Below are 57239 nucleotides of genomic sequence, written 5' to 3' on the forward strand. Positions count from 1 at the left end.
CATGGCGGTCGTGGCGATGTGTTTGCCGTCGCGGATCACCGAAATGGTGTCGCACACGGCGGCCACTTCATCGAGCTTGTGGGAGATGTAGACGCAGGCGACACCCTTGGCCTTGAGGTCGCGGATGATGTCCAGCAACACCTCGATTTCCGAACGGGTCAAGGCAGATGACGGCTCGTCGAGGATCAGCAGGCGTGCCTGCTTGTTCAGGGCCTTGGCGATTTCCACCAGTTGCTGATAACCGCCACCGTACTGCGAAACCGGCAGCGACACGTTCATGTCCGGCACTTTCAGTTCACGCATCAGGGCTTCGGCGCGATGGATCATCGCCGGGTAATTCATCCGTCCACCCGGCAGCGTCAGTTCATGACCCATGAAAATGTTTTCGGCCACTGACAGATCGGGAACTAGCGTCAGTTCCTGGTGAATGATGACGATACCGGCGGCTTCCGTTTCGCTGATCGACTGCGCCTTGAGCGGCTGACCGTCCCAGAGGATTTCACCGTCCCAGGTGCCATGGGGATAAACCGCAGACAGGATTTTCATCAGCGTGGACTTGCCGGCGCCATTCTCGCCGCACAGCCCGACGCACTCGCCCGGCCGGACCTTGAGGTCGATGCCATTGAGCGCTTTGACACCGCCGAAGGTTTTGACGATGCCGTTCATTTGCAGCAGAAAGTCGGACATGGCAGAGACTCATAAGCGACAGATACTGGACTGATCCCGCAGGCGTAAAACGCCTGCGGGGGCATCACTCAGTGAGTGTCACTGTCCGGCGATCTGCGCCTTGGTATAGAAGCCGTCCTGTTCCAGCAGCTCGATGTTGTCCTTGGTCAACGGAGTCGGGGTGAGCAGGATGGTGTCGACTTTTTTGCTGCCGTTGTCGTATTGCGAGCTGTAGGCGGGTTTCTCGTTGCGCGCCAGTTGCACCGAGAGTTTGGCGGCTTCGGAGGCAATCAGTTTCAGCGGCTTGTACACCGTCATGGTCTGAGTGCCGGCGATGACCCGCTTGACCGCTGCGAGGTCCGCGTCCTGCCCGGAGATCGGCACCTTGCCGGCCAGTTGCTGAGCCGCCAGGGCCTGAATGGCGCCGCCGGCCGTGGCGTCGTTGGAGGCGACGATGCCGTCGATTTTGTTGTCGTTGCGGGTCAAGGCGTTTTCCACAATGCTCAGCGCCTCGGTCGGGTTCCATTCCTTTACCCATTGCTGGCCTACGATCCTGATATCGCCCTTGTCGATGGCCGGTTGCAGCACCTTCATCTGACCTTCGCGCAACACTTTCGCGTTGTTGTCAGTGGGCGCGCCACCCAGCAGGAAGTAATTGCCCTTGGGCGCTGCGTGCAACACGCCGCTGGCCTGCATTTCGCCGACCTTTTCGTTATCGAAGGAGATGTAGGCGTCGATATCGGCGTTGAGTATCAGGCGGTCATAGGACACGACCTTGATCCCGGCTTTCTTCGCCTCGGCAACGGCATTGGTCAGTACGGTAGCGTTGAACGGCACGATGACGATGACATCGACGCCACGGGAAATGAGGTTTTCGATTTGCGAAATCTGCTTCTGCTCGTTGGCATCGGCCGACTGCACGAAGACCTTGGCGTCCATTTTTTCCGCTGCCGCAACGAAGTAATCCCGGTCACGGGACCAGCGTTCCAGCCGCAGGTCATCAATGGAGAAGCCGATTTTAGGGTGGGCAGCGTCAGCCATAACCGGCAGCGAAAGCAACGCCAGGGCGCCGGCAAACAGCGTGCGTTTTACATTCTTCATGGTGGTGCGTCCTTTTATTTTTGTTTGAAAGACACGGCCTGACGATGAATATCGGGCTGGTGGAACTGTAGAGAATCAGTCGGCGAAACGGACTACAGATTTGTCGCGCAAATGTCACAGCGCCCGCAGTCCCCATTGGCGATCAGCGATAGAGGAACCGGTTGACGACGTTTTCGAGCATTTCCTGCCGACCGCTGACGGCCTGCGGGTTCAGTTCGTTGGCGAAGGCGTGCTCGGCCAGGGACTGGAGATTGAACTCACCCGCCAGCACCGACTGGCCGAAGGGCTGCTGCCAGCCGGCATAGCGTTGGTCCTTGAGCCGTTGCAGCTGGTCGTTCTGGACCATGGCGGCGGCCCGCTCGAGCGACAGGGCGAGGACATCCATGGCCCCGACGTGACCGTGAAACAGATCGACCTCGTCGAGGCTCTGGCGGCGCACCTTGGAATCGAAGTTGAACCCGCCATTGCCGAAACCGCCGGCCTTGAGGATTTCATAGGTGACCAGGGTCATCTCCTCGACGCTGTTGGGGAATTGATCGGTGTCCCAACCGTTTTGCGGGTCGCCGCGGTTGGCATCGATGCTGCCGAAAATCCCCAGCGAGACGGCCGTCGCCACCTCGTGATGAAAACTGTGACCGGCCAGAGTGGCGTGGTTGGCCTCGATGTTGACCTTGATTTCCTTTTCCAGACCGAACTGCTGGAGAAAACCGAACACCGTGGCGCTGTCGTAATCGTATTGGTGCTTGGTCGGTTCCTGCGGTTTGGGCTCGATCAGCAGGTCACCTTTGAAGCCGATCTTGTACTTGTGCTCGACCACCATGCGCATGAAGCGCCCCAGTTGTTCGCGCTCGCGTTTCAAGTCGGTGTTGAGCAGGGTTTCGTAGCCCTCGCGACCGCCCCACAACACATAGTTGGCGCCCTTGAGGCGTTGAGTCGCGTTCATGGCGCTGAAGACCTGGGCCGCGGCGCAGGCGAACACTTCAGGATCCGGGTTGCTGGCGGCGCCAGCGGCAAAGCGCGGATTGCTGAAGCAGTTGGCGGTGCCCCACAGCAGCTTGATCCCGCTTTCTTCCTGATGCCGTTCCAGGTGATCGACCATTTGGGCGAAGTGGTTGCGGTACTCCTTCAGCGAATTGCCTTCGGGGGCGACATCCGTGTCATGAAAGCAGTAGTAATCGATACCCAGCTTGGAGAAGAACTCGAACGCGGCCTGCGCTTTGCCGATGGCCAGTTCCATCGGGTCACCGGCGTGTTGCCACGGGCGCTTGAACGTCCCGGCACCGAACACGTCGGAGCCCGGCCAGACAAAGGTATGCCAATAACAGGCGGCCATGCGTAGGTGTTCGCGCATGGGCTTGCCGAGGATGATTTTGTCGGCGTCGTAGTGGCGGAAGGCAAGGGGAGAATCGCTGGCAGGACCTTCGTAGCGGATCCGCTCGATATCGGGGAAGTACGGCATTGGCAATGTCCTTGTTGTTCTTGGTTGTTGTTCTCGGTTGTTGTTCTTGGGGCGTGTCCCGATACTAGCAACGGCCCTGTGCCTGCCGATTACGAAAATCACCAACACGCAGTGCGATTTTGCGTATTGAGATTCGCCCTTTGCGCGCCTAGTCTGTGCAAACCGCCTCTACGGCAAGGGGCCCGGAACAAGCCTGAAAACAATGAAAACCGTACCGCCTGTTCACCGCATCGCCCTGTTGTTCAACGGGAGCAAGATCTATGACCGCGGCATCATCAGCGGCATCGGCAACTACCTGAGCAGTACGCGCGCGTCCTGGGACCTGTTTCTGGAAGAGGATTTTCTCTGCCGCTTGAAAGGTATCGAGCGTTGGCAAGGTGACGGGATCATCGCCGACTTCGACGATCCGCTGATTGGCGAGGCGCTGGCCGATATCAAGTTGCCCGTGGTAGCGGTGGGTGGTTCTTATCAGGATGAGCGGGCCTATCCCAAAGGCATCCCGTACGTCGCGACCGACAATAACGCGCTGATCACCATGGCTTACGAGCACTTGATCGAGGCCGGGTTGCAACGGTTTGCCTGTTTCAGTCTGCCTGAGGCGCAGGCCAATCGTTGGGCTCAGGAGCGCGAAAAGGCCTTTCTACGATTGATGCAACGGGACGGCTTGCACGGCGAGGTCTATCGCGGCATGGGCACCAGCGCGCCGCTGTGGGACAGCGCCGTCGAACAGTTGATCGCCTGGCTGCAAAGCCTGCCCAAGCCCATTGGCATCATCGCAGTCAGTGACGCCCGCGCCCGGCAGTTGCTGCAAGCCTGCCTGACCGCCGGCATCGCCGTTCCGGAACAGGTGGCGTTGATCGGCATCGACAACGACCCGCTGACTCGCAGCCTGACCCGGGTCCCGCTAAGTTCGGTGATCCAGGGCACTGAAACCATGGGCCGCACCGCCGCGCAACTGCTGCACCAGATGCTGCACGGCAAACCGTCAACGGGCGCGCATGTCCTGATCCCGCCCGAAGCGATCAACGTCCAGGTGTCGAGCTTGCATCAACCGTTGGGCAACCCCTATGTGATGCAGGCGCTGCTGTTCATCCGCCAATATGCCTGCCAGGGCATCAAGACCGCGCAAGTGGCGGCCTATGTCGGCGTGTCGCGCTCATCGCTGGAGTCGCACTTTCGCACGGTGCGTGGTTGCAGCGTGCATGACGAGATTCTGCGTTTCAAACTGGCGGCGGCCACTCGTGGGCTGGAAAAAACCGACACGCCGATTGCGGACGTTGCCCGCAGTTGCGGTTTCAAATCCGCGCAGTACCTGCACACGGTGTTCCGTCGAGAGTTCGGGTGTACGCCCCGTGAATATCAGCAGGGCGCCCGATAGACGGCCACTCAAAAGCGATCCAGCCGATAGGGCTCGCGCACCGGCAGAATACGAGCCGTGTCCTGCGCCGACGGCAACACCATCCCCCCAACCATCTCCGCCGTCACCGCCGCCTGCGTCAGTCCCAGATGCTGATGCCCGAACGCAAGCAGCACTTTCCCGTCACACACCCGATCAATCACCGGCAACGAATCCGGCAGCGACGGTCGAAAGCCCATCCACGGTGTGGCTGCCTCGACACTCAAGTCCTCACGAAACAACCCTTGGCTCAATCGATGCAACTGCCAGGCGCGGGCCATGGTCGGAGGGGCGTCGAGGCCGGCGAATTCGACGGTGCCGGCCAGGCGCAGGCCCTCGGACATCGGGGTCATGATGAATTTGCGTTCCAGCGAGGTGACGGGGAAAGGCAGCCGGTTGTGTTCGTGTGGCAGCATCAGGTGATAGCCGCGCTCGGTGTCCAGCGGTACTTTTTTGCCAGTCAGTGCAGCGGTGAGTTTTGCCGAGTGGGCGCCACAGGCGATCAACACCTGGCGAGCGGACAGGGTGCCGGTTCCGGTCTTCAGGTCGACGCCATGCTCGTGCAGTTGCCCGCCCTGAACCGCCTGTTTCACAAACTGTACGCCACTGGCTTTCGCCGCTTCCACCAACTCACGCACGACGCGGTAGGGATCGATGAAGTGCCCGGTGTTCGGGAAAAACAGTCCGCCCTGAATCTGTTCGCTGAGTTGCGGCGCGGTCTCGCGTACCGCTCCGGCCTGCCACCAATCGACTGGCACTTGTTGCTGTTGCATGCGTCGCTGCAGTGCTTCGAGTGCCGGGCGTGAGTCGGGTCGTTCGAACACCAGCAGCGAACCTTCCATCTTCAACAGCTCGGGGCGCTGAATGTCGTTGAGCAAGCGGTGCCAGGCGTCGAGCGAGCTTTCATTCAGCGCCCGCAACCCGGCAACGGTGCGCTGGAACGGTGCCGAGCGCAGGTTCAGCAACAGCCGCGCAAACCAGGGCAGGGCCCGGGGCAGGTATTTCCAGTCCAGGCGCAGCGGCCCCATCGGGTCCATGAGCATGGCCGGCAGGCGTTTGAGGATCGAGCGGTCGGCAATCGGAAACACCTGCTCGGTCGCCAGGTGCCCGGCGTTGCCGAACGAGGCGCCGTGGCCCGGTTCCTGCGGGTCGATCACCACCACCCGCAAGCCCTGACGGGCCAGGCGCAAGGCGCTCGCGACGCCGATGATACCGGCGCCGACCACGGCGATGTCGTGCGGGTTATTCGGCATTTTTCGCGGTTTCCCTTTGGCCATCGAGCAATCGACGCAGCGACAGTGGATTGGCGTGTTTAAGCGCGGTGGGCAGCAGGCTGTCGGGAAAATCCTGATAGCAGACCGGGCGCAGGAAACGCAGAATTGCCGCCGTGCCCACTGAGGTGGTGCGCGAATCGGAGGTCGCGGGGAACGGCCCGCCATGCACCATCGCATCGCAGACTTCAACGCCGGTCGGCCAACCGTTGACCAGCAGGCGTCCGGCCTTGCGCTCCAGGGTTGGCAGCAATGCGCGGGCCTGTTGCAGATCCTCGTCATCCAGGTGCAACGTGGCGGTCAGTTGGCCTTCCAGCTGTTCGAGCACCTGACGGATCTCAGCGTCGCTGGCGCATTGCACGATCACGGACGCGGCGCCGAAGGCTTCGGCCTGCAAGGTGTGGTCGGCGAGAAAGTCAGCGGCGTCGGTGACGAACACATGGGCCTGGCCCTGATTCGGATCCGTCGCGCGCTGGCCGACGGCGGCAATGCGCGTCCGGGTATTTTCCGCGAGAGCATTCACGCTGGATTCGTAGGCGTTGAAGATCCCCGGCGTCAGCATGGTCTGCGCGGGGCTGCGCTGGATCAGTTCGCTGGCGGCGCCAATAAAGGCGTCCAACGCCGGCCCCTTGCGGGCGATGACCAGACCGGGATTGGTGCAGAACTGACCGGCGCCCAATGTCAGCGAAGCCACAAAACCCTGGGCCAATGCCTCGGCGCGATTTTGCAGGGCTGCCGGAAACAGCAACACCGGATTGATCGAACTCATTTCCGCGTACACCGGAATCGGCTCGGGCCGGGCTTGTGCCGCTTTGATCAGCGCGAGCCCGCCACTGCGCGAACCGGTGAAGCCGACTGCCTTGATCCGTGGATCGCTGACCAGCGCAATCCCCACTTCACGACCGGAGCCGTACAACAACGAGAACACACCATCCGGCAAACCACAGGCCTTCACCGCCCGCGCCACTGCACGTCCGACCAACTCGCTGGTGCCGGGATGGGCGCCGTGGGCCTTGACGATCACCGGGCAACCGGCGGCCAGTGCCGAAGCGGTATCGCCACCGGCCACCGAGAACGCCAGTGGAAAGTTGCTCGCACCAAACACGGCCACCGGGCCCAGTGGGATCTGGCGCTGCCGCAGATCCGAACGCGGCATCGGCTGGCGTTGCGGTTGCGCGCTGTCGACTCGCACATCCAGCCATTCACCGGCTCGCACGGTGCGGGCAAACAAGCGCAGTTGCTGGCAGGTGCGGCCCCGCTCGCCCAGCAGGCGCGGGCGCGGCAGGCCGGTTTCGGCCAGGGCGCGGTCGATCAGTTCGTCGCCCAGCGCTTCGATTTCGCCCGCGATGGTTTCAATGAATTCGGCCCGTGCCTCGAGCGATGTCTCGCGATAACGGTCGAGCGCCGCCCAGGCCAGTGCGCAGGCCTGCTCGACATGCTCGGCAGAGCCGCCGGCGTAGCCCGGCTCCAAAGGCAAGTTGGTGGCCGGATTGATCCCGTGGATGACGTCGCGGTCGCCGGTGAGGGTTTGCTGACCGATCAGCAGTTGGCCCGTCAGAGTCATGGCGCATTCCTTATCAATAAAACAGGTCACGAAAAGGCCCGCCGCCGTGGGGGCGGCGGGCTTGAACGCAGCGGCAGGTCAGGCGAAGTTCTGCTGCGCCGACCAGTTTTCGTACCAGTGACGGAACAACGTGTACTGGGCTTCTGCGTAACGACGCTGTGAGTCGCTAAGGGCATCGGTTTCGTTGAAATGCAGGGTGTATTCCTTGTCGCCGTTGAGCACCATCAGGTGTTTGTAATACAGCACCAGATCCGTGCCTTCGTCGAAGGACGACAGCACCGCCAGCGCCGATTCCAGCTCACGGGCCTGACGCCGCGCCTTGGCGTCACCCTTGGCAGCCTGCTTGCTCAGGGCCACCAGTTGCAGCACTTCGCGGGGCAGGGCGTTGCCGATGCCGGTGATGGCGCCGGTGGCGTTACAGTTGACGAAACCGTGCACGACCTGGGTGTCGACACCGACCATCAAGGTCACGTCATCATCCTTGGAGGTGATGTTTTCAGCGGCGTAGCGCAGGTCGGCGCCACCGCCGAATTCCTTGAAACCGATCAGGTTCGGGTATTCACGGCGCAGTTCGAAGAACAGGTCGGCGCGGGTGGCGAAGCCGTAGTAAGGGCTGTTGTAGATCACCGCCGGCAGGTTCGGCGCGGCTTGCAGAATAGCCGCGAAGTGGGCTTTTTGCGCCGCCGCCGAAGCACCACGGGACAGCACCCGAGGAATCACCATCAAACCCTGCGCGCCGACCTTCGCCGCATGGGCCGCGTGGGACACCGCTTCACGGGTGTTGACCGCGCCAGTGCCGACGATGGTCGGTATCCCGGCGGCCACCAGCCGCGCCACGCCTTCCTGACGCTCGGCTTCGGTGAGCAGCGGCCAGTCGCCCATGGAGCCGCAGTACACGACGGCGCTCATGCCAATGTCGATCAGCTCGCGCCCCTTGGCCACCAGCGCATCGAAGTCCGGTTTGCGCGCGGCGGTGCACGGGGTCATCAGGGCGGGCATGCAGCCGGTGAAGATGTTGTCGCACATTATTGTTCTCCTTGGAACGGTCATTCAGAGGGGTTTGAAAGTGCAGCGCAGCGGCTCAGATGCCCCACGCGAACGGATCGGTGTCGTCGATCAGCAACGTGCTGTCGGCGGTCATATGGGCGCGGCCGGTGATGTAGGGGCGGATGCGCTCGCCTTCCCATTCAAAGCGGCCTTCAAATTGGCTGCCGGTGATGCTCGCCTGCACCCAGCGCTCGCCGGGCGCGAGTTTTTCGTCGGCGGCCAGGCACGCCAGTTTGGCGCTGGTGCCGGTGCCGCAAGGGGAGCGGTCGTAGGCTTTGCCGGGGCACATGACGAAGTTGCGGCTGTCGGCCTCGGCGTCGTCGGCGAACAGTTCGATGTGGTCGATGAGCGCGCCGTCCTCGCCATGGATGCCTTGGTCTTCGAGGGCCTTGAGCATTTTCCAGGTGAGGTCGGTCAGGGTTTCGACGTTGTCCAGCGTCAGCGTCTGGCCGTGTTCGGAGACCAGGAAAAACCAGTTGCCGCCATAGGCGACGTCACCGAGAAAGCGGCCGTATCCCGGCACTTCCACCGCCACCTGTTTGCGTGAGCGATAGGCGGGCACGTTGCCCAAGGTCACGGCGCCGTCTTCATGCAGCGTTGCGCTGACCGGGCCGACCGGCGTGTCGATCTTGTGCACGCCCGGTGCGATCAGCCCCAGATGTTGCAGCGATGCGACGAGGCCGATGGTGCCGTGGCCGCACATGCCGAGGTAACCGGCGTTGTTGAAGAAGATCACGCCGCAGGTGGCGTCCGGCGACACCGGTTCGCAATACAGCGCACCCACCAGCACATCGTTGCCGCGCGGTTCCAGCAGGCAGGCGCGGCGCCACTGGTCATGCTGGTCGCGCAGGGCGTCGCGTTTCTCGGCCATGGTGCGGCCGGGCAGGTCGGGAAAGCCTTTCATCACCAGACGCGTGGGTTCGCCGCCGGTGTGGGAATCAATGACGTGTACTCGTTTCATGGACAGGTCCCGTTAAGTGGTTTCAGTAAGCGCCGGCAGCGCGAGGATTGGTGTTGGAGGTAGGGGACGGCGAAGCGACTTCGCTTTCATCCTCTTCCGATTCCAGGCGCAGCAGGTGTGCCGGTACGCCGGTGGCCGCGCCCCAGTAATAAATACCCATCGCACAGGCTGCGACGACCAAGGTGTCGAACGGATGGGTGAGGATGCCCAGGCCGCCAAAGGTGCCGAGTTTCGACAGGACGATGGTCACCGCGTAGAAGGCGATCAGCCACGCGGACGAGCGCACTTGCCGGGACAGACTGAGGTGGGTGGTCGGCACGAAGCGGCCGCAGAGCAGATAGACGACGAACATCAGGATTTGCAGGCCGAGCAGCCAGGACACGGTGTTCCAGCCCGACCAGTAAACGATCAGCGCTGCGATGATGAACGACACCGGCCCCAGCACGCCCATGCACTTGACCCGGAACGGGCGCGGCATGTCGGGCGCATTGCGACGCAGCGCGGCGACGGTCACCGGGGCGACGGCATAGCTCAGCACCAGCGCGGCGGATACCACGTTGATCAGCGCTTCCCACGATGGGAACGGCAGGGTCCAGAACACCGATAGGGCGAAGGTCAGCCACAACGCCGGACGCGGGATGCCGGACTTCGCGTCGATGTGGGTGAAGACCTTGAAGAACGTGCCGGTCTGCGCCCAGCCGTAGATCACCCGGGGCGTGGCGTTCATGTAAATGTTGCCGCAGCCGCTGGGGGAGATCACCGCGTCGGCGACCACCAGATACGCCAGCCAGCCCACGCCCAGCGCCAGGGCGATGTCGCGGTACGGCAGGGCGAATTCCTTGGAAACACCGGCCCAGCCATTGGCGAGCAGTTCGGTCGGGATGCCGCCGAGGAAGGCGACTTGCAGCAATACGTAGATGGCGGTGGAAAGCAGCACCGACAGGATCAGCGCAATCGGAATGGTGCGTTGCGGGTTCTTCACTTCGCTGGCCACCGAAATGATCGGGGTCAGGCCGAGGTAGGCGAAGATCACGCCGCCGGCGGAGACCGCCATCTCGACGCCCGAAAGCCCGAAGGGGGCGAAGCCTTGGATCTGAAAGTTTTCCGGTTTGAAGAAGGTGAACAGCACGCCGATCACCAGCAGCGGCACGATGAACTTGAACACGCTGACCAGGTTGTTGGCCTTGGCGAAGGTCTTCACGCTGCGGTAGTTGAGCAGGAAGAACACGCAGAGCAGACCGAACTGCACCAGCCAGCCGAGCAAGGTCGGATCACCGCTGCCAGCCTTGGTCAGGCTCGGAAACCAGGCGGCCGCGTATTGGCGAGAGGCAACCACCTCGATCGCCACCAGACTGGAAAACGCGATCAGTGTAATGAATCCCATCAGGTAACCGAGCAGCGGCCCGTGGCTGTAAACCGGGTAACGCACCACACCGCCAGCGCGGGGCAATGCCGCGCCCAGTTCGCAGTAGACGATGCCCAGCAGCAACACGGCGAACCCGCCCAGCAACCAGGAAAAAATCCCGGCCGGCCCGGCAATCGCCGACACGTGACTGGCCGCGAACAACCAGCCGGAACCGAAGATCGCCCCCAGTCCGATAAAGGTGAGGTCGATCAATGAAAGTTGTTTTTTGAACTTGCCTTGGCCTGACATGGCATCGCCTTCTTGTGAGTTATTGGATAGGCAGGTGTGAGTCACTGGAACGGCTAAACAGTGAACTCATCGGGCGTCGGGCGATTGATGTTTTGTGCAGCTCTGAATGACGAAATCGGCACAGTTGCGAAGAAAGCCAGCGGCGCTCGACACGCTTCGAACGTTGCTGCAATCTGCACGCGAACGCCTCAGCCCGATCCACTCACCGGGGAAAACCGTCACCATGCAGAACGCATTTGCGATCCTGTGCCAGGGCGATGAGCACAATCGCCCCCACACCCTCGAGGCGCTGTTGGCGGGGGTGGCGCCGCTGTTGCCGATGCTCGACGTGATTCCGAACGCGGCAATTTTCATCAAGGATGTGCAGGCGCGGTACGTCCTGGCCAATCACACGCTGGTGCAGCGCTGCGGTTTGAAAGACCTGAAACCGCTGCTCGGCAAAACCAGTGCGCAGGTGTTTCCGGCGCAACTGGGACCGGGTTATACCGAGCAGGACCGGCGGGTGCTGGAAGAGGGACTGGTGCTGGAGGATCAGCTGGAGTTGCATCTATACGGCAGTCGCGAACCGGGCTGGTGCCTGACGCACAAGCGTCCGCTGTACAACCGCGACGGCGAGATCATCGGCCTCGCGGGGATTTCGGTGGACCTGCAATCGGCCAGCGAAACCCACCCGGCGTTTCAGCGCCTGGCGGCGGTCGACGAACACATCCGCGCGCATTTCAATCGTCGGGTGACCCTGGGCGAATTGACCCGGATCGCCGGTATCTCGGTGGCGCAACTGGAACGTTACTGCAAACGGGTGTTCCACCTGACGCCGAGGCAGATGATTCAGAAAGTGCGACTGGAACATGCCCATCGCCTGTTGCATACCGAACTGCCGATCACCGAGGTGGCACTGCAATGCGGCTACACCGATCACAGTGCTTTCACCCGCCAGTTCAAGGCGTCGACCGGTTTTACCCCGCGTCAGTATCGGCAGGCGACAGAGCAATGAGCGGGTTTCGGTGGGCGATCAGCCCGCTCGTTTCAGCGTGTGTGCGACGTACAGTTTTGTGATCAGCCCGGCCATTGCCTTCGCTCCGAAACAACGGAAGTAAACGTAACCGTTGTCGGTCTCCAGACTGACGATCCGGGTAATGAATCCCCCCTCCAGAGTGACTTTGCGAATCGTGGCTATCGGGACTTCAACGTCCAGAACTCCGCCGGGCACCGCGCGGTTCATGGCATTGGCACTCATACGAATCCCGGACGGCGTGATCACCACTTTCCCACCCACCCAGAGTCCGCCGGGCACGAGAAAATTGGCCAGCCTGGACTTCAGCACTTCTTCAGCCACCTCAGACGCTCCCTTGTTTGATTGCTGTTGGAAAACCACAGGCCTGTTTACCTGACAAAAAACCAAATCGCCATGTGTTTCCTTCGTTCTTTCATACGTCGCAGTTGTCACTGTCCGTTCCCGCCTGTCTGGAGTTCACCCGATGCCTTCGCTCAAAACCCTGCCCGCCGCCTTGCTGGGGCTGGCCCTTGCTTGTCCCGTCGAAGCCGAGCCTCAGGGCATGGAACTGGGGCAAGTGCTGATCGGGGCCGAGGATCAGAGCGGTGAAGATGCGTCGGTGGAAGAGGCGAAGGCGCGTCTGGCCGAGGTGCCGGGTGGCAGCAACGTGGTGGATATGCGCCAGCCATTGCAGGGCCGGGTCGCGGGCAATCAGGACGTATTGGCGTATCAGCCGGGTGTCTATGCCCAGTCGGCGGGCAACGAAGGGACGAAGATTTCGATCCGTGGCTCGGGCATCAACCGTGCCCCCGGCGCCCACGCATCAGGGCTGTACACGATGCTCGACGGCCTGCCGCTGACCGGCCCCGGCGGCACGCCTTACGAATTACTGGAGCCGTTGTGGCTCGACCATGTAGAAGTCCTGCGCGGTGCCAACGGATTTGATCGCGGTGCGCTGGCCCTCGGCGGCGCCGTCGATTACGTCAGCCACACCGGCTATAACGCGCCACTGCTGAATGTGCGCTATGTCATGGGCAGCCACGGTTATGCCCAGCGACAAGTCAGCTCGGGTCAGGTGCTGGGCGATTTCGATTACTACCTGTCGATGACCGATGCGCATTCCGACGGTTATCAGGATCACACCGCCAGCAAGAGTCAGGGCGTGATCGCCAACTTCGGTTATCGCTTCAATCCGAATCTGGAAACCCGCTTCTACATTCGTCACCGCGAGACCGACAACGACCTTGCCGGCCGGGTGACCAAACATTCCATCGAACACGATCCGCGCGCGGCCAACCCGGCCTACGTGACGCGCAACGACAGCCGCGACCAGCCTGGCAGCACCTTCATCGGTAACAAGACCACGTACTACATCGATGACGATTCGAGCATCCAGACCGGTCTGGTTTATCACGATTACCCGATGGACCTGCGCGAAGGTCCCAATCGCCTGAAGGTGGCGTACACCGATGTCAGCGGCACGTTCGACTACAAGCGCCGCGACACTCTCTGGGGGATGGAGAGCAACAGCACCGTGGGCCTGCGAGTGACCAAACACCTGCCCAACGACGGGGCCAGCGAATTGGTGCGTATTCCCGGCGGCAACACCGCTGGTTATGCTCCGGGCACGCATATGCGCAACTTCACTTATCAGGGTTCGGATTCTGTCCTGCACGTGGGCAACGACCTGGAAATCGCCGACGACCTGTGGCTGACCACCGGCCTCGCCGCGATCTACACCCGTCGCGAAAGCGCCGTGACCTACCCGGAAGGTGGCGGCAAGACCAGCCTCGGTGACTGGGACTATGCGCCACGTCTGGGTCTGCGCTATCAGGTGACGCCGGACCTGCAACTGTTCGGCAACCTGAGCCGTTCGGTCGAAGCGCCGCATCCGTGGTCGCTGATCTACAGCTCCAACGTACGGTTCCCGGCCGGCAGCGGCGCCGCCACCGGCACCCAGCGCGACCCGGTCAAGCTGCAGAACCAGACCGCGACCACCCTGGAACTCGGCGGCCGTGGCGACAGCGCGTTGGGCGAGTGGAGCCTGGCCTGGTACTACGCTCAAGTGCGCCACGAATTGCTCTCGGTATTGCCGGACGCCAACGCCACAACGCCTTACGAACTCAATGCCAGCCCGACCGTGCACCAAGGTATTGAAGCCAGCCTGCTCAGCAACCTGTGGTCAGCAAACGATGGCGGCAAGTTGAGCCTGCGCCAGGCCTATACCTTCAGCGACTTCCACTATCGCGACGACGACCGCTTCGGCGACAACCGCTTGCCGGGCCTGCCGATGCATTACTACCAGGGCGAACTGCGCTACGACTTCCCGCAGGGGTTCTTTGCCGCCATCAACACGCAACTGGTCTCGAAAACCGCAGTGGATTACGCCAACAGCTATTACGCCGATCCTTACGCCACCTTCGGCGCGACCCTCGGTTACAACGCACCGAAAGGCGACTGGCAGACCTGGCTGGACATGCGCAACCTGACCGACAAACACTACGCCGCTACAGTTACGCCGGGCTATGACGATAAAGGTCTGGACGCCGCACGCTCCACGCCGGGTGAGGGCATGGCGATGTATGTCGGGGTGTCGTGGAGTCTGCTTTGATCCGACGAAAGCGCGGTGATTGAAACCGTTCGATCACCGGACAGCCAAACCTTCGTCCAATTGCCCGATCCGCCACGCCGGCGTACTGTGACCGGTGATGGCGCAAACCGCGACCATCACCATAACGACAAGATCGAGTGCCTTGCCCATGGACAGCCGCCTGCTGAGCGACCGCAGCAGCGTGTTTCGCCACGCTGACCCGTATGCCGTCTCCGACTATGTGAACCAGCACGTCGGCCAGCATTTCATCGGCCTGTCCAGAACCACCCACCCGCAAGCCAGCCTCAATCACCGCAAACTCGCCGATCTCGATCTGTGCCGCATCAGCTATGGCGGCAGCGTGCGCGTGACGTCGCTGGCGCTGGAAACCGTGTATCACCTGCAAGTCCTGCTGCAAGGCAACTGCCTGTGGCGCGGGCACAAGCGCGAGCATCATCTGGTGCCGGGCGAATTGCTGCTGATCAACCCGGACGATCCGGTGGACCTGACTTATTCCGACGATTGCGAGAAGTTCATCCTCAAGGTGCCGGTCAGCGTGCTGGAATCGGTGTGCGACGAACAGCGCTGGCTGCATCCTGCCGGGGGCATCCGGTTCCTGCGCAATCATTACCGGCTCGACGAGCTGGAAGGGTTTACCAGCCTGCTGGGCATGATCTGCCAGGAAGCCGAAGCCAGCGACCCGTTGCTGCGGGTGCAGGAGCATTACGCGCAGATCGTCGGCAGCAAACTGATTTCGCTGATGAACACCAACGTCAGCCGTGAATGCCTGAGTTCGCCGAGCGTCAGTTTCGAGCGGATCCTCGACTATATAGAGCGCAACCTGAAGCTGGATCTGCCCGCCGAACACCTGGCGGCCCAGGTAAACATGAGCTCGCGCTCCCTGTACGCGCTGTTCGAACGCCAGCTCGGCGTGACCCCGATGCAATACATCCGCCAGCGCAAGCTGGAACGCATTCATGCCTGCCTCAACGATCCGAGCTGTCCGGTGCGCAACCTCACCGAACTGGCGCTCGACTACGGCTTCCTGCACCTCGGGCGTTTCTCCGAAAGCTATCGCCAGCAGTTCGGCGAATTGCCGTCCGTGACCTTCAAGCGCCGCCACTGAATTCCCGCCTCGAAACAATCTGAAGCACCTGCTGCGCCGTCCTGCACAAAACGGATAGCGCTCTGCAGGATTCGGATATTGCCGCCCGCGTTGCCTCCCTAATCTGACCTGGCCTGAACAATAACAATGGAGGCCCCGGCCATGTCCCTGGGAATCGACTACCTCAATGCCATGCTTGAAGAGGACCCCGAAAAGGGGGCCTACCGCTGCAAGCGGGAGATGTTCACCGATCCGCGGCTGTTCGAACTGGAGATGGCGCACATCTTCGAAGGCAACTGGATTTACCTCGCCCACGAAAGCCAGATCCCCAACGCCAACGATTTTCTGACCCTCAGCATGGGTCGCCAACCCGTGTTCATCGCCCGCAACAAGGCCGGTGAACTCAATGCCTTTCTCAATGCGTGCAGCCATCGCGGCGCCATGTTGTGCCGGCACAAGTCCGGCAACCGTTCCAGCTATACCTGCCCGTTCCACGGCTGGACGTTCAACAACAGCGGCAAACTGCTCAAGGTCAAGGACCCGAGCGAGGCCGGCTACCCCGAAGGCTTCAACTGCGAAGGCTCCCACGACCTGACCAAGGTTGCGCGTTTCGAGTCCTATCGCGGCTTTCTGTTCGGCAGCCTGAATGCCGATGTGAAATCCCTCGCCGAGCACCTGGGCGAGTCGGCCAAGATCATCGACATGATCGTCGATCAGTCCCCAGAAGGCCTGGAAGTGCTGCGCGGTTCCAGCTCCTACATCTATGAAGGCAACTGGAAACTCACCGCCGAAAATGGCGCCGACGGCTATCACGTCAGCTCCGTGCACTGGAACTACGCTGCCACCCAGAACCAGCGTCAGCAGCGTGACGCCGGCGAAGAAATCAAGACCATGAGCGCCGGCAGTTGGGCGAAGAAGGGCGGTGGTTTCTACTCATTCGACCACGGCCACTTGCTGCTCTGGACCCGCTGGGCCAACCCCGAGGATCGTCCAGCCTATGAGCGCCGCGACGAACTGGCCCGAGACTTCGGCCAGGCCCGTGCTGACTGGATGATCGAGAACTCGCGCAACCTGTGCCTGTACCCCAACGTGTACCTGATGGATCAGTTCAGCTCGCAGATCCGCATCGCCCGGCCGATCTCCGTCGACAAGACCGAGATCACCATCTATTGCATCGCCCCCAAAGGCGAAAGCGCGGAGGCCCGGGCTAAGCGTATCCGCCAGTACGAAGACTTCTTCAACGTCAGCGGCATGGCCACCCCGGATGACCTCGAAGAATTCCGCTCATGCCAGACCGGCTACGGCGCCGGGCGCGGCTGGAACGACATGTCCCGTGGCGCGACCCATTGGGTCGAAGGCGCGGACGCGGCGGCCGAGGAAATCGACCTCAAGCCGTTGCTGTCCGGCATGCGCACCGAGGACGAAGGCCTGTTCGTGCTGCAACACAAGTACTGGCAGGAAACCATGCTCAAGGCCGCTTCGGCCGAGCGGGATCTGATTCTCGTGGAGGCTGTGTGATGAGCAACCTCTACGACACCGTGCGCGACTTCCTCTACCGCGAAGCACGCTACCTCGACGACGGCCAATGGGATCAGTGGCTGGAACTCTACGCCGCCGACGCCAGTTTCTGGATGCCGGCCTGGGACGACCACGACACCCTGACCGAAGACCCGCAAAGCGAAATATCGCTGATCTGGTACGGCAACCGTGGCGGTCTCGAAGACCGGGTGTTCCGGATCAAGACCGAGCGCTCCAGCGCGACCATCCCCGACACTCGCACCTCGCACAACCTCAGCAACATCGAGATCGTCGAGCAGGGCGAAGGGCAATGTCAGGTGCGCTTCAACTGGCACACCCTGAGCTTTCGCTATCAGGTCACCGACAGTTATTTCGGCACCAGCTTCTACACCCTCGACCTGCGCGGCGAACAGCCGCTGATCAAGGCCAAGAAAGTCGTGCTGAAGAACGATTACGTCCGTCAGGTCATCGACATCTATCACATCTGATCGAGACGGCGGCGAGCCGGGCTCGACGCTGTGAGCGAGGTGCACCATGAGTTTCCAGATCGCACTGAATTTCGAAGACGGGGTCACCCGTTTCATCGAGGCCTCGGGCCACGAAACCGTTGCCGACGCGGCGTATCGCCAAGGCATCAACATCCCGCTGGACTGCCGCGACGGCGCCTGCGGCACCTGCAAGTGTTTCGCCGAAGCCGGGCGTTACGCCATGGGCGACAACTTCATCGAAGACGCCCTGAGTGAAGACGAACTGGCCCAGGGTTACGTTCTGACCTGTCAGATGCGCGCCGAAAGCGATTGCGTGGTGCGGGTGCCGGTCGGCTCGCAGGTGTGCAAGACCGAACAGGCGAGTTATCAGGCGTCGATCAGCGATGTCCGTCAGCTCTCCGAAAGCACCATCGCGCTGTCGCTCAAGGGCGAATCCCTGAGCAAACTGGCGTTCCTGCCCGGTCAGTACGTCAACCTGCAAGTGCCGGGCAGCGAGCAATCCCGCGCCTATTCCTTCAGCTCGTTGCAGAAGAACGGCGAGGTCAGTTTCCTGATCCGCAATGTCCCCGGCGGCCTGATGAGCAGCTTCCTCACCGGGCTGGCCAAGGCCGGCGACAGCCTGAATCTCGCCGGGCCATTGGGGAGTTTTTACCTGCGCGAGATCAAGCGGCCGCTGCTGTTGTTGGCCGGCGGCACCGGGCTGGCGCCATTCACGGCGATGCTGGAGAAGATCGCCGAGCAGGGCAGCGAACATCCGGTTCACCTGATCTACGGTGTGACCAACGATTTCGATCTGGTGGAACTCGACCGCCTCGAAGCGTTCGCCGCGCGCATCCCGAATTTCAGCTTCGGCGCCTGCGTGGCCAATCCGCAGAGCCAGCATCCGCTCAAGGGCTACGTCACCCAGCACATCGAACCGCGCCACCTCAACGAAGGCGATGTCGACGTGTACGTGTGCGGTCCGCCGCCGATGGTCGAGGCCGTCAGCCAGTACATCCGCGAGCAGGGCATCACGCCGGCGAACTTCTACTACGAGAAATTCGCGGCGGCCTGAGTCTTCTTTCTGAATTGCGAGGTTGTCATGAACAACAGATTCGCCAACAAGGTCGCGCTGGTCACCGGCGCAGCGCAGGGCATCGGTCGCCGGGTGTGCGAGCGCTTGCTGGAGGAGGGCGCGCAGGTGATCGCCGTCGACCGCTCCGAGCTGGTTCACGAACTGCAGGGCGAGAGCGTGCTGTCGCTGATCGCCGATCTTGAGCAATACGCCGATTGTGCGCGGGTGATGAGCGCCGCCGTCGATGCGTTCGGGCGCCTGGATGTGCTGGTCAACAACGTCGGCGGCACCATTTGGGCCAAGCCGTTCGAACACTACGAAGTCGAGCAGATCGAGGCCGAAGTGCGCCGCTCGTTGTTCCCGACGCTGTGGTGCTGCCACGCCGCATTGCCGTACATGCTCAAGCAGGGGCGCGGCGCGATCGTCAATGTGTCGTCGATTGCGACCCGCAGCCTGAACCGCGTTCCGTATGGCGCGGCGAAGGGCGGGATCAATGCGCTGACTGCCTGTCTGGCATTCGAAAACGCCGAGCGCGGGATCCGGGTCAACGCCACCGCGCCCGGAGGCACCGAAGCGCCGCCCCGGCGCATCCCGCGCAACGCCGCCGAACAATCTGCGCAGGAGCAGGCCTGGTATCAGGAAATCGTCGCGCAAACCCTCGATAGCAGCCTGATGAAACGCTACGGAACCATTGATGAACAGGTCGGCGCGATCCTGTTTCTCGCCTCGGACGACGCCTCCTACATCACCGGTGTAACCCTGCCGGTCGGTGGCGGTGACCTCGGTTGATCACGCTTGAATGGACACTGAAATGAACCGGATCCTGATTGAAAACCTGTCGGCGATCATCGTCGACCTGCCGACCATCCGCCCGCACAAACTGGCGATGCACACGATGCAGAACCAGACGCTGGTGATCCTGCGCCTGCGTTGCAGCGACGGTATCGAAGGCATCGGCGAAGCCACCACCATCGGCGGCCTGGCCTACGGCTACGAAAGCCCGGAAAGCATCAAGGCCAACATCGACGCGCACCTGGCGCCGGCGCTGCTCGGCATGGACGCGGACAACCTCAACGTCGCCATGCAGAAACTCGACAAGATCGCCAAGGGCAACACCTTCGCCAAGTCCGCCATCGAGAGCGCGTTGCTCGACGCTAAGGGCAAACGCTTCGGCCTGCCGGTGAGCGAACTGCTCGGCGGTCGGGTCCGCGACAGCCTCGAAGTCGCCTGGACCCTGGCCAGCGGCGACACCGCCCGCGACATCGCCGAGGCCGAACAAATGCTGGAAGCGCGGCGGCACCGGATCTTCAAACTGAAGATCGGCGCCAACCCGCTGGAGCAGGATCTGAAGCACGTGGTGGCGATCAAGAAAGCCCTGGGCGAGCGTGCCAGTGTGCGGGTCGACGTTAATCAGTACTGGGACGAATCCCAGGCAATTCGCGGCTTCCAGGTGCTCGGCGACAACGGTATCGACCTGATCGAGCAGCCGATCTCGCGAGTCAATCGTTCCGGGCAGATTCGCCTGAACCAGCGCAGCCCGGCGCCGATCATGGCCGACGAATCCATTGAAAGCGTCGAGGACGCCTTCAGCCTTGCTGCCGACGGCGCCGCCAGCGTGTTCGCCTTGAAGATCGCCAAGAACGGCGGCCCGCGCGCCGTGTTGCGCACCGCGCAAATCGCTGAAGCCGCCGGCATCGCCCTGTACGGCGGCACCATGCTCGAAGGCTCCGTCGGCACGCTGGCCTCGGCCCATGCGTTCCTCACGCTCAGGCAACTGACCTGGGACACCGAGCTGTTCGGCCCGTTGTTGCTGACCGAAGACATCGTCACCGAGCGCCCGCAGTACCGCGACTTTCACCTGCACATTCCACGCACCCCGGGCCTGGGCCTGACGCTGGATGAAGAGCGTCTGGCGCGTTTTCGCCGGCACTGATTCCTTAAGGAGAACGCCATGCTGTTCCACGTAAAAATGACCGTGAAATTGCCCGCCGACATGGATCAGGCCGTTGCCACCAAGCTCAAGGCCGACGAAAAGGAACTCGCCCAGCGCCTGCAACGCGAAGGCCAGTGGCGCCATCTCTGGCGCATCGCCGGGCACTACGCCAATTACAGCGTGTTCGATGTGCCCAGCGTCGAAGCGCTGCACGACACCCTGATGCTGCTGCCGCTGTTTCCCTACATGGACATCGAAATCGACGGCCTCTGCCGCCATCCCTCGTCGATCCACACCGACGACCGCTGAGCCCGCCCCCACAACAACAAGATGAGGTGAACACCATGACCGTGAAGATTGCCCACACTGCCGAACTGCAAAAATTCTTCGAAGAAGCTGCCGGTTTTGCCAACGATGGCGGCAGCTCGCGCCTGAAAAACATCGTCCTGCGAGTGTTGCAGGACACCGCCCGGATCATCGAAGACCTTGAGATCAGCGAAGACGAATTCTGGAAAGCCGTCGACTACCTCAACCGTCTGGGCGGCCGCTTGGAAGCCGGGCTGCTGGTGGCCGGCCTCGGCCTCGAGCATTTCCTCGACCTGCTGCAGGACGCCAAGGACGCGCAGATCGGCTTGACCGGCGGCACGCCGCGCACCATCGAAGGCCCGTTATACGTGGCCGGCGCGCCGCTGTACGAAGGGGAATGCCGGATGGACGACGGCAGCGAGGAGGGCGTCGCCACGCTGATGTTGCTCGAAGGTCAGGTGTTCGATCCGCAGGGCCAGCCGCTGGCCGGCGCCACGGTCGACCTGTGGCACGCCAACACCAAAGGTACTTACTCGTTCTTCGACCAGAGCCAGTCCGAATACAACCTGCGCCGACGGATCATCACCGATGCTGAAGGCCGCTATCGCGCCCGCAGCATCGTGCCCTCCGGTTATGGCTGCGACCCCCAAGGCCCGACCCAGGAATGTCTGAACCTGCTCGGCCGCCACGGCCAGCGCCCGGCTCATATTCACTTCTTCATTTCTGCACCGGGGCATCGGCATCTGACGACGCAGATCAATCTGTCCGGGGACAAGTATCTGTGGGATGACTTCGCGTACGCGACCCGTGAAGGGTTGGTCGGGGAGGTCGAGTTTCTGGAGGATGCAGCGGGACGTCGAGCCGAATTGAAGTTCGACTTCCAGTTGCAGCAGGCGCCGGATGCGGCGGCGCAACAGCGCAGTCAGCGGCCACGGGCGTTGCAGGAAGTCTGATTTCGGAGCTCTGATCGGATTGGCGGAACTGCGCAAAAAGTTGCGCAGTTGCCCGTAATAAAATCACGGTGAAAGCCACGGCAAGCTCTCTATATCGAGGCTTACAGCCAAGTGCGCAAGAAGTTGCACAGCACTGCGCAACTTCTTGCGCACTTTTTCGTTGTTTCCTACAGCCAAAAACGAACTTGTCCCACGCAAGCATCGTAAGTCTTTGATGGGGAAAAGCCCTGATGTGGCTGGCACGACTTTTGATATCTCCTTGGTCACCTGGGCAGGCAATCACGCCGTCCGGTCCTGTCTTTTGAGCAAGGAGCACACCCCATGGCAACACCAGCGTACATGTCGGTTACCGGCGAAAAACAAGGCCTGATCACTGCCGGCGCTTTCACCGCCGACTCCGTTGGCAACACCTACCAGGAAGGTCACGAAGACCAGGTCATGGTTCAGGCGTTCAGCCACGACGTGATCATCCCGCGTGACCCGCAATCCGGTCAGCCAACCGGTCAGCGCGTGCACAAGCCAGTCGTGATCACCAAGGTTTACGACAAGGCTTCGCCTTTGCTGCAAGCCGCTCTGACCTCCGGCGAGCGCATGAGCGAAATCGTTATCCAGTGGTACCGCACTTCGGCGCAAGGCACCCAAGAGCACTACTACACCACCAAACTGGAAGACGCGATCATCGTCGCCATCAACAACAAGATGCACAACTGCCAGGACCCGGCAAACGCCCACTTCACTCATCTGGAAGAGGTGCATTTCACCTACCGCAAAATCACCTGGACCCACGAAGTCTCCGGTACTTCGGGCTCCGATGACTGGCGTGCTCCGGTCGTTTAATCACGGCTGATGGTTGTACCGTTCCGGCCAGCGTTACTGGCCGGAACCTTTGAGTTCTTAAAGGATTACTGCCGCCAGAGGTTTATCAATCTGGCGTGGGTTGCAGCACAGCACGAGGGACAAGGGAATGTTCTCACCGGCCAACCAGCCCCATTTCAATCTGACCATCGATGGCGCGGACAGCGATTTCCAGGTGCTGTCGTTCACCGGTCGGGAAGCCCTCAACACGCCCTTCGAATTCGAGCTGGAACTGGTCAGCGAAAAGGCTTCGATCAACCTCGAAAGCCTGCTGCACAAACTGGCGTTTCTTCAACTGTCGCCGAGCGGTACCGGGATTCACGGGCTGATTTACAGCATTGCCCAAGGCGAGGCGGGCAAGCGCCTGACCCGCTACAAGATCTCCCTGCGACCGCAGCTTTCGTACCTGGCGCACCGCTTCAACCAGCGCATCTTTCAGCAGATGACGGTGCAGCAGATCATCAGCCAGGTGCTGGAAGAACACGGCATTCTGGCCAGCGATTACCACTTCCAGTTGAGTGCGGTGTATCCCGAGCGGATCTACTGCACGCAGTACGACGAATCGGACCTGCATTTCGTCCAGCGCCTGTGCGAAGAAGAGGGTATTCACTACCACTTCCAGCACACGTCCAGCGGCCACAAACTGACCTTCGGCGATGACCAGACGGTGTTCCCGAAACTGGCGCCGGTGGCCTATCAGCAGGACTCCGGGCTGGTGGCGGACCAGCCGGTGGTCAAGCGTTTCGGCCTGCGCCTGGCCACCCGCACCAGCCGCACCACGCGACGCGATTACGACTTCGTCAAACCGAAGATCGAGCTGGAAAGCGACGCCAAGAGCAGCGCCCAGCCGGACCTGGAAGACTACGATTACCCGGGCCGTTTCGTGGATCGCGAGCGTGGCAAGCACCTGGCCAACCGCAACCTCGAACGCCATCGCAGCGACTATCGCCTGGCCGAGGGCAACAGCGACCAGCCGATCCTGGTCACCGGGCATTTTCTGGCCCTGACCGACCACGCCAACCCGACGTGGAACGACCTGTGGCTGCTCACCGAAATCTTCCACGAAGGCAAGCAGCCGCAAGTGCTGGAAGAGTCGGTGACCAGCGACACCACCGACAACAAAGACGATTTCCATCAGGGTTATCGCAACCGCTTCAACGCGATTCCCTGGGACGTGCCGTACCGTCCGCCGCTGGACCACCCAAAACCCAAGGTCCTCGGTTCGCAAAGCGCCGTGGTCACCGGTCCCGAAGGCGAAGAAATCTTCTGCGACCAATACGGCCGGGTGAAGGTGCAGTTCTTCTGGGACCGCGAAGGCCAGCGCGACGACAAGACCTCCTGCTGGATGCGCGTGGCCTCCAGCTGGGCCGCCGAGACCTTTGGCTCGATCAACATTCCGCGGGTCGGCATGGAAGTGCTGATCACCTTCCTCGAAGGCGATCCCGACCAGCCCTTGATCACCGGTTGCCTGTACCACGGCGCCAACCTGCCGCCGTACAAGTTGCCGGACTTCAAGACCCTGGCCACGGTCAAGAGCAAGGAATACAAGGGCAGCCGCGCCAACGAACTGCGCATCGACGACACCACCAGCGAGATCAGCATCGCGCTGCGCAGCGATCACGGCGCGAGCGCGATCAACCTTGGTTACCTGACCCACCCGCGCCCAAGCGGCGGTCAGCCTCGGGGTGAAGGTTTTGAGTTAAGAACCGACCGCCACGGCGCCGTGCGTGCCGGCGCCGGTCTGCTGATTACCACCGAACCGCGCCCGAATGAATCCAAGCACCACAAGGACTTGCCGGAGACCGCCGAGCGCCTGGCCACCGCCAGCGATCAACAGGACGGTTTCGCCACGCAGGCCAAAGAGCTGCAAGCCCAGGAAGCGGGCGACCAGGATGACGTGGCCAAGGCCTTGCACGCGCAGCATCAAGGCGTACTCGGCAGTGGCCCGGCGAACCTCACCGCCAACGAATTTCCCGAGTTCACCGAGCCGCATCTGGTACTCGCCAGCCCCGCCGGCATCGCCCTGACCACACCGCGCTCCAGCCACATCGCCACCGGCGAACACCTGGCGCTGAGCAGCACCGGGCACACCAGTTTTTCCATCGGCAAACGCCTGCTGGCCAGTGCCAGCCGTGGCATGCGCCTGTTCGTGCAGAGCATGGGCTGGCGGCTGGTGGCGGCGTCCGGCGACATCGACGTCAAGGCACTCAAGGACAGCATCAACCTGCTGGCCAAACTCAACATCACCGCCAACGCCGACCGCATCACCATCACCGCCAAGACCGAACTGGTGATCCAGGGCGGCGGCAGCGCCACGACCTACAACGCCGGCGGCATCACCCACGCCACCAGCGGCCCGTACACCGCCCACGCAGCGAACTTCGCCTACACCGGGGCGAAATCCCTGGCGGGCGTGTTCCCGGAACCGCCGAAACCGGGCAAGGGCAACCTTGAATTGTTCAACCAGTACGCCGGGCGTCAGGGCATCAAGGACGGCGACTACGAAGTCATCGATGCGCTGGGCAAAAGCATCAAGGGCAAACTCGACGCCAAGGGTTTTGCCAGCGTCGCCGGCGCCGCACCGGGGCCAGCGCGGGTGCTGTTCGGCAAGGATCCTGCGGACACCTGGAGTGAAGGCAGTTACATCGGCAAGCCGGAATGGCCGTTGAATCCGCCGGGTGCTGATGAGGTGCCAAGTCAGGTGCAGGCGATGGTCGCCAAAGTGTTGCCGAGCAAGAACTGGGACATGTTGGAGAAGGGCAAGGACATGGCGAAAACAGGGATGGGCGCCGTGCAGACCGCGCAAGGTGCGATGCAAACGGCGCAGCAGGTGAAGGGCGTGGTGCAGGGCGGGGTAGCCGGGCTGCCGAAACTGGCGAGTGCGGCGATGCCGAGTGCGTCGGGGATTCTCGGGGCGGCGAGCAAGGCGGGCAAGTTGCCGAGTCTGCCGGCGCCGACGCTTCCAAAACCTTCTTTGAAAACTCCGGAATTGCTGGCGGGTGAGGTGCTGTCATGACAACTGGGGGCGGTGGTGCGAAACAGCGTGAGCCGCAAGTCGCGGTGGTACCCCTCAACACGATCGATATTCAGGATGTCGGACGCGGCGCTGCCAAATTCGATGCCTGGTTGCAGTCCATCAGCGGCGGTGTCGTCACACTTGATCGGGTCAAGAACGTCGCGGGTGCTCTTCCTGTCGTGGGCAACATCATGGCGTTGGTTGATGCCCTCGGAGACATCGTCACCCTGGCCAAAAGCAAACAGCGTCAGGTGCTGGATTGGGTCAGCCTGGGTATCAACCTGATTGGTGTATTGCCTGCGCCGCCGACCATGGCTTCTGCGCGCATGACACTACGCCCGACCCTGGGGCTGGTGCGTCAGGAACTGCGTAACAGCGCCAAGATGCTGCTGGGGGACTCGCTGATTGAAGTGTTGATCGGGCATCTGAACGCGACCATCGTCGGCACCATCGATGACTTCGTCAAACAGGCACAACCCAAACTGGCGGGCATTCTCGACGACGCTGGAAAGCTGGGTCAAAGCGCGGTGAACGAGATTGCCAAGGGCCTGGAAACGGTGGTCAACGGCAAGCTTGACGCCAAAGGCGACCTTAACGCGGCAGGTTCAAAGCTCACCGCGGCACGGGGCCAGTTACTGCATGATCCCAAGGCGGCCATCAGCAATATCTTTGGCGCTGCATTTGGCGCCTACAAGGCTGCAGGAAAAGGGGTGGCCAATAGTGCAGCGAAAAATCTGCTGCCGGAAAAAGCCAAGGCCTTGGTACTGGGTAATACATCCATGCTGCGTAATCTGGGTGTAGAACTGCGAACCCAGCTGAAAAAACTTGCCGATCCAGGTGTGCAGCACTCTATCGGCTGGTTGTTGCAGATGCTGGCGGGGGCGGTAGTGACCTGGCGCAAACGCAGGTCTCATGGCCAGAGCGCAACGGTCAAACCCGGCGGAACGAGTAAAGCCCAACGCAGGGCCGGGGACGGGCAACTGGAGATGCAGTCAAAGCAGGCAGGCGCGAAAGCCGACGCCAACTGCCGCAAGAACGGTGTGTGTCCCATCACCGCCCATAGCATCAGCTTTGCCATGGGATCGGAGACTTTCAATCACACGGACTTCAGCCTGCCCGGCCCGTTTCCGGTCACCTGGACTCGCACCTATTACTCACGTCTGGATGCCTACGACAAGGGCGTCTGCGGTGCTCGCTGGATTACCGAGTTCACCACCCGATTTGATCGCGTCGATGACGGGGTGGTGTACCACGCAGCTGATGGTCGCAGCCACAACTACCCTCTGCCCAAAGTGGGTGAAGCTCACTACGACCCGATCGAGAGCCTCACGCTGGTACGCGTCGACGAGAACCAATTGGTGCTGTGCAGCGGTGTCGAGCGCAAGGAAACCTATGTTCGTCGAGGTCAGCGCTATCTGCTGAGTGGAATCGTACTGCGCAGCGGTGCGGGAATCATGCTGCACTACGAACATCGCCATAACGATGAAGTCGTGTTGTCGGATCTGATCACCTACCAAGGGGACGTTTCCAGGGTTCATTTGCAACTCGGTACATTGATCGACGATCAGGGGCGTTTGATCGGCCTCTGGGAAATTCGCGACGGTGCGCCCTGGCGTCAGCTGTGCGCCTATGTTTATGACGACGCCGGGGACTTGATACAGGCTCAGGACGAAAATGCGGCGGTCTGGAGTTACCAGTACCAGCATCACCTCATCACCCGATACACCGATCGCACCGGACGCGGTATGAATCTGCAATGGCAGGGACAGGGCGCCGATGCGCGGGCGATACGCGAATGGGCCGATGACGGCAGCTACGATACCCGGCTGGAGTGGGATGAAAATATTCGCCTGACTTACGTCACCGATGCCCATGGCAATGAGACTTGGCACTACTACGACATCCTTGGCTACACCTATCGTATCCGTCATCCCGACGAACGCTCGGAATGGCTGTTTCGCGATGACGCAAAAAACATCGTGCGCCATGTTCATACCGACGGCAGCATCGATCGATTCAGCTATGACGATCGCGGGAACGTACTCGAACATATCCGGGCCGACGATACGGTCCTGCACTTTGCCTACGACGACCAGGATCAACTGATCAAGATCAGCGACGCGGAGGGTGGCCTGTGGCTTCGCGATTACGATCCACAGGGCAATCTGGTAGAAGCCGTCGACCCATTGGGTAACAAGACCGAATACACCTACACCCCGGCCGGTCTGCTCACGGCCATCAAGGATGCCAACGGCGCCGAGAAGAAACTTGAGTACAACGACGCTGGCCAGTTGACCAAGTACACCGATTGCTCCGGAAAAAGCAGCACCTGGGAATATGACAGTCGAGGGCAGACGATCTGTTTCACCGATGCAGCCGGGCAAAGTACCGAGTACGAATATCAGGCGGGTCAACTGGTACTGATCAAACATCCGGACAAATCCGAAGAGCGATTCACGCGCGATGCCGAAGGTCGATTACTGATCCACATCGATGGCCTTGGTCGCTGCACCTCCTGGAGTTACACCGCTGCCGGTCTGGTGGCGGAGCGGGTGGACGCTGCCGAGCAGACATTGCGCTATCGCTGGGATCGGCTCGGGCGCTTGTCGGCCCTGGAAAACGAAAATGAACAGCGAGCGCAGTTCGAGTACGACCCGGTAGGGCGGCTGCTCCACGAAACCGGCTTCGACGGTCGGAGCAAGCACTACCAATACGATCCTGATACCGGGCGTCTAGCCTCGACGAGGGATGGGGAGCGCGTTACTGAATTGCGCTTCGATCCGATGAACCGCCTGATCTCTCGTCTTGCAAGACTTGGCGGTGAGTCGCAGGAAGAAACCTTTGCCTACGATGGAAACGGCAACCTGGTGCTCGCCAGCAATGATAAGAGTCGCTTGCAGTGGTTTCATGACCCGGCAGGTAACCTGTTGCGCGAGCATCAGCATTATTCGGTACTGGAAAAACCGACGGTTGCGGTCTGGCAGCACGAATATGATGCGCTGAATCAGCGAGTGGCCACTGTGCGTCCGGATGGACACCGGATCAGTTGGCTGACCTACGGCAGTGGCCACTTGTTGGGAATGCGGCTGGATGAGCACGACCTGATCGGTTACGAGCGTGATGATCTGCATCGTGAAGTCGCCCGACATCAGGGCAATCGCCTTTTCCAGACTCAAAAATGGGACCCTGCCGGTCGCTTGCAACAACAATTGCTGGGACACAGTGATGACAAGCGCATCCTGCTCAAGCGCGAGTATCAATATGACGCGGCGGGCCAATTGAATGGTATCCATGACACTCGCCGTGGGCCGATCGGCTATCAATACGACCCGGTAGGTCGTCTGCTCAACGCCACCAGTCGTCTGGGTGTGGAAACCTTCGCGTTCGATCCCGCCGGCAATTTGATGGATGCCAAGGCTGAACAGGTTCGGCGACCGTTGGACCAGTATCCGACCCGGAGCAAGCTTCTCGACAATTTGTTGCGTGAGTACGCTGGCAGTCATTACGACTATGACGACCGTGGCAACCTGATTCAGCGCTGGCACAACGCGAGTATCAGCCGGATGCGCTGGGACCTGTTCGATCGCCTGGTGCATTTCGATGATGCCCGTCTGGAAATCGACTTCGCCTACGATGCGCTGGGTCGGCGGCTGTACAAGCATTCACGTGCGCACTTCAAGCAACACCCCGAAGCCGGGTCGCAGTGGAACCAGAACGAACTGTCACGTCGGCAAAGAGAACTGGGTTGTAGTTTCACGCTGTACGGCTGGGACGGCGACAACCTGGCCTGGGAAAGCAGCCTTTCACAGACCGACGGCGATCCGGGGCGGACGGTGCACTACATCTATGAGCCCGGCACGTTTGTTCCCGTGGCCCAGGCTTTACGGCACCAATCGATCAACTTGTTTGCCGAGCCTCATTACAGCGATGACTATCGTCTGGCCGATGATCCGTTATGGAGCATTGTGCCCAAAGCACCACCGATCGATGTCTTGAGCTGGTATCAGTGTGACCACTTGGGCACACCACAGGAGCTGACCAACCAGAACGGGGAGATCGTCTGGAGTGCACAGTACAAGGCATGGGGTACTGCCATTGAAAAACGTTCGGAGTGGGCACTGCAGCAAGGGCTGGCAAACCCGATTCGTTTTCAGGGGCAATACCACGATCATGAGACAGGGCTGCATTACAACCGGTACCGATATTACGATCCTGACGTTGGCCGTTTCATCAGCAAGGATCCGATCAGTTATGCAGGCGGCCTGAATCTATATGCCTATGCGCCTAACCCGACAGGCTGGGTTGACCCACTGGGTCTTGAGGGCTGTGATCCAAGGCAACAACTGGCCGACCGAAGAAAGGCATTGGGCCTTCCGGTTGCAGGTTCTGCCGAAGACACATCGACACTGGCGATTTTGAAGTTCAACGACCAGAGTTTCGAGGGTATAAACTCAAGCGCTCAAAATCCCAAAACGCCTATTACACTTGAGCGGGTAAATGCGCAGACCAAAACCCACGCAGAAGCCGAAGCGGTGCAGCATGCGGTCAATGCGGGTATGGCAGGCAAGGCCGAAAGTGCGGAAATGTGGGTGGATCGAGACCCTTGCAAGGCTTGCGGACTTCCGGGAGCCGGGGGGATTCGATCACTGGCTCGAAACCTGGGATGCAATATCACCGTACACTCGCCAAGTGGCAGTCGAACTTACACACCAACGAAGTAGTGATTATGAAGCTGGATAAAATCCTGGAAGATGAAACCCAAGGCAATCGTTCGGTCACTCATGAAGTGCACCAACCCGATGAAAAAGCGTTGCTCTCTGCGCTGAATCGTCTCGATGGAAAAACATTCAGTTCAACGATGTTCTTTCTCGATGATGAAAACTTCATGAGCATTGGCGGCGGTGCGCAAAATCGTTATGTGGTGTTTATCGCGCTGGATGTGGATCAAAAGCTTTTCACACTGATTGCCCCCGACGCATCCGGCGATGAAAGTCTTGATGTCGTTGTGGGAGGGCAGTCCGGCAGCTATCCACAGAATCAGTGCGTCGATAAAGAAATCGCACAACAGGCGCTGATGTATTTTTCTGCGCACGGGACAGCCGATCCAGGTTTGACGTGGGATGTCGAAGGTTAATGAGACTGCATTCGGACCGGCGGGCAGGGTCTCTGTCTGCCCACCGGGTGAAGTTCATCATCGATCCTCAAGGGGACGAAGATGTCTGGATGGATGAGTAAGCCGGTCAATGGAGTGACAACATGAAAGACGCAATCCGCCTCGGCGACTCCACCACCCACGGTGGCAAAGTCCTTGAAGCCTTCTCCCGAACCGACCTTAATGGCAAGCCGATTGCCGGGCTCGGTCACAAGGTCAGTTGCCCGTTGTGCAAAGGGATTTTTCCGATTGCCGAGGGCAGCAGCACCTACACCGTCGATGGCGTGCCGATCGCGCTGGACGGCATGAAAACTGCGTGTGGGGCGGCGCTTATTGCCAGCGGCCCGAAGGGCGCGGTGGTCAGCTGAGTCATGTAGTCAGACAGACCTAAGCTAATGCAAAAAAGATATTTGTTCGGTGTTTTTAATATCGTTTAGTTTTGTTTCATAGACGAATCAAAAGCATCAAACCGATAGACCTCCCGATTGCCATGACGGCACGCGCTGAATCGATCACGGACTCTTCAGGTTTGATTCACACGGGAGTGAATCATGCCGCACACCTCAAAGATCACCGCATTACCCATCCTCGACCTGTCCCTGCTCGACGGCACGCCGTCGCAACGCCAGGCCTTTCTTGATGACCTGCGCCATGCTGCCCGCGATGTGGGTTTTTTCTACCTGACCGGCCATGGCATCGACGCCGGCCTGCTCGAGCAAGTGCAGGACTACGCACGCCAGTTCTTCGCCTTGCCCGACAGCGAGAAAAACGCCGTCGGCATGATCAATTCGCCGCACTTTCGCGGCTACAACCGCGCCGCTTCCGAGATCACCCGTGGCCAGCCCGATCAGCGTGAGCAATTCGATCTGGGCGCCGAGCGCGAGGTCTTGCCATTGAACGCCGACAGTCCGCTATGGGCGCGGCTGCAAGGGCCGAATCAATGGCCCGAGGCGTTGCCGCAACTCAAGCCGCTGCTGCTCGACTGGCAGCAGGCGATGACCCAAATGTCGCTGCGCCTGCTGCGCGCATTCGCTCAGGCGCTGTCCTTGCCGGAAGACGCTTTCGACCGGTTGTACGGCGACAAACCCAACGAACACATCAAGCTGATGCGCTATCCGGGGCAAGCCTCGACCGCGAGCAATCAGGGCGTCGGCGCGCACAAGGATTCGGGTTTTCTCAGCTTCCTGCTGCAAGACCAGCAGGCCGGCCTGCAAGTGGAAATCGAAGAGGGGCGCTGGATCGATGCGCTGCCTCGGGACAACACCTTGGTGGTGAACATCGGCGAGTTGCTGGAGCTGGCCACCAACGGTTATCTGCGCGCCACGGTGCATCGGGTGGTGTCGCCACCGGTGGGCAGCGAGCGCTTGTCCATCGCGTTTTTCCTCGGCGCGCAACTGGATGCAGTGGTGCCGCTTTATCCCTTGCCGGCGGCGTTGCTGCGTGAGGCGCGCGGCCCGGCCAGTGATCCGCTCAATCCGTTGTTTCGCGATGTCGGCTGGAATTACCTCAAGGGCCGACTGCGCTCCCATCCCGACGTCGCGCAGCGCTTCTACGCCGATGCGTCGAATACCCAGACACCGCTTCGCAAGACCGCCAACGCCTGATCCATCACTCGCAAAAGGTCGCTTTCCCATGTTGAAAAAAGCAGTGTTGAAAAAAACAGTGTTGAAAAAAGCAGGCCTGACCCTGGCCGTCCTCGGCGCGCTGGTGACTTCGTTCAGTGCCCAGGCGCTCGAACCATTGCGGGTTGCAGCGGACCCGGTGCCACACGCGCAGATTCTGGCGTACATCCAGAAACTCGATCCGCAGCTCAATCTCAAGGTGATCGAAATCCCGCAGGGCGTGAACTCCAACGAACTTTTGGTGCACGGCGATGTGGACGCCAACTACTTCCAGCATCTGCCGTACCTGCAATCCCAGGAAAAGGCCCTCGGCGAAAAACTCGCGGTGGCCGCCACGGTGCACATCGAACCGCTGGGGATTTACTCCCATCGCCACAAAACCTTCGCCCAGATGCCAGACAAAGGTACGGTCGCCGTGCCGAACAACGTCACCAACCTGAGCCGTGCGCTGTACCTGTTGCAGGACAACGGCCTGATCAAACTCAAGCCTGGCTTCAATGACCCGGCGGCCGATCAGGCGACGCCCAAGGACATCGCCGAAAATCCGAAACAGCTGAAGATCCTCGAAATCGAATCGCCGCAACTGCCCCGCGCACTGGACGACGTCGACCTGGCGGTGATCAACGGCAACTACGCGCTGGAAGCCGGGCTGGTGCCGGCCAGGGATGCGCTGGGGCTGGAGAAGGCCGAGCACAACCCGTACGCCAACATTCTGGTGACCACGCCGAAACTGGAAAACGATCCGCGCATTCAGCAACTGGCCAAGGACCTGACCTCGCCGCAAGTCGCCAAGTACATCGCCGAGAACTTCAAGGGTTCGGTGATCCCGGTGGCGGATGCCAAGCCATGATCGTCGTCGAGCAGTTGAGCAAAACCTATCCGTCAGCGTCGACCCCGGCGCTGGATCAGGTGTCGCTGAGCATTCCCGATGGCGCGATCTACGGGATTCTCGGGCGCAGCGGCGCGGGTAAATCAACGTTGCTGCGTTGCCTCAATCTGCTCGAACGCCCGGATGCCGGGCGGATTCTGCTGGACGGCGAAGACCTCACCGCGCTGTCCGATAGCGAACTGCGCCGCCAGCGTCAGCGCATCGGCATGATCTTCCAGGGCTTCAATCTGCTGCATTCGCGCAACGTGTTCGACAACGTCGCGGTGCCGCTGGAAATCGCCAAGGTTGCCAAGCCACAGCGTTATGAACGGGTTCGGGAACTGCTGGATCTGGTGGGGCTGGGCGACAAGGCCGAAGCCTTTCCATCGCAACTGTCCGGTGGGCAGAAGCAGCGAGTGGGCATCGCTCGGGCCCTGGCGGCGCGGCCGGCGTATCTGCTGTCGGACGAAGCCACCAGCGCCCTCGACCCGGAAACCACCGCATCGATTCTGGAGCTGTTGCGCGATATCAATCGGCAACTCGGTTTGACCATCGTGCTGATCACCCACGAACTGGACGTGGTCAAGTCGATCTGCGATCACGCCGCGTCCATGGCCAACGGGAAACTGGTGGAGGCGGGGCCGGTGGCTCGATTGCTGGCCGATCCGCAGTCCGCCCTCGGCGCCTCACTGCGCCCCAGTTGCGGCTTGCCGCTGGGGCATGACGCGCCCGGTCTGAGTTTTCTGCGGCAATACGGCGTACGGGCGGCCCACTCATGAACCGTGTGATCGACTGGAATGAAATCCTGCAACTGGTGCTCAACGCTACCGGCGAAACCCTGTACATGGTGCTGCTCGCCGGGCTGTTCACCTTGCTGATCGGCCTGCCGCTGGGGGTGTTGCTGTTCATCAGTCGGCGTCAGGGCCTGTACCCGTTGCCGAGGCTCAATCAAGCCTTGGGCGCAATCATCAATCTGGGGCGTTCGCTGCCGTTCGTGGTGATGCTGATTGCCCTGATCCCGCTGACCCGGCTGGTGGTCGGCACCACCCTGGGCAGCACCGCCGCCGTGGTGCCGATCACCATCGGCGCCTTTCCGTTTTTTGCGCGGATCGTCGAGAACGCCCTCGACGAAGTCGAAAAAGGCCGGATCGAAGCGATCCTGGCCATGGGCGGTGACATCCGCCACGTGATTTTCAAAGTGCTGTTGCCCGAAGCGCTGCCGGCCTTGCTGGCGGGCGTCACCCTGACGCTGGTGATGCTGATCGGTTTTTCCTCCATGGCCGGAGTGATCGGTGGCGGTGGACTGGGCGATCTGGCGATCCGCTACGGCTATCAACGGTTCAACAATGAAGTGATGGTCGCCACCGTCGTGGTGTTGGTCATCCTCGTCCAGGGTGTGCAAAGCCTGGGCGATCGACTGGTGCGTTCGCTGGCTCATCGACGTTAAGGAATTTTATGGGTGCGCCTGTCGCCGTGGTCTCCGAGCCACTGATTCGTGTACGTGAACTGAGCAAGACCTTTGGCTCGAACCGGGCGCTGGACCGGGTCAGCCTGGATATTTTTCCCGCCGAAGTGGTGGCGCTGCTCGGCGCCAACGGTGCGGGCAAATCGACGCTGGTGAAGATCCTCGCCGGCAGCCAGACCCCCGATGGCGGCGAGATCCGGATCGATGGCCAACCCCGGCATTTCAGTTCGCCGCTGTCGGCGCGCCGCTTCGGCATCGTCGCGGTTCATCAGCAGATCAACGAGGGCATCGCGCCCGGATTGAGCGTGGCGGAAAACCTGCTGCTCGATGAACTGTGCCGTCCCGACGCCGACTTCTGGCTCAATCGCAGACGCCTGCTGGAGCGCGCTGCGAGCATCGCCGCCGGCCTCGGTCTGGTGCTGCCGCTGGAGCAACCGATCGAACACCTCGGCCAGGCCGAGCGGCAACTGGTGGTGTTGGCTCGCGCCTTCGCCCTGCAACCGCGCCTGCTGATTCTCGACGAGCCCACGGCAGCGCTGTCGGATGCGGAAGCGCAGCGCCTGTTCGGGCTGATCGACACCTTGCGCAGCCGTGGTGTGGCGATTCTGTACATCTCCCATCGCCTGTCCGATCTGCAACGAGTGGCCGACCGCGCCGTGGTGTTGCGTGACGGGCAACTGGCCGGTGAGTTCAGTGCCCGGCAATTGCCCGAGGCACTGGAAGCGATGCTTGGTCAGGCGCTGGAAGCCCACGTCTACACACCGCGAGCGGCGGGGCGCGAAGTACTGAAACTGCGCGACGTGAAAATCCTGCCGCGCACTCAGGCTTTTGATCTGTCCCTGCACGAAAACGAAGTGGTGGTGCTGACCGGGTTGCTCGGCGCCGGCAAAAGCGAGATCGCCGAAGTGCTGTTCGGGCTGCGCAAAACGTTGTCCGGCTCTCTGCAACTGGACGGCATCGAGTGGCAACCGGGCTCGCCCCGCCAGGCGATCCAGAGCGGCTTGTTCTTCGCCGCCGAAGATCGCGCGAGCCAATCGCTGGTGGCGGACTTTTCATTGCGCCGAACTCTGACCTTACCGTTCCTCGAACGCTTTACCCGTGGCGGTTTCATCCGCAACCGTGCCGAAGCAGCAGCGGTGGAGGCGCAAGTCGCCGCGCTGGGAATCAAGACCACCGGCATCGATGTGCCGATGAGTGCGTTGTCCGGCGGCAATCAGCAGAAAGTCGTGCTCGGTCGCTGGCTGCTTGGCGAGGGCCGGGTGCTGATCCTCGACGAGCCGTTTCAGGGCGTCGATGTGCGTGCCCGGCGCGAGATCGGCCAACTGCTGCGCGACAGCGCCGCTGGCCGCGCCACGTTGGTGATCTGCTCGGACGTCGATGAAGCGCTGGAGATCGCCGACCGGATCCTGCTGGTGCGCGATCACGCGGTGGTGGCCGAGTACCCGCGTGCCGGGCTGGATCGCGCCACCCTGGTCGCCGCGCTGGCCGGCAGCGACCCGCAAAATTCTATTGTTCACGCCGCGCCAAGGAGTAGAGCGAGTGCCTGATTCGAGTTCCCTGTTGTCATCCGCCCCGGCGCCGTCCGAGCGCTTCGTGCAAGCGCTGATCCGCTACGGCCTGCTGTGGGTGTTGGCGTTGATCGTGGTGTTTTTCAGTGTGGCGGAGCCGGCGTTCCTGCGGGTCGGCAACCTGTTCAGCATTCTGCAGTCGGTGTCGATTGTTGCACTGCTGGCGTTGGGCGTGACGCTGACCATGGCTGTCGGCGGACTGGATTTGTCGATCGGCGCGGTGGCGGCGATGAGCCTGATGATTGCCAGTTACGTGATGGTGGTGCTCGGCTGGGGCGCGGTGCCGGCGGTGCTGATCAGCCTGGCCGGTGGCGCGCTGGTGGGGCTGCTCAACGGCTGGCTGATCGTGAAGATGCGCGTGCCGGACATTCTCGCCACGCTTGGCAGCATGTTCCTGGTGATCGGCGTGCAACTGATTCCCACGGGCGGCCGCTCGATTGCGGTGGGCATGACCTTGCCCAACGGCGATGAAGCCGAGGGTTCGTTCAGTGCAGTGTTTCTGGCGCTGGGCCGCGGACGGTTGTGGGACATCGTGCCGGTTCCGGTGTTGATCACGGCGGTGGTCGCGGTGGCGGTGTGGCTGTTTCTCGAACGCACGCGCATCGGCCGGTTGTTCTATGCGATTGGCGGCAACGAGCAGGCGGCGCGTCTGGCCGGTGCGCCGGTGCAGCGCTTCAAGTTGCTGGCTTATGTGCTGTCGGCGCTGCTGGCCTCGCTGGGCGGTTTGTTGCTGGCGGCGCGATTGGGGCGCGGGGATGTCAGCTCCGGCAATGGCCTGGTGCTCGATGCGCTGGGCGCTGCGCTGATCGGTTTTGCCGTGCTCGGGGCGAAGAAGCCCAATGCGTTCGGCACGCTGGTCGGCGCGTTGCTGGTGGCTTCGTTGCTCAACGGCCTGACCATGCTCAACGCGCCTTACTACGCGCAGGATTTCGTCAAGGGACTGGTGCTGGTGCTGGCCCTGATGTTCACCTTCGGCCTCGCGCATCGGGCGCGCTGAGCCGGTTCATTGATGCTTCAAGGAAAGATCCATGCACGGTTCAATCAAACAGTTCGCACGTCATTGCCTCGCCGGGGCGCTGCTCTCGGCGCTGGCCCTCAATGCGCAGGCCAAGGCCTTGCCCGGCGCACCGTCGCCGTTCGATAAAGGTCAGGTACAGATTGCGCTGGTCGGCTATCTGTTTTCCGGAGATTTCCCTGAAGCCTATCTGCGCGGCGTGGAGAAACAGACCGAAGCGCTGGGCGCCAACCTGCGGGTGTTCGACGCGCGGCAACAGGCGGCGAGCCAGGGCGAGATGATCGATCAGGCTGCCGACCTCGGTGTCGACGGGATCATCGTGCAATTGGGTCTCGCGGAAACCCTCAAAGGCCCGATCGACCGGGCACTCGCCAAAGGCATTAAGGTCGTTGCGTTCGACGTTGACCTGAACACGCCGCAAGTGACCCAGGTCGAACAGGATCACCATGCACTGGCGCGGCTGGCACTCGATCAAGCGGTCAGGGACAACGGCACCCGTTTTGATGCCGGTTACGTCTACATCAGCGGTTTCACGCCGATGGAGCGGCGTGATGAGATCTGGAGCCAGGTCAAGGCGAGCAATCCGGGGATCATCGAGAAGGCGCGCTTCGGCACGCTCAATCCGCCGATTGCCAACTCGGTGGCCGATCAGGCCAGCGCCGTGCTGCGGGCCAATCCGGGGATCAGCGTGATCTTCGCGCCGTTCGACGAGTTCGCCAAAGGTGCGAAGATCGCCGTCGATGAGGCCGGTCTGAGCCGCAAGGTGAAGATCTACAGCGCCGACATTTCCACCGCCGACATCCAGATCATGAAAGAGCCGGACAGCGCCTGGGCCGCCACCGCGGCGGTCAATCCGCAAGTGGCCGGCGCGATCAGCGTGCGCAGCCTGGCGATGCTGATTGCCGGGGAAAATCCGGGGCACAAGGTGCTGGTGCCGCCGACCCTGATCACCCGTCAGCAACTACTGGATCTGGACGTGAAAAACGTGCGCGACCTTGGGCAAAAACTGCCAGCCTTCGGTGACACCGCCAATGTCGCGCGGGCACCGTGGATTCCCGTGGCGAACTGAGGAACCGACATGCACGACAAGGCTGCGCGCCTGCGCAAGAGCCGTTCGCCGACAGCCGATGTGGCGCTGGGCGAACGGCTGCCACCGGGGCAGGTGCTCACGGAGCGTTTCCCGATCCTGCACGAGGGCGAGGTGCCGGCGTATGACCTGGCGACGTGGTCGCTGCGCCTGTTCGGCACCTTGGCCAACCCGGTCGAGCTGACCTACGCCGATCTGCAAGCGCTGCCACAGCGCCAGTTGCAATGCGACATTCATTGCGTGACACGCTGGTCGAAGTTCGACACCCGCTGGAGCGGCGTGCACCTGCAAGACCTGCTGCAGGCCCTGGACATCCGGCTGACGTCGTCCTTCGTCATGGCCCACGCCGATCACGCTTACCAGACCAACCTGCATCTCGATGACCTGCTGCACCCGGACAGCCTGCTGGCCACCCATTACGACGGTCAGCCGCTGACCGCGCAACACGGTTGGCCACTGCGTCTGGTGGTGGCGGGGCGGTACTTCTGGAAGAGCGCGAAATGGCTGCGCGGACTCGAATTCACCGATCAGGAACAACCGGGATTCTGGGAGCGCAACGGCTTTCATTTGCACGCCGATCCGTTCATTGAGCAGCGTTTCAGTGGTGATGCGCTGGACATTGCCGAAGATGCCTGGCGGGAAAAGGACTTCGACTGACGGCATCTAACTTCGCACCGAAAAAAACACAGATTAATAACGCTCTCTACAACAACGTGGAGTGCGTTTTTGTGCGTGTTAGTTGTTGGTTAGTTGGGTGTTTATGTTGTTGCGCAAACACAAGTGTTGCTCAGGCAACACTCCGTTCGTCGGGCATAACCTAAGCGTTATTGGTTCTTTTGCGGCAGGCGACCGCTCGTCTAGCATCGGTAAACAGGGGGTTCTACTAACTTTGGGGTTCTTGCGCTCTAACAGCCGATAGTTACTCAACACACTTGGCTGCCTTTCTGAATATCAAAACTACAGCAGAAATTGCCGTGCACTGATTGCCGACACTTCATGATTCGGCAGCGGCCGGTTATTAACTGCGATTCAAGGAGCTGTCGCATGATTCACCGTTCGCGTTCATTACTCGCCATCGCTGTTGTCAGTGCAATCTGGCAACTTCCTGCGCAAGCCGAAGAGACTTCCGCGCGCGTCGACGATGACACACGGCTGGGCACCGTGCTGGTCACCGGCACCCGGGGCACCGCACGCACGGTGCTGGATTCGCCGGTGCCGGTGGATGTGCTGACCGCCGAGGACCTGAAGACCGCCGGCGCCAGTGGCGGCGAGCTGGGCCAGGCGTTGCAGACGCTATTGCCGTCGTTCAGTTTTCCGCGCCAGTCCAACTCCGGCGGCGCCGACCACGTGCGCGCTGCGCAGCTGCGCGGCATGAGCCCGGATCAGGTGCTGGTGCTGGTCAACGGCAAGCGCCGCCACACCTCGGCGGTGGTCAACGACTCGTCGAAAATCGGTCGCGGCACGGCGCCGGTGGACTTCAACTCGATCCCGATCAGCGCGATCAAACGCATCGAAGTGCTGCGCGACGGCGCGGGCGCACAGTACGGCTCGGACGCGATTGCCGGGGTGATCAACATCATCCTCGACGATGCCCCCGAAGGCGGCGAAGTGTCCACCAGCTACGGCGCCTACCACACCCATCAGGACGCGATCGGCAAAACCACCACCGACGGCCAGAACAGCGTGACCACCGCCAAGATCGGCACGCGGCTGGGCGAGGAGGGCGGCTTCATTCGCGGCGGCACCGAGTACAAGGATCGCAACCCGACCAACCGCGCCGGCTACGACGGTTTCGCCGACACTCCGGGCCAGCGCAACTACGTGATGGGCGACGGCGTGGCGCGGGACGTCAACGCCTGGTTCAACGGCGAATTGCCGCTGGCCGGCGGCAAGGCCTACAGCTTCGGCACCTACAACGAACGCCACACCACCGGCGCCGAGTTCTATCGCTATCCGTCCGAGCAGCCGCAGTTCTACCCCAACGGCTACCTGCCGCAATCGCTGGGCGACAACACCGACATCTCCGCCACCGCCGGTTACAAAGGCCTGATCGGCGACGACTGGGATTTCGACAGCAGCGTCACCCACGGTCGCAACCGCTTCGAATCGGCAACCCGTCGCACCCTCAACGTCAGCCTCGGCGCGGACTCGCCGACCCGCTTTGACACTGGCGACTACGAGTTGCGCCAGACCACCACCAACCTCGATTTCAGCCGCGAATTGCGCCTCGGTGGCCGCTCGTTCGTGTTGGCGGTGGGCGGTGAATATCGCTATGAAAACTACCTGACCTTTGCCGGAGACGAAGCCTCTTACATCGGTTCCGGGGCCGATGGCGCCAACGGCCTGCGCCCGAGTGAAGAGTCGGATCTGGATCGCAACGTGTTCGGCACCTACGCCGAATTGTCCGGTGATCTCACCGACCGTTTCTTCGTCGATGCCGCCACGCGCTGGGAACATTACGACGATGCGGGCAGCAAACTCACCGGCAAGCTCAGCGGTCGCTACAAGCTGACCGATCAATGGGCGTTGCGCGGTGCGGTGTCGAACAACTTCCGCGCGCCGTCGCTGGCCCAGAGCGGCTTCCAGAACACCACCAGCAACTTCGGCGACGGCGGCACGCTCACCGACATCCGCGTGTTGTCGGTCAACGATCCGATTGCCCGTGCCTTGGGCGCTGAAAAGCTCGATCCGGAAACCTCGAAGAACTTCAGCCTCGGCCTGACGTTCCAGTTGAACGAACGCTTCGATGCGTCGCTGGACGTGTTCCGCATTGACGTCAAGGACCGGATCACCCTGTCGCAGCGAATCGGCAGCGACGCGCTGGAAAGCTACATCAACGACAACTTCGGCGTGCCGGGCGTGCACGACGTCAACTTCTTCACCAACGCCGCTGACACCAGCACTGACGGCGCCGAACTGGTGCTCAACTACCATCAGCCGTTCTACGACGGGCAACTGGGCCTGACCACCGCGTACACCTACAACCACACCAAGGTCACCAGCACCAAAGGCACGCCGTCGCAGCTGACCGCCTTAGGGATCGGCAATGACGCGCTGGTCGGCGTCGAGGAACGCAACACCCTGACCGACGCCGCTCCCAAGGATCGCTTCGTGTTTTCCGCCAACTGGACCAGCGAACACTGGGGCCTGCTCGGGCGTCTGACCCGTCAGGGCGAAACCACCCGGGTGTTCGATTTCGGCGACTCGCAGCCTGAGCAAACCTACGGCGCGGTATGGCAACTGGACGCCGAGGTGACCTACAAATTCACCCCGAAATTCAGCATCGCCCTGGGTGGCAACAACCTGACCGACAACTACCCGGAACGCTCCGGCTCGGCCATCAACTACGGCGGCAACCTGCCGTACGACGTGCTCTCGCCGATCGGCACCAACGGCGCGTATTACTACGCCACCGCCACCTACGGCTTCTGAGTCTTTTCCGCCATGGATGGCGGATCATCAGCGGGAACCTTCATGACTCAAACCAATGGCCCCAAGCGGCACCTGCCAGTGTTCCAGGCATTGCTGATCACGCTGGGCATGGTCATCACCACCGACATTCTCAAAACCGCGCCGACCGTTGCCTTGAACGTCGGGCCGGAACATTTCTATTGGGTCTGGGTGCTCGGCGCACTGGCGTCGATGGCCGGGGCCTTGTGCTTTGCCGAGATGGCCACCGCCTTCCCGCATCCGGGCGGTGACTATCATTTTTTGCGCACCGCTTATGGCGAGCGCATGGGCTTCCTGTTTGCCTGGTCGCGATTCTCGGTGATGCACACCGGGTGGATCGCGTTGTCGGCGTTCATGTTTGCCGACTACTTCAATGCGGTCGTGCCGTTGGGGCATTACGGATCGGGGCTGTTTGCCGGTGCGATCATTGCAGCGTTGGTGCTGCTGAATCTGATGGGCAAGCACATTGGTTTTATTACTCAGACGGTGCTGGTCGGGCTGCTTGCTCTCGGGTTCCTGAGCATTGCCAGCGCCGGAGTGTGGCTGGTGTGGCAGGGCGTTGAGCCGCTTGCACCGAGTGCGCCGGCCACGCCTGAGCACACCGGCGCGGCGGGATTTTCAGCGGCGATGATCTTTGTGTTTCTGGCCTTCGGCGGCTGGAGCGATGCGGCGACGTTATCGGCTGAAGTGCGCGACGGTCGACGTGGAATTTTCATCGCTATGCTCGGTGCGCTGACGGTGCTGATGGCGATCTATCTGGCGCTGAACTGGGCGTTCGTCCAAGGGCTGGGATTCGAAGGCCTGGCGGCGAGCAACGCGCCGGCGGTGGAATTGTTGAACCGCGCCTTCGGTGCCCCGGGCGTGCTGCTGATCCTGCTGATGGTTGGCATCGCGGCCATCGCCACCATCAACTCGACCTTGCTGGTCGGCGCCCGCACCACCTACGCCGCCGCCCGCGATGTGGCGCAATTGCGCCGCTTCGGTGAGTGGGATGAGCGCGATGGCGTCCCGCGCAAGGCGTTGTTGGCGGAGGGGGCGGTGGCGTTGTTGCTGGTGTTATTTGGCAGTTTTACCCAGAGCGGTTTCAACACCATGGTTGAGTACCTGACGCCGGTGTACTGGTTGTTTCTGAGTCTGAGCAGTCTGGCGTTGATTATTCTGCGGCGGCGTTTCCCCGAGATCCCCCGGCCGGTCAGGGTGCCGTTTTATCCGGTTTTGCCGCTGCTGTTTTTTGGGCTATGCGTGTACATGCTGTATTCCAGCGTGACGGTGGTTGGTTTCGGCGCTTTTCTGGGGATTGGGGTTTTGATGGTGGGTGCGTTGTTGCTGGCCGGGTTGAGCCGCCTGGTGTCGACACCTCGGCAGGCTCTGCAAAAGACCTCGGATCAGAAGGACACCGCCGCCGGCTGAGACAACCGCAGCACCGACAAATCCCCCGTAATCCGCTTGTACGCCAAACGAATCGCCTCAATGTCACTCTCACGTTTCGGCCCGCTTTCGTGCAGGATCACAATCACCTTGGTCGCCAGCCGCTCGGGCACTTTCGCGTCGTGGTCCTTCCACTGCCCATACGCATCGAACACGCTGAACCCGTCAGGGAACCGCGTCGTCACTTCCTGATCGAGAAACTCGCGCCAGCGCGCCGGACTCACCACACCTTCCTCGCCTTCCAGCGGCCCCACCGAAAAATACAACTCGGTGCGCACCCACTGCGCCTGCGCTGGTCGCGTGGCATCGCCCTGCAGGGTCGAACTGACGGGATCCTTGGTATGCACGGAAACCGGAGGAGGGCTGGCACACCCGGCGACCGCCAGGAACAGTGCTGCCAGTAGTAAACGTTGCGGCATGGAACTTCCTTATTGTTAAGAACTGTCCCGAATTATAGAGGGGGCGGTTAATAGCAATAAAAGATTAAAAAGTGGATCGTCGCTGAACTAATGGAATAAGCAAACACAGTGAAAATAATGCCCGCTGGTTAGAACGATTATTTCTTTAAGTTATTTGCTTGGTGTTTGATCGCATATCCATGGCATTTAAAAACCTGTTACCGCATTTGCCGGATCTGTCATTGCGTCTACTCTGCTGCTGCAACGGTTCAAGTCGCACGGAACGCTGCACTTGAAGCGCTTGAACAGCACTTTTTGCTGCTCGATGGACAGCTTGTTGCGGATTTTCCAATCCTTAGAATCCGCTCCATCAACTTCTCATCCAGTTCTTAATCCTCAGGGAGCTACACCATGATGAACGCCATGCAGATGCAAATGCCGATGAACGCCAACATGCCGATGATGCCGATGACGGGCATGCCGATGATGATGGCGACCATGAGCTGCGACATGATGGACGACGGCATGATGTGCAAGATGATGCCGGCCGCTGGCATGGACATGGCCATGTTCAAGAACAGCGCGCAAATGATGCAGATGATGATGGACTGCGGCATGCCGATGATGATGCATTGCGGCAACATGAGCATGATGTGCATGTCCCCGGCGGCCATGGCCATGCCGATGATGAACATGATGATGCCGATGCCGATGATGGGCATGCCGATGCCATCGATGAAGTGCGTGATGGAATGCACCATGATGGCCGACTGCATGATGTGCAAAATCATGCCGATGCCGGGCATGAACATGGACATGATGAAAAACTGCTGCGCCCTGATGATGAAGATGATGAACGACTGCAGCATGCCGATGATGATGAGCTGCAACGGCATGCCGATGATGTGCTGCACCTGCTGATTTTCGCCAGCGCATGAAAAAGCCCGACCGGGAAATTCCCGGTCGGGCTTTTTGTTGTCTGTTTGTCAGTCCAGGCGTTCGGGGTAAGTCACCACCAGATACGCCACCGCTTCACTGTCGGCGGGGTTGCGATAACGATGGGGCTGGTCGGCGTAAAACAGAATCGAGTCGCCCGTCGACAGCAGATAGCGCTCGTCGTTGACGCTGATCTCCAGCACGCCCTGAGCCACCACCAGATTTTCCTGGACGCCGGGGCCGTGGCCTTCGGATTGATCTTCGCCCAAGGGGCTCAGACGCAGTTCGTAGAATTCCGATTGGCGCGCCACATCAAATGGAAACAAGGCGCGACTGACAAACGCGCCGCTGGCACTCACCAGTCGCTTGCTCTGGCTCGCCGACAACACGGCCACGCCTTCAAACGCGCGATGTTCCAGAAACGCTGCCACCGACACCTTCAAACCCTTGGCGATTTTGCACAGCACCTTGATGGACGGCACGCTGCGCCCGGATTCGATCTGCGCCAGCATCGCCCGGCTCACGCCGCACTGGCGGGCGAGGGCATCGAGCGACAGATGCCGCTTGCCGCGTAGACGTTGCAGGTTCTGCGCGACGCGTTCACAGATCGGGTCTTCTTCCAGGGGTTCGAGGTTGTTCAGGTCCAGCACAGGTTCATCGGCGCTCGCCAGAAAGCGCGAGGGTTCACGCGCGTTCACGCTTGACGCGTCTCGCTGGAACGCGCGGCCTGCACCCACTGCCAAGCCTGATAACCGGCATTGCGCGCATACATTTCCCACATCAGCCGGGCCTGTTGCTGGGCGTGGCGGCGTTTGCGGTAGACGGCGAAGTCGATCAGATTGTCAGTCGGTTTCATGGCGCACTTCACTGTGTTAAATGACGGGATGAGCTGAGAGTACGTCGAGATTTTTATAACGATAAATAATGATTTTTTATTTATTAATGCAATCTGCTTCTATGTGAGGCAAGTGACGCGCCGATGACAATCGGCGCGCCAAATCTTTCATTTGCTGGCGTTCAACACAATCCGGTACCGCGCCTTGCCGCTGCGCAGATGGTCAACCGCCTCATTGACCTTGCTCATCGGAAATTCCTCGACCTGCGGCAGGATCTGATGCCGCGCGCAGAATTCCAGCATGGTCGCTGCCGTGGCGGGCGAGCCGACCGGGGAGGCTGACAGGGATTTCTGTTGCGGGATGAGGTTGAACACGTGCACCGGAATCGCGTCGGGCACGATGCCGACGAAGTGCAGTCGGCCCTTGCCGCGCAGGGTGGCGAGCATGGCCGTCCAGTCGAGGTTGGCGTTGGCGGTGATCAGCAGAAAGTCGAGGGTGCCGGCAATCGCTTTCAGCGCTTCGCTGTCGGTCGAGGCGACGACCTTGTGGGCGCCGAGGCGTTTGGCTTCGTCCTGTTTGCTCAGAGAGGAGGTGAAGGCAGTAACGTCGCAACCCCAGGCATTGAGAAAACGCAGCGCCAGGTGACCGAGGCCGCCGATACCCACCACGCCGACCCGGTCGGTCGGCTTGATGTCGAATTCCACCAACGGATTGAAGACCGTGGAACCGGCGCAGAACAGCGGGCCAGCGAGGGCCGGGTCGAGGTTGTCCGGGAGTTTCAACGCCCAGGCCCAGTGGGTGCGAAGGCGATCGGCGAATCCGCCATGGCTGCCGATGATCGTCGGTTTGGCGGTGGCGCAAAGGTGATGGGAACCGCCGATGCAGGACGAGCAATGCATGCAGCTGCCCTTGTACCAGCCGATCCCCACACGCTGGCCGACCTCCAGGCCGCGCACCTGCGGGCCTGTGCGCACGATGCGGCCGACCACTTCATGGCCGGGAATGAACGGGTATTGGCTGATGCCCCAGTCGTTGTCGATCAGCGACTGGTCGGAGTGACAGACGCCGCAGTACTCCACGGCGACTTCGACTTCCTCATCGCCCAGCCGGCCGGGGTCGTAACTGAAGCGCTCCAGCGGCGCGCCGGCCGAGGTGGCGGCCCAGCCGGTGAATGTCGTGGGTTCGGTGTTATTGCTCATGGGACACCTCCAGGTCTGGCGCTGCGGGCGCAGCCTGAAGAGTCTAGCGTGTCATCGAGCGGGCGCTAGCCAGGTGTTCAGCACGCGCCGGTCGAGCTCTTCCCAATCCGCCATGCCCAGCACTCGGGTGGTATTGAGGCCGCGCAGATAACCGCGCAACTGATTGGCCACGGCCCGCACCGACTCTGAATCGTTCGCTGACTGGCCCAGCACGGTTTCGTATTCGACCAGGTATTCGGCCACCCGGTCGCGGAATTCGGGCAGGACGGCATCGCGGATCAGGTCAAAGGTTCGCACGGGTAATCCTCATCTGTTTTCGTTGTGATTGAGTGTGCAGCAGTCTGCACGCCGCGCAACTATTGGTTCAAGTAATAGTGACCATCAAGAAACGCAAGTTCTGCTTTGGCGCCGATGGGCGGAAAATCGCCTCCATCGAACACGCCGCTGAAGGAATTGCGCGATGAAGACTTTGACCCGACTGGCTGTAGTCGCCCTGCTGATGGGCGGGGTGGCCGCCACCGTAGCCCCGGCTTATGCAGACGATGCCAACTCGTGCCACTTTCTGCCCGTCGCCGCCAGCAGCGCCGCGCTGCAGCACTCGCAAACCGTGGGTGTGCTGTACAGCGAAAACACTCTGGATAACCTGCAATACCTCGAGCGTTACCACGATGTGGCGGTGAACGGTGCCAAGGATGCGCTCGATGCGCGGATCCGTGACGCGTTCGTCGACAGCTCCGATCCGGAACTGGCCATCGACTGGCTGATGAGTTCGCTGCAACAGCAGTTTCTCTCGGTGACTGTCTACGAAAACCTTGATGCATTGGTGCAGGCCCATCCAGACGTGGTGGTGATGCTCGACACCCACAACCGGCTGCTGACCCAACGCAACAGTCAGGTCGAAGCGCGGTTCGCCGCACGCTTCTACGACGCCAACCTGCAATACATCGGCAAGGCCGAAGGCGCGGTGGAGAAACAGCTGCCGTCGGTGTGGGTACACAACAAGGCAGCGCCCGAAATCGCTGCCGGGATTGAACAGCAGCGCGACCTGCAACTGAGTGCCTTGAAGCAGTTTGATGACTCGCTCAAAGCCCTGGTGAGTGCAGGCTGAACACCCAAATCAAAAACGGCAACGGCAGTGCCCGTGACACTGAACGTTGCCGAAGAACCGAACCTTTTATTTTCAGGATTTTATCCATGCGTGCCTTTTTTATCCCTGTCATGGCTTCTGCCAGTTTGTTGCTGACCGCTTGCGCCTCTGCGCCGAACGACCCGACGCTGACCCTGCAGACGCACAAGACGCCTGCCCAGTACGCCGAATGCGTGGTGCCGAAACTGCAGGGCAGTGCGCTGAACCCGACGGTTTCGCAGACCCAGCGCAGCTACCGGATCGTGGTACCGAGCAAGGTGGCGGCGGACAACGTGCTGGAAGCCTACAAGGCACAGGACGGCGGCAAGGTGTTTTTGTATGAGCGCCACTTGCTGGCTTCGAGTTTCATGCCGTCGAGTTTTGAACGGGCTGCCCAGGAGTGCCTGTAACGCATGACGGTTAACGCTTTTTGACGATGCTCCTTTGGTTGGCCGCAACCAACCAATTCCTTTGCCCCGCACCTTGCGGGGCTTTTTTTTGCCCGGCGTTTGGCGCGGCTGGCGCTACGCTGGATAGCGGAAAGAGTTTTCGGGAGAACAGGGATATGAAGAAGGACAGCAGCGGCGCAGCGACTGAGAATCCCTCTGTGCTGATCGACGCAAGAATCAAGGAGCTGAATGACTGGCGCGGCCAGAAGCTGGCCGAAATCCGCGCGATCATTCATGAGGCGGACTCGGAGGTCGTCGAGGAGTGGAAGTGGCGCGGCGTTCCGGTCTGGTCGCACAACGGCATCATCTGCACCGGGGAAACCTACAAGGCCGTGGTGAAAATGACCTTCGCCAAAGGCGCGGCGCTGGAGGATCCGTCAGGACTGTTCAACGCCAGCCTTGAGGGCAATACCCGGCGGGCAATTGATATTCACGAAGACGACAAGATCGATACCAAGGCTCTGAAAGCGCTGGTGCGTTCGGCTATTACGTTGAATTTGAAAAAATGATATGCCGTTGAGGCAGAGGTGAAACGGAGGAGGGTGAAACGAGGAAAAAATGGCAGGGGCGGCTGGATTCGAACCAACGCATGGCAGGATCAAAACCTGCTGCCTTACCGCTTGGCGACGCCCCTGTAGCTATTGGTTTCAGTCCCCGGGAGGACCTCTGCAACAGTGGGCGGCACTTTACCAGCGCTCTTGTGTTCTGTGAACCCCTCAAGCCAATAAATTTCATGGAAAACAGCTACTTATTTCCCGAATGGCAGCGCCGGTCAGATTTTTCGGGCTTTTTCAACGATTGCCCCGAGAATCAGAGCGACCGATGAAGCCCGAAAGACGGGCGAACGGCACTGCAGCCGTCTCAGCTCAATGAACCCGGTACTCCCGCCAGCAAACCGGTCAACGTTTTCATGATCGCCTGCTGCCGCGCCCGGTCGGTCAGGTGCCGGGCCTCGGCGGCGGCGACGTCGGCGTGGCAGTGCGGGCAAATCGATTCGTGCGGCTGAATGTATTGCAGGCAGTCGCGGCACAGGGCCAGTTGCGTCGGCAGGCGTCCTTCCTCGGGGGATGACTGGCCCTGATTGATCCAGGCCAGTTTGATCACTTGTCCGCTGTCGCTGACGCTGCTGACTTTTTCGCCGGTGTCGATGCGTTCAGTGATCAGGTCAAAGCGTCCGACCGCAAACGAGCGCTGGGCGGCGTCTTCGACTTTGACGATGCGCTCGCGCAAACCCTGTTTCTGCAATTCCAGGGTTCGGTAGTGGCAGTAAGGATTGTTGCCGGGTTTGCCCAGCAGCGAGTGCGACGTCCAGGTGCAGCCGCCCCGGCAGACGTCGTTGTAATAGCAGGTTCGGCAGTAGCCCCACAGATCATCGACCGAGCGCAGGCGGCCGAAGTGCATGCCTTCGCTGTAATGCCAGATGTCGTGCAGGCTCATGTTGCGCACGTTGCCGCCGGAAAACCCGACGGTGGCCAGTGACGGGCAACCTTTCACCGTGCCGTCCGCTTCCAGCGCCAGTACAGTCTGGCCGGCCGCGCAGCCGCTCCAGTGCACGCGCTCGTCACCGAAGCCGCGCCACAGATGTTCGTAAGGGCCGTAATAACCGATGTTATTGCCGACGTTCATCAGCAGCCCGCGATCCAGTCCTTCGCGGTACAACCGGGCCAGCAGCGGCATCACTTCCAGCAGCTTATACGGCTGGAGCAGCAGTTCCGGATGGTCGACGGCGTTGCCCATGGCCACCGTGATCTGAATCTGCCAATGGGTGGCGCCGAGCTCGATGATGGTGTCCATCAGCTCAGGCAGGTCCGGTAACGTGGCCGCGCCGATCTGGGTGTTGACGCTCACCGCCAGCCCCGACGCCTTGGCCCGGCGCAGGGTGTCCACAGCCTTGTCGAACGAGCCGGGCACGTTGCGCACCTTGTCGTGCAGCGGCGCGAGTCCGTCCAGGGAAATGCCGACCCCGTTGAGCCCGGCATCGACCGCTGCCTGCATCTTCGCCGGGGTCAGGTTGCGCCCGCCTGTCTGGATCGCGCAGTACATGCCGTGGTCGTGGATGGCGCGGATCAGTTGCGTCCAGTCCTTGCGCAGATAGGCTTCGCCGCCGATCAGGGTGATCTCGCGGGTGCCGAGGGCGGCGAGGGAATCGATTACCTCGAGGCATTCGCGGGTGTTGAGTTCATCGGGACGCCGATGCCCCGCGCGGGAGCCGCAATGCAGACACTTGAGGTCGCAGGCGAGGGTGATTTCCCAGACCACGTGCACCGGCACGTAGCGTTTGAGATCGGTGTCGCTGAGGTAGCGGGCAGGGCGGTTGTCTGTCATGGGAGATCCTTGCGCACGGGCCTGTGCGCGGCACGATTGGACTGACCTCGATGGGCTGGAAGACCGGGCGCGGTCATCCAGGACCGCGCCCGGGCCGTACGACTAGCGTGCTTCCAGTCGCGCGATTTCCGCATTCAACTGCTCAAGGGCACTGCGCAAGGCGCCCTCGTGGGCCAGCTGTTGCTCGCCTTGCTGCACAGCGACTTTCAACTGCGCCAGATCACCGCTGGCCTGTGCCGTTTGCACGGCCACGGCATACAGCGGCTGGACGTGATGCTCGGGCGGCAGTGGCTCGACGCTTGGTGCCTGATGCACGGCGACGTGCCGCACGTCCTGCCACTGGCCGCCTTCGTTGTAGCGGTAATCGACAAAACCGCTGGTCCAGTCGCCCAGAATGCCTTTGAGGTGGAAGGTCTGGGCGATCTGACTCAGCGGACCGCTCGGGCTGCCGTCGAGGGTGAGAATGATGTAATTCTCGGCCGACGGCGTCAGCCTGGCCTCGGAATAATCGCCCCAGACCCGGGCATGGAAATTGACCGGAGGCCAGGTGCTTTGAAACACGCTCGCGGTGCCGCTGACTTTTTTGCGGACGGTATCGACCACGATATCGAGGGTCAGAACCGGTGCGCCCAGCAGTGAATTGCTGGCGATGAGGCGGGTGTGAAAAAGTCCGATCGACATGATGCTGCTCCTTGTGAAAGTAGGGGTTCCAGTAGCCGATCAGCGACTTTGCGAGCGGCTGATTTCTGTCTTGGCGGCGTCCACCGCTATGCGTAATTGCGGCAATTGCTCCAGCTGCTGTCTGGCCTGTGCGGACAGGCTCTTCATCTGGGCCAGGTCACCGCTGGCGATAGCGCCCTGAATCGGCGCGGCATACAGCGGCAGGACCGGTTTGTGCGGCTCGATCACCGGGCCGGGATTGAACGGCTGAAGGACGTTCGAGGGCACCTCCAGCAGATGCGCCGGCACGTTGTTGATTTCGTGCCAGCGCTGGCCGTCGAAGTACTCATAGTTGGCCACGCCTTCGCGCCAGTCGGTGCCGACCACCAGATGGATCTTGAAGTTGATGATCGAGTTGGAGCCTGGGCCGCCATGGTTGCCCTGGGCGGTGATCAGGATCTTGCTGACACCGGGCTTCATCACCGTCATGTAGGTGTATTCGCCCCAGACGTCCGAGTCGATGTCGAGCGGCGGATTGGTCGCCTGAGTCACCGCGGCGTTGCCGGTCACCTGCTGCTGTGGCGTGGACACCAGCAGGTTCAGCGCAAGACTCTGCGCCCCCGGCTGACCCGTACCGATCCGGTAGCTCACCGGGAACAAGCCGACATTTTGCTGAGTTGCTGACATGTTGATTGCCTCCATTGCAATGTGGGAAATGGCCTTAAGGTTTTTCCAGTCGAGAAACTTCTCTGGCCAGGTTTTCGTACGCGGTTTGTAGCTCCTTCGCTTCCGGCTTCGTTGAATCGCGCTGCTTCAACAAAGTCTTCATCTGCTGCAGATCGCCGCCGGTGATCGCGCTCTGGATGGCGACGCCGTAGGGCGGGACGTTGTGGTTTGAACCGGTCATATCGAGGTCTTCCTCGTGGGTGTGTGCCGCTCGACCCCTTGCGCAGAAGGGGCGCCTTTCCTGACAGGCAGGCGAACGACATCCGCCAGAGTCACCGGCAGCCGGGATTCTCGGCGACGTGACAGCCTGATCCGTCGGGATCTGATCAATCCGCAAATTCGGTTCGCGCAGGGGCGACGCCGCAGCGCCGGCTCACGCGCAAGCGTCGTCAGCCAAAACCGTCGGGTCTGGCCTCGGGCGTCAATGAAGGGGGTTGCCGGTGGGGCAAACGGGGGAATCTCGCCTGTACGTTGGTCATCTTTCTGTCCTTGATAGAAAGCAACGAAACACAGGGATAGGTCGTTCACTCTTCAAGAGTGCAATACCCGCGCAAGCACAAAAACCATCCCTGATTTTTTCCAGTGCCGCTGATGGCGCTCGTCGAGCGACGTTTGCCAAGTGGCCAGCATTTCGCCAGCTACGCAACCCTAGACCCGTTTGTGCAGGGCTGCCAGAAAAAGCGCCGAACGGTCATTCTGGCCGTTGCGGTGTGCGCCACCGCAACGGCTATCACTTGGCATTCATCCAGTGTTCAGGCGAAGAAACCCAGCAACAGCGTCGCCAGGATCACCGTCGAGGCACCGCCGATCCGGGACCACGGTGCACCGGGCTCGGGTGGTGAGGCGGTGATTCGATGGTATCTTTCGCAAAATGCGTGACAAACAGCGGAAACATGCGGCCTATGAACACGAATCGTGACCAATTTCCCTTGCCCGAAGACCTCAAGGTGTTCCTCACCGTCATCCGCAAGAACAGTTTTGCCAGCGCTGCCGATGAGCTGGGCTTCTCACCGGCCTACGTCAGCAAGCGCATCTCGGTGCTGGAAACCACGTTGGCAAGCAAGCTGCTGCACCGCACCACCCGGCGCATTGCACTGACCGACGATGGCGAGCGGGTGCGGATCTGGGCGGAAAAACTGCTGGGGGATTTCGATCAGTTCCTCGGCGAGATTTCCCAGGCCCGGCACCAGCCGGCGGGGTCGCTGCACATTTGCAGCAGTTTCGGTTTCGGCCGCAATCATGTAGCGCCGGCGATCAGCCAGTTGTCCCGGGCGTGCCCGAAACTCGATATCCGGCTGGACGTGTTCGACCGGGTGGTCGATCTGGTGGGCGAGGGCTTCGATCTGGAAATCCTCGTCGGCGATGACCTGCCGGGCCAGCATCTGGCGCGCAAACTGGTGAGCAACCGGCGCGTGCTGTGCGCCACGCCGGAATACCTCGAACGCCGGGGTACGCCGCAATCTCTCGAAGACCTGAAAGACCACGATTGTCTGGTGCTCAAGGAGCGCAACAACGCGTTCGGCATCTGGACCCTGAGCAAGGACGGGCAAGAAGAGACGGTGCGGGTGAATGGCCCGCTGTCCTCCAACAGCGGCGAGATCGTGCTGGAGTGGGCGCTGAGCGGCGGCGGGATTCTGTTGCGCTCGATGTGGGACGTCAAACCGATGCTCGAGCAGGGCAGGCTGGTGCAGGTGCTGGACGGCTACACCCAGAGCGCCAACGTCTGGGCGGTCTATCCGACCCGGCTCAGCGAGTCGGCGAAATTGCGGGTGTGCGTGGAGTTTCTGGAAGAGTACTTCCGCGATTTGTCCGTGGAATGAAAACGGGCGGTTCAATGAACCGCCCGTTTTTTTGCCATCAACCCAACCAGGGATTGTCCGCCAGATGCCGTGCCTCAAAGGCGCGGATCTGCTCGGTGCGTTGCAGCGTGGTGCCGATGGCGTCCAGCCCGAGCAGCAACGACTGTTTGCGCAACTGATCGATCTCGAATTCGATCAGCGTACCGTCCGCCAGCTCGAGGGTCTGCTGCGCCAGGTTAACGCTGATCCGCGCGGTCGCCGGAACGCTGATCGCCTCGGCTACACGCTTGAACTGCGCGTCGGCCAGCTGAATCGCCAACACACCATTGCGCTGGCAGTTGTCGTAGAAAATCCCGGCGAACGTGGTGCCGATCAAAGCCCGGATGCCGACTTGCTTCAAGCCCCACACCGCGTGTTCGCGGCTGGAACCGCAGCCGAAATTGGGGCCAGTGACCAGAAACGCCGCGTCCTGCCAGGCCGGCTGGTTGAGCACGAATTCAGGGTTGGGTTCGCCGGAAGCGAGAAAACGCAGATCGAAGAACAGACCGCGATCCAGCCCCTGACGATCGATGCCCTTGAGAAACTGCTTGGGCATGATCACGTCGGTGTCGATGTTGGACGCGAGAAACGGCGCGGCGCTGCCGCTGACGGTGTCGAAAGGTTGCATGGTTCAAGCCTCCAGCGTGATGGTGCGCACGTCAGTCAAATGGCCCCTGATGGCGGCGGCGGCGACCATCGCCGGGCTCATCAGGTGGGTGCGCGCACCGGCGCCTTGACGGCCTTCGAAGTTGCGATTGGTGCTCGACGCACAGCGATCACCCGGCGCGAGCACGTCGTCGTTCATCGCCAGGCACATCGAGCAGCCTGATTGCCGCCACTCGAAACCGGCGTCGAGAAAAATCTGCGCCAAGCCTTCGTCCTCGGCCTGATTGCGCACCAACGTCGAGCCGGGAACGATCATCGCCCGCACATGGGCCGCCACACGCTTGCCGCGCACCACGCGGGCAACGTCGCGCAAATCTTCGATCCGCGCATTGGTGCAGGAACCGATGAAGGCATGGCTGATCGTCACCTCGTTCAGCGGCATGCCGGGTGTCAGGCCCATGTAGTTGAGGGCGCGTTGCAGGCCCTGACGCAGGATCGGATCGGGCTGGGCGGCCGGGTCGGGCACGTGCCCTTTGATCGGCGCGGCCTGATCTGGGCTGGTGCCCCAGGTCACCATCGGCTCCAGCGCGGCGACATCGAGGATGACTTCGCGATCGAACACCGCGCCCTCGTCGCTGTGCAGGGTTTTCCAGCGCTCGACGGCCTTCTCCCAGAGCTTGCCCTTGGGCGCGCGCGGCTTGTGCTGCAGGTAGGCGAACACCTTGTCATCCGGTGCCATGAACGCGCCCCGAGCGCCAGCTTCCACGGCCATGTTGCAGATGGTCATGCGCGCTTCGACGCTGAGGGCGCTGATGGCCGGGCCGGTGAACTCGATGGCGTAACCGGTGGCGCCGGACGCGCCGATTTTTTCGATCAGCGCCATGATGATGTCCTTGGACGTGACGCCAGCGCCGAGCTCACCGTTGACCGTCACACGCAAGGTTTTCAGGCGCTTGTAGACCAGCGTCTGGGTTGCCAGCAGGTGCTCGATTTCCGAAGTGCCGATACCGAAACCGAAGGCGCCCAGTGCGCCGTAAGTGGTGGTGTGGCTGTCACCGGCCGCGACCACCATGCCCGGCAAAATGAAACCCTGTTCCGGCGCCACGACGTGTTCGATGCCCTGGCGCTTGTCCAGCACATCGAACAGCTCGATGCCAAAGTCGCGGCAGTTTTCTTCGAAGTACGACACCTGACGCGCACCCCCGGCGTCGGGCATGGTCGCGATGCGTTTCGGTGCGGTGGGGTTCACATGATCGACCACCGCCAGCGTCGCCGCAGGCCGCCACACCGTGCGCCCGGCCTCGCGCAGGCCGCTGAAGGCTTGCGGGCTGGTGTATTCGTTGGCGACCTGGCGGTCGATGTAAAGCAGCACGTGGCCCTGATCGTCGAGGGTGCAGACGGTGTGACTGTCGATGTGCTTCTGGTACAGCGTTCTCGGGCTGGGCATGGCTTGCGCTCTTTTCTGTCCGGGGCAAAAACAACATAAGGACAGAATATTGAACGCGGAAATGGCATCAAGAGCGCTTCAGTGAAGCCGTTGAACACGGATTGTGAGCAATTGGCGCAAGCCTACGCCCGTGTCTACTCCGGCAACCTGGCAATCACCTTGATCTCGAACTGAAACCCATACAGCCACGTCACGCCGACTGCGGTAATCGTCGGATGCGGCGCCTCGCCCCAGAACTCGGGCACTACTTCCCAGATGGTTTCGAAGGTCGATTGCGGGTCGACCATGAACACCGTCACGTCCACCACGTCATCGAAACTGCCGCCGGCCGCGCCGAGAATGGCATTGAGGTTGGTGAAAGCCAGTCGCACCTGTTGTTTCAGATCCGGCTCCGGCGAGCCGTCCTCAAGGCTGCCGACCTGCCCGGAGACGAACAGAAAACCGTTGGAACGGACCGCCGGGGAGTAGCGATTGCGCTCGTAAAGCGCATGGCGTCCAGGCGGGAAAACCACGTCGCGTTTTGGCTGGGCACGGGTCATGGGGTGTCTCCTTCAATGGGTTGAAACCTGTGATGGAGCAACTGTAGGGGCTTGCCTCGGCGCGATAAACGCGCAACCTTGGCGATCACTGTTTGCAAATCCCGAACAATCGAGCCGCTATGAGGTGGGGTATGGACCGTTTTGACGCGATGCAAGCCTTCGCCCGAGTGGTAGAGGCGGGCAGTTTCACCAAGGCTGCCGAGACCCTGCACATGAGCAAGACCACCGTGACCCAGCTGATTCAGCAACTGGAGGCGCGGCTGCGAGTGAAGTTGCTCAACCGCACCACGCGCAAGGTCAACGTCACGGCGGACGGTGCGGCGTATTACGAGCGGGTGATCAGGTTACTCGCGGACATGGACGACGCTGAAACCAGCCTTCCCGGCGCGACGGCCCAGCCCAAGGGGCGCTTGCGAGTCGACGTACCCAGCCCCCTGGCCAATCTGATTCTGGTGCCGGCACTGCCTGAGTTCTGTGCGCGATATCCGGAGATCCAGATCGACATGGGCGTCAGCGACCGGATCGTCGACATCATCGATGAAAACGTTGACTGCGTGATCCGCGGCGG

General features: G+C 61.3%; 54 protein-coding genes and 1 tRNA gene (2 of these 55 cut by a window edge). 33 read left to right on the forward strand and 22 right to left on the reverse strand.

Annotated features, from left to right (window positions below):
* From xylG to xylA, 3 genes are all read right to left on the reverse strand, one after another.
* Positions 1–687: the start of a D-xylose ABC transporter ATP-binding protein gene (gene xylG / locus CAF77_RS23150; protein ID WP_085655390.1), read on the reverse strand. Its footprint begins 870 nt before the window's first position; 687 of the gene's 1557 nt are visible here — the first part of the coding sequence; it begins with the start codon at positions 685–687; its stop codon lies off the left edge, out of view.
* A 78-nt stretch (positions 688–765) separates the two neighbouring features.
* Positions 766–1767: a D-xylose ABC transporter substrate-binding protein gene (gene xylF / locus CAF77_RS23155; protein WP_085655389.1), complete on the reverse strand. Its 1002-nt coding sequence runs from the start codon at positions 1765–1767 to the stop codon at positions 766–768.
* A gap of 142 nt (positions 1768–1909) precedes the next feature.
* Complete coding sequence (gene xylA / locus CAF77_RS23160; protein ID WP_085655388.1) at positions 1910–3226, reverse strand: xylose isomerase; 1317 nt, start codon at positions 3224–3226, stop codon at positions 1910–1912.
* A 202-nt stretch (positions 3227–3428) separates the two neighbouring features.
* Here xylA and CAF77_RS23165 point away from each other — a divergent pair, with 202 nt between their 5' ends.
* The gene (locus CAF77_RS23165) at positions 3429–4604 is read left to right on the forward strand and encodes a DNA-binding transcriptional regulator (protein ID WP_085655387.1); all 1176 of its coding nucleotides are present in this window, start codon (positions 3429–3431) and stop codon (positions 4602–4604) included.
* An 8-nt stretch (positions 4605–4612) separates the two neighbouring features.
* On the opposite strand, the gene CAF77_RS23170 is transcribed toward CAF77_RS23165, so the two are convergent.
* From CAF77_RS23170 to CAF77_RS23190, 5 genes are all read right to left on the reverse strand, one after another.
* Entirely contained in the window at positions 4613–5875 is a 1263-nt protein-coding gene (locus tag CAF77_RS23170) for an FAD-binding oxidoreductase (protein WP_085655386.1), read from the reverse strand.
* Positions 5865–7457 carry an aldehyde dehydrogenase (NADP(+)) gene (locus CAF77_RS23175; protein WP_064381974.1) on the reverse strand — a complete coding sequence of 531 codons (1593 nt, stop codon included), beginning with the start codon at positions 7455–7457 and terminating at the stop codon, positions 5865–5867. Before CAF77_RS23175 ends, CAF77_RS23170 begins: the two co-directional genes overlap by 11 nt.
* A gap of 78 nt (positions 7458–7535) precedes the next feature.
* The gene (locus CAF77_RS23180) at positions 7536–8483 is read right to left on the reverse strand and encodes a dihydrodipicolinate synthase family protein (protein WP_064381973.1); all 948 of its coding nucleotides are present in this window, start codon (positions 8481–8483) and stop codon (positions 7536–7538) included.
* 55 nt (positions 8484–8538) lie between these two features.
* Positions 8539–9465: a 4-hydroxyproline epimerase gene (locus tag CAF77_RS23185; RefSeq protein ID WP_064381972.1), complete on the reverse strand. Its 927-nt coding sequence runs from the start codon at positions 9463–9465 to the stop codon at positions 8539–8541.
* 22 nt (positions 9466–9487) lie between these two features.
* Positions 9488–11119, reverse strand: coding sequence for an APC family permease (locus CAF77_RS23190; protein ID WP_085655385.1), 1632 nt, complete (start codon positions 11117–11119; stop codon positions 9488–9490).
* Positions 11120–11342: 223 nt separating this feature from the next.
* Here CAF77_RS23190 and CAF77_RS23195 point away from each other — a divergent pair, with 223 nt between their 5' ends.
* A complete protein-coding gene (locus CAF77_RS23195) occupies positions 11343–12113 on the forward strand; it encodes an AraC family transcriptional regulator (RefSeq protein WP_064381970.1) in 771 nt (256 codons plus the stop codon).
* Positions 12114–12131: 18 nt separating this feature from the next.
* Here CAF77_RS23195 and CAF77_RS23200 read toward each other — a convergent pair whose 3' ends face one another.
* Entirely contained in the window at positions 12132–12455 is a 324-nt protein-coding gene (locus tag CAF77_RS23200; protein WP_082934460.1) for a hypothetical protein, read from the reverse strand.
* A 142-nt stretch (positions 12456–12597) separates the two neighbouring features.
* On the opposite strand from CAF77_RS23200, the gene CAF77_RS23205 reads away from it, so the two are divergent.
* From CAF77_RS23205 to CAF77_RS23320, 24 genes are all read left to right on the forward strand, one after another.
* A complete protein-coding gene (locus tag CAF77_RS23205) occupies positions 12598–14724 on the forward strand; it encodes a TonB-dependent receptor domain-containing protein (RefSeq protein WP_064381968.1) in 2127 nt (708 codons plus the stop codon).
* A gap of 148 nt (positions 14725–14872) precedes the next feature.
* Positions 14873–15829: an AraC family transcriptional regulator gene (locus tag CAF77_RS23210; RefSeq protein ID WP_064381967.1), complete on the forward strand. Its 957-nt coding sequence runs from the start codon at positions 14873–14875 to the stop codon at positions 15827–15829.
* Between the two features lie 141 nt (positions 15830–15970).
* Complete coding sequence (gene benA, locus CAF77_RS23215; protein ID WP_064381966.1) at positions 15971–17326, forward strand: benzoate 1,2-dioxygenase large subunit; 1356 nt, start codon at positions 15971–15973, stop codon at positions 17324–17326.
* Positions 17326–17814, forward strand: coding sequence for a benzoate 1,2-dioxygenase small subunit (gene benB, locus CAF77_RS23220; RefSeq protein ID WP_011333747.1), 489 nt, complete (start codon positions 17326–17328; stop codon positions 17812–17814). Before benA ends, benB begins: the two co-directional genes overlap by 1 nt.
* 46 nt (positions 17815–17860) lie before the next feature.
* Positions 17861–18868 carry a benzoate 1,2-dioxygenase electron transfer component BenC gene (gene benC, locus CAF77_RS23225; RefSeq protein ID WP_085655384.1) on the forward strand — a complete coding sequence of 336 codons (1008 nt, stop codon included), beginning with the start codon at positions 17861–17863 and terminating at the stop codon, positions 18866–18868.
* Positions 18869–18895: 27 nt separating this feature from the next.
* On the forward strand, positions 18896–19657 hold the full coding sequence (locus tag CAF77_RS23230) for a 1,6-dihydroxycyclohexa-2,4-diene-1-carboxylate dehydrogenase (protein ID WP_064381964.1): 762 nt from the start codon (positions 18896–18898) through the stop codon (positions 19655–19657).
* Between the two features lie 22 nt (positions 19658–19679).
* Positions 19680–20801 carry a muconate cycloisomerase family protein gene (locus CAF77_RS23235; protein ID WP_064381963.1) on the forward strand — a complete coding sequence of 374 codons (1122 nt, stop codon included), beginning with the start codon at positions 19680–19682 and terminating at the stop codon, positions 20799–20801.
* An 18-nt stretch (positions 20802–20819) separates the two neighbouring features.
* Positions 20820–21110, forward strand: a complete 291-nt coding sequence (gene catC / locus CAF77_RS23240; protein ID WP_011333751.1) for a muconolactone Delta-isomerase — start codon at positions 20820–20822, stop codon at positions 21108–21110.
* A 35-nt stretch (positions 21111–21145) separates the two neighbouring features.
* Positions 21146–22060 (forward strand): catechol 1,2-dioxygenase, encoded by a 915-nt coding sequence (gene catA / locus CAF77_RS23245; RefSeq protein WP_064381962.1) that lies wholly within the window; start codon positions 21146–21148, stop codon positions 22058–22060.
* A 321-nt stretch (positions 22061–22381) separates the two neighbouring features.
* Complete coding sequence (locus CAF77_RS23250) at positions 22382–22897, forward strand: Hcp family type VI secretion system effector (RefSeq protein ID WP_064381961.1); 516 nt, start codon at positions 22382–22384, stop codon at positions 22895–22897.
* Positions 22898–23024: 127 nt separating this feature from the next.
* Complete coding sequence (locus CAF77_RS23255; RefSeq protein WP_064381960.1) at positions 23025–25931, forward strand: type VI secretion system tip protein VgrG; 2907 nt, start codon at positions 23025–23027, stop codon at positions 25929–25931.
* On the forward strand, positions 25928–30652 hold the full coding sequence (locus CAF77_RS23260) for an RHS repeat-associated core domain-containing protein (protein WP_084776991.1): 4725 nt from the start codon (positions 25928–25930) through the stop codon (positions 30650–30652). The genes CAF77_RS23255 and CAF77_RS23260 overlap by 4 nt, the downstream gene beginning before the upstream one ends.
* Positions 30653–30657: 5 nt before the next feature.
* Complete coding sequence (locus tag CAF77_RS23265) at positions 30658–31065, forward strand: Imm1 family immunity protein (RefSeq protein ID WP_064381959.1); 408 nt, start codon at positions 30658–30660, stop codon at positions 31063–31065.
* Positions 31066–31187: 122 nt separating this feature from the next.
* Positions 31188–31451, forward strand: a complete 264-nt coding sequence (locus CAF77_RS23270) for a PAAR domain-containing protein (RefSeq protein ID WP_039771176.1) — start codon at positions 31188–31190, stop codon at positions 31449–31451.
* 183 nt (positions 31452–31634) lie between these two features.
* Positions 31635–32687, forward strand: a complete 1053-nt coding sequence (locus tag CAF77_RS23275) for an isopenicillin N synthase family oxygenase (protein WP_064381958.1) — start codon at positions 31635–31637, stop codon at positions 32685–32687.
* A gap of 58 nt (positions 32688–32745) precedes the next feature.
* Positions 32746–33555 carry a MetQ/NlpA family ABC transporter substrate-binding protein gene (locus tag CAF77_RS23280; RefSeq protein WP_064384109.1) on the forward strand — a complete coding sequence of 270 codons (810 nt, stop codon included), beginning with the start codon at positions 32746–32748 and terminating at the stop codon, positions 33553–33555.
* Complete coding sequence (locus CAF77_RS23285) at positions 33552–34352, forward strand: methionine ABC transporter ATP-binding protein (protein ID WP_084776990.1); 801 nt, start codon at positions 33552–33554, stop codon at positions 34350–34352. Before CAF77_RS23280 ends, CAF77_RS23285 begins: the two co-directional genes overlap by 4 nt.
* Positions 34349–35020 carry a methionine ABC transporter permease gene (locus CAF77_RS23290; RefSeq protein ID WP_011333762.1) on the forward strand — a complete coding sequence of 224 codons (672 nt, stop codon included), beginning with the start codon at positions 34349–34351 and terminating at the stop codon, positions 35018–35020. Before CAF77_RS23285 ends, CAF77_RS23290 begins: the two co-directional genes overlap by 4 nt.
* Before the next feature lie 8 nt (positions 35021–35028).
* Positions 35029–36585, forward strand: a complete 1557-nt coding sequence (locus CAF77_RS23295) for a sugar ABC transporter ATP-binding protein (RefSeq protein ID WP_085655383.1) — start codon at positions 35029–35031, stop codon at positions 36583–36585.
* A complete protein-coding gene (locus CAF77_RS23300) occupies positions 36578–37603 on the forward strand; it encodes an ABC transporter permease (protein WP_064381956.1) in 1026 nt (341 codons plus the stop codon). Before CAF77_RS23295 ends, CAF77_RS23300 begins: the two co-directional genes overlap by 8 nt.
* Before the next feature lie 31 nt (positions 37604–37634).
* Complete coding sequence (locus tag CAF77_RS23305) at positions 37635–38690, forward strand: substrate-binding domain-containing protein (protein WP_085655382.1); 1056 nt, start codon at positions 37635–37637, stop codon at positions 38688–38690.
* A 9-nt stretch (positions 38691–38699) separates the two neighbouring features.
* Positions 38700–39365, forward strand: a complete 666-nt coding sequence (locus CAF77_RS23310; protein WP_085655381.1) for a sulfite oxidase-like oxidoreductase — start codon at positions 38700–38702, stop codon at positions 39363–39365.
* A 387-nt stretch (positions 39366–39752) separates the two neighbouring features.
* On the forward strand, positions 39753–42140 hold the full coding sequence (locus CAF77_RS23315; protein WP_064381954.1) for a TonB-dependent siderophore receptor: 2388 nt from the start codon (positions 39753–39755) through the stop codon (positions 42138–42140).
* A gap of 42 nt (positions 42141–42182) precedes the next feature.
* Entirely contained in the window at positions 42183–43568 is a 1386-nt protein-coding gene (locus CAF77_RS23320; RefSeq protein ID WP_085655380.1) for an APC family permease, read from the forward strand.
* Here the strand turns inward: CAF77_RS23320 and CAF77_RS23325 are convergent.
* Positions 43544–44005 (reverse strand): DUF3574 domain-containing protein, encoded by a 462-nt coding sequence (locus CAF77_RS23325; protein WP_085655379.1) that lies wholly within the window; start codon positions 44003–44005, stop codon positions 43544–43546. The genes CAF77_RS23320 and CAF77_RS23325 overlap by 25 nt on opposite strands.
* Before the next feature lie 390 nt (positions 44006–44395).
* Between CAF77_RS23325 and CAF77_RS23330 the strand changes: the two genes are divergently transcribed.
* Positions 44396–44905 carry a hypothetical protein gene (locus CAF77_RS23330; RefSeq protein ID WP_074690788.1) on the forward strand — a complete coding sequence of 170 codons (510 nt, stop codon included), beginning with the start codon at positions 44396–44398 and terminating at the stop codon, positions 44903–44905.
* A 65-nt stretch (positions 44906–44970) separates the two neighbouring features.
* On the opposite strand, the gene CAF77_RS23335 is transcribed toward CAF77_RS23330, so the two are convergent.
* The 4 genes from CAF77_RS23335 to CAF77_RS23345 all read right to left on the reverse strand — a co-directional run bounded on the left by CAF77_RS23335 (position 44971) and on the right by CAF77_RS23345 (position 47252).
* The gene (locus CAF77_RS23335; RefSeq protein ID WP_170928996.1) at positions 44971–45561 is read right to left on the reverse strand and encodes a helix-turn-helix domain-containing protein; all 591 of its coding nucleotides are present in this window, start codon (positions 45559–45561) and stop codon (positions 44971–44973) included.
* Between the two features lie 53 nt (positions 45562–45614).
* Positions 45615–45776 (reverse strand): hypothetical protein, encoded by a 162-nt coding sequence (locus tag CAF77_RS29390; RefSeq protein ID WP_170928274.1) that lies wholly within the window; start codon positions 45774–45776, stop codon positions 45615–45617.
* 147 nt (positions 45777–45923) lie between these two features.
* Positions 45924–46955, reverse strand: a complete 1032-nt coding sequence (locus CAF77_RS23340) for an NAD(P)-dependent alcohol dehydrogenase (protein WP_085655377.1) — start codon at positions 46953–46955, stop codon at positions 45924–45926.
* 51 nt (positions 46956–47006) lie between these two features.
* Positions 47007–47252 carry a hypothetical protein gene (locus CAF77_RS23345; RefSeq protein ID WP_085655376.1) on the reverse strand — a complete coding sequence of 82 codons (246 nt, stop codon included), beginning with the start codon at positions 47250–47252 and terminating at the stop codon, positions 47007–47009.
* Between the two features lie 163 nt (positions 47253–47415).
* Here CAF77_RS23345 and CAF77_RS23350 point away from each other — a divergent pair, with 163 nt between their 5' ends.
* The 3 genes from CAF77_RS23350 (at position 47416) to CAF77_RS23360 (ending at position 49039) form a co-directional block, all read left to right on the forward strand.
* Positions 47416–48063 carry an ATPase gene (locus CAF77_RS23350; protein WP_085655375.1) on the forward strand — a complete coding sequence of 216 codons (648 nt, stop codon included), beginning with the start codon at positions 47416–47418 and terminating at the stop codon, positions 48061–48063.
* Positions 48064–48149: 86 nt separating this feature from the next.
* Entirely contained in the window at positions 48150–48491 is a 342-nt protein-coding gene (locus CAF77_RS23355) for a hypothetical protein (protein ID WP_085655374.1), read from the forward strand.
* 155 nt (positions 48492–48646) lie between these two features.
* Positions 48647–49039, forward strand: a complete 393-nt coding sequence (locus CAF77_RS23360) for a DUF1801 domain-containing protein (protein ID WP_085655373.1) — start codon at positions 48647–48649, stop codon at positions 49037–49039.
* A gap of 50 nt (positions 49040–49089) precedes the next feature.
* Here the strand turns inward: CAF77_RS23360 and CAF77_RS23365 are convergent.
* The 5 genes from CAF77_RS23365 to CAF77_RS23385 all read right to left on the reverse strand — a co-directional run bounded on the left by CAF77_RS23365 (position 49090) and on the right by CAF77_RS23385 (position 52422).
* Positions 49090–49164, reverse strand: a tRNA-Gln gene (locus tag CAF77_RS23365).
* A 227-nt stretch (positions 49165–49391) separates the two neighbouring features.
* Complete coding sequence (locus CAF77_RS23370; RefSeq protein WP_064381945.1) at positions 49392–50855, reverse strand: GDL motif peptide-associated radical SAM/SPASM maturase; 1464 nt, start codon at positions 50853–50855, stop codon at positions 49392–49394.
* 102 nt (positions 50856–50957) lie between these two features.
* Complete coding sequence (locus CAF77_RS23375; protein ID WP_064381944.1) at positions 50958–51536, reverse strand: DUF1842 domain-containing protein; 579 nt, start codon at positions 51534–51536, stop codon at positions 50958–50960.
* A gap of 39 nt (positions 51537–51575) precedes the next feature.
* Positions 51576–52202: a DUF1842 domain-containing protein gene (locus CAF77_RS23380; protein ID WP_085655437.1), complete on the reverse strand. Its 627-nt coding sequence runs from the start codon at positions 52200–52202 to the stop codon at positions 51576–51578.
* 34 nt (positions 52203–52236) lie between these two features.
* On the reverse strand, positions 52237–52422 hold the full coding sequence (locus CAF77_RS23385; protein WP_085655372.1) for a DUF1843 domain-containing protein: 186 nt from the start codon (positions 52420–52422) through the stop codon (positions 52237–52239).
* A 410-nt stretch (positions 52423–52832) separates the two neighbouring features.
* On the opposite strand from CAF77_RS23385, the gene CAF77_RS29130 reads away from it, so the two are divergent.
* Positions 52833–53120 carry a hypothetical protein gene (locus tag CAF77_RS29130; protein WP_139831625.1) on the forward strand — a complete coding sequence of 96 codons (288 nt, stop codon included), beginning with the start codon at positions 52833–52835 and terminating at the stop codon, positions 53118–53120.
* 23 nt (positions 53121–53143) lie between these two features.
* Entirely contained in the window at positions 53144–54061 is a 918-nt protein-coding gene (locus CAF77_RS23390; RefSeq protein WP_041475228.1) for a LysR substrate-binding domain-containing protein, read from the forward strand.
* Positions 54062–54098: 37 nt separating this feature from the next.
* On the opposite strand, the gene leuD is transcribed toward CAF77_RS23390, so the two are convergent.
* The 3 genes from leuD to CAF77_RS23405 form a co-directional block, all read right to left on the reverse strand.
* On the reverse strand, positions 54099–54707 hold the full coding sequence (leuD, locus tag CAF77_RS23395) for a 3-isopropylmalate dehydratase small subunit (protein WP_085655371.1): 609 nt from the start codon (positions 54705–54707) through the stop codon (positions 54099–54101).
* A gap of 3 nt (positions 54708–54710) precedes the next feature.
* Positions 54711–56132, reverse strand: coding sequence for a 3-isopropylmalate dehydratase large subunit (gene leuC / locus CAF77_RS23400; RefSeq protein ID WP_085655370.1), 1422 nt, complete (start codon positions 56130–56132; stop codon positions 54711–54713).
* Positions 56133–56266: 134 nt separating this feature from the next.
* Entirely contained in the window at positions 56267–56671 is a 405-nt protein-coding gene (locus tag CAF77_RS23405) for a RidA family protein (RefSeq protein WP_064381939.1), read from the reverse strand.
* Positions 56672–56802: 131 nt separating this feature from the next.
* Between CAF77_RS23405 and CAF77_RS23410 the strand changes: the two genes are divergently transcribed.
* Positions 56803–57239, forward strand: the start of a protein-coding gene (locus tag CAF77_RS23410) for a LysR family transcriptional regulator (protein WP_085655369.1). 511 nt of this gene lie beyond the right edge of the window; the window shows 437 of its 948 coding nt (coding positions 1–437); it begins with the start codon at positions 56803–56805; its stop codon lies beyond the right edge, outside the window.

It is taken from the genome of Pseudomonas sp. R15(2017), from assembly GCF_002112685.1.
GTDB lineage: Bacteria > Pseudomonadota > Gammaproteobacteria > Pseudomonadales > Pseudomonadaceae > Aquipseudomonas > Aquipseudomonas glycinae.

Coding starts and splice junctions, on each gene's coding strand:
- CAF77_RS23390 (WP_041475228.1), top strand. CDS start 53,144: ATGAACACGAATCGTGACCAATTTCCCTTGCCCGAAGACCTCAAGGTG.
- CAF77_RS23380 (WP_085655437.1), bottom strand. CDS start 52,202: ATGTCAGCAACTCAGCAAAATGTCGGCTTGTTCCCGGTGAGCTACCGG.
- CAF77_RS23320 (WP_085655380.1), top strand. CDS start 42,183: ATGACTCAAACCAATGGCCCCAAGCGGCACCTGCCAGTGTTCCAGGCA.
- CAF77_RS23385 (WP_085655372.1), bottom strand. CDS start 52,422: ATGACCGGTTCAAACCACAACGTCCCGCCCTACGGCGTCGCCATCCAG.
- CAF77_RS23290 (WP_011333762.1), top strand. CDS start 34,349: ATGAACCGTGTGATCGACTGGAATGAAATCCTGCAACTGGTGCTCAAC.
- CAF77_RS23185 (WP_064381972.1), bottom strand. CDS start 9,465: ATGAAACGAGTACACGTCATTGATTCCCACACCGGCGGCGAACCCACG.
- CAF77_RS23205 (WP_064381968.1), top strand. CDS start 12,598: ATGCCTTCGCTCAAAACCCTGCCCGCCGCCTTGCTGGGGCTGGCCCTT.
- CAF77_RS23210 (WP_064381967.1), top strand. CDS start 14,873: ATGGACAGCCGCCTGCTGAGCGACCGCAGCAGCGTGTTTCGCCACGCT.
- CAF77_RS23190 (WP_085655385.1), bottom strand. CDS start 11,119: ATGTCAGGCCAAGGCAAGTTCAAAAAACAACTTTCATTGATCGACCTC.
- CAF77_RS23235 (WP_064381963.1), top strand. CDS start 19,680: ATGAACCGGATCCTGATTGAAAACCTGTCGGCGATCATCGTCGACCTG.
- catC (WP_011333751.1), top strand. CDS start 20,820: ATGCTGTTCCACGTAAAAATGACCGTGAAATTGCCCGCCGACATGGAT.
- CAF77_RS23285 (WP_084776990.1), top strand. CDS start 33,552: ATGATCGTCGTCGAGCAGTTGAGCAAAACCTATCCGTCAGCGTCGACC.
- CAF77_RS23310 (WP_085655381.1), top strand. CDS start 38,700: ATGCACGACAAGGCTGCGCGCCTGCGCAAGAGCCGTTCGCCGACAGCC.
- leuD (WP_085655371.1), bottom strand. CDS start 54,707: ATGCAACCTTTCGACACCGTCAGCGGCAGCGCCGCGCCGTTTCTCGCG.
- CAF77_RS23355 (WP_085655374.1), top strand. CDS start 48,150: ATGCGTGCCTTTTTTATCCCTGTCATGGCTTCTGCCAGTTTGTTGCTG.
- CAF77_RS23375 (WP_064381944.1), bottom strand. CDS start 51,536: ATGTCGATCGGACTTTTTCACACCCGCCTCATCGCCAGCAATTCACTG.
- catA (WP_064381962.1), top strand. CDS start 21,146: ATGACCGTGAAGATTGCCCACACTGCCGAACTGCAAAAATTCTTCGAA.
- CAF77_RS23370 (WP_064381945.1), bottom strand. CDS start 50,855: ATGACAGACAACCGCCCTGCCCGCTACCTCAGCGACACCGATCTCAAA.
- CAF77_RS23265 (WP_064381959.1), top strand. CDS start 30,658: ATGAAGCTGGATAAAATCCTGGAAGATGAAACCCAAGGCAATCGTTCG.
- CAF77_RS23340 (WP_085655377.1), bottom strand. CDS start 46,955: ATGAGCAATAACACCGAACCCACGACATTCACCGGCTGGGCCGCCACC.
- CAF77_RS23315 (WP_064381954.1), top strand. CDS start 39,753: ATGATTCACCGTTCGCGTTCATTACTCGCCATCGCTGTTGTCAGTGCA.
- CAF77_RS23175 (WP_064381974.1), bottom strand. CDS start 7,457: ATGACTCTGACGGGCCAACTGCTGATCGGTCAGCAAACCCTCACCGGC.
- benB (WP_011333747.1), top strand. CDS start 17,326: ATGAGCAACCTCTACGACACCGTGCGCGACTTCCTCTACCGCGAAGCA.
- CAF77_RS23325 (WP_085655379.1), bottom strand. CDS start 44,005: ATGCCGCAACGTTTACTACTGGCAGCACTGTTCCTGGCGGTCGCCGGG.
- CAF77_RS23260 (WP_084776991.1), top strand. CDS start 25,928: ATGACAACTGGGGGCGGTGGTGCGAAACAGCGTGAGCCGCAAGTCGCG.
- CAF77_RS23330 (WP_074690788.1), top strand. CDS start 44,396: ATGATGAACGCCATGCAGATGCAAATGCCGATGAACGCCAACATGCCG.
- CAF77_RS23275 (WP_064381958.1), top strand. CDS start 31,635: ATGCCGCACACCTCAAAGATCACCGCATTACCCATCCTCGACCTGTCC.
- CAF77_RS23295 (WP_085655383.1), top strand. CDS start 35,029: ATGGGTGCGCCTGTCGCCGTGGTCTCCGAGCCACTGATTCGTGTACGT.
- benA (WP_064381966.1), top strand. CDS start 15,971: ATGTCCCTGGGAATCGACTACCTCAATGCCATGCTTGAAGAGGACCCC.
- benC (WP_085655384.1), top strand. CDS start 17,861: ATGAGTTTCCAGATCGCACTGAATTTCGAAGACGGGGTCACCCGTTTC.
- CAF77_RS23405 (WP_064381939.1), bottom strand. CDS start 56,671: ATGACCCGTGCCCAGCCAAAACGCGACGTGGTTTTCCCGCCTGGACGC.
- CAF77_RS23230 (WP_064381964.1), top strand. CDS start 18,896: ATGAACAACAGATTCGCCAACAAGGTCGCGCTGGTCACCGGCGCAGCG.
- CAF77_RS23360 (WP_085655373.1), top strand. CDS start 48,647: ATGAAGAAGGACAGCAGCGGCGCAGCGACTGAGAATCCCTCTGTGCTG.
- CAF77_RS29390 (WP_170928274.1), bottom strand. CDS start 45,776: ATGAAACCGACTGACAATCTGATCGACTTCGCCGTCTACCGCAAACGC.
- xylA (WP_085655388.1), bottom strand. CDS start 3,226: ATGCCGTACTTCCCCGATATCGAGCGGATCCGCTACGAAGGTCCTGCC.
- leuC (WP_085655370.1), bottom strand. CDS start 56,132: ATGCCCAGCCCGAGAACGCTGTACCAGAAGCACATCGACAGTCACACC.
- CAF77_RS23305 (WP_085655382.1), top strand. CDS start 37,635: ATGCACGGTTCAATCAAACAGTTCGCACGTCATTGCCTCGCCGGGGCG.
- CAF77_RS23250 (WP_064381961.1), top strand. CDS start 22,382: ATGGCAACACCAGCGTACATGTCGGTTACCGGCGAAAAACAAGGCCTG.
- CAF77_RS29130 (WP_139831625.1), top strand. CDS start 52,833: ATGGCGCTCGTCGAGCGACGTTTGCCAAGTGGCCAGCATTTCGCCAGC.
- CAF77_RS23195 (WP_064381970.1), top strand. CDS start 11,343: ATGCAGAACGCATTTGCGATCCTGTGCCAGGGCGATGAGCACAATCGC.
- CAF77_RS23180 (WP_064381973.1), bottom strand. CDS start 8,483: ATGTGCGACAACATCTTCACCGGCTGCATGCCCGCCCTGATGACCCCG.
- CAF77_RS23270 (WP_039771176.1), top strand. CDS start 31,188: ATGAAAGACGCAATCCGCCTCGGCGACTCCACCACCCACGGTGGCAAA.
- xylF (WP_085655389.1), bottom strand. CDS start 1,767: ATGAAGAATGTAAAACGCACGCTGTTTGCCGGCGCCCTGGCGTTGCTT.
- CAF77_RS23170 (WP_085655386.1), bottom strand. CDS start 5,875: ATGCCGAATAACCCGCACGACATCGCCGTGGTCGGCGCCGGTATCATC.
- CAF77_RS23165 (WP_085655387.1), top strand. CDS start 3,429: ATGAAAACCGTACCGCCTGTTCACCGCATCGCCCTGTTGTTCAACGGG.
- CAF77_RS23255 (WP_064381960.1), top strand. CDS start 23,025: ATGTTCTCACCGGCCAACCAGCCCCATTTCAATCTGACCATCGATGGC.
- CAF77_RS23350 (WP_085655375.1), top strand. CDS start 47,416: ATGAAGACTTTGACCCGACTGGCTGTAGTCGCCCTGCTGATGGGCGGG.